Source organism: Pseudomonas sp. PDM31, assembly GCF_019218965.1.
Classification (GTDB): domain Bacteria; phylum Pseudomonadota; class Gammaproteobacteria; order Pseudomonadales; family Pseudomonadaceae; genus Aquipseudomonas.
Map to the genome: position 1 here is coordinate 403,701 of NZ_JAHUWS010000004.1, position 57,671 is coordinate 461,371.

A 57,671-nucleotide genomic window follows, 5' to 3' on the forward strand; every position below is an offset into this window, starting at 1 on the left:
TCGCTGGCAGCTTGCCACTGATGAAAGTCAGCGACTATTTGACCTGGCTTGCCGAAGCAATTCTCGAGCAGGTGCTGGCGCTGGCCTGGCGCCAGACCGTGGCCAAGTACGGTACACCGTTGCGCACCGATGGCACGTTGTGCGATCCCGGCTTCATCATTGTCGGTTATGGGAAAGTCGGCGGCATCGAACTCGGGCATGTTTCGGACCTGGACCTGGTATTCATCCACGATGGCGATCCCCAGGCTGAAACCGACGGACCGAAACCGATCGATGGCGCACAATTTTTCACCCGGCTCGGGCAGCGGATCATTCACCTGCTGACGGCCCAGACCAACTCCGGTCAGTTATATGAAGTGGACATGCGCCTGCGACCTTCCGGTGCGTCGGGTTTGCTGGTGACTTCGCTGGGCGCATTTGCCCGATATCAGCAAGGCGAGGCCTGGACCTGGGAACATCAGGCGTTGGTAAGGGCGCGAGTGCTGGTCGGCAGCGAGGATGTCGGTCGGGCATTCGAGCAGATTCGCGCGCAGATCCTGGGTCAGGTGCGCGACCTGTCGACCTTGCGCAAGGAGGTCAGCGAGATGCGCGCCAAGATGCGCGATAACCTCGGCAGCAAGAGTACGGCGGCCGGCACCGGGGCGAATGCCTTCGAAGCCACGGCGCCGTTCGATCTCAAGCAGGACGCCGGAGGTATCGTCGATATTGAATTTATGGTGCAATACGCGGCCCTGGCGTGGTCGCAAACGTGCCCGCCGTTGCTACGCTGGTCTGACAATATCCGCATTCTGGAAGAGCTGGAGCGCGAAGGGCTGATGCCTGCCGAAGACGCCAGTCTGCTGCGCGAAGCTTATAAGGCCTACCGCTCCGCAGCCCACAAACAGGCCTTGCAGAAGGACGCCGGGGTGATACCGGGCGACCAGTTCGTGGATGAACGGCGGCAGGTGATGCGAATCTGGCGCGAGCTGGGGCTAGGCTGAAACGGAATTTGCAACATCGAATACCCAGTGTGGGAGCGAGCTCGTGTGGAGAGGGGGGCTCAATGTGGCGAGGGGCTTGTGTGGTGGTGGGGCTTGTGTGGCGAGGGGGCTTGCCCCCGTCGGACTACGCAGTAGTCCCCGACCACTGTTATAGGGCCGCTTCGCCGCCCAGCGGGGGCAAGCCCCCTCGCCACATTTGATCTGCAGTGTTTTGTAGAATTTTCGAGGCGGGGAGGCGTAGGCCTCCCCGGTTCGTTTTTGGAAACCACATGAAAATTCTGATTGTAGGGCCCAGTTGGGTCGGTGACATGGTGATGGCGCAGACACTTTTTCAGTGCCTGAAACAGCGTCACCCGCAATGCGAAATCGACGTGCTGGCCCCCGAGTGGAGCCGGCCGATTCTTGAACGCATGCCCGAAGTGCGCCAGGCCTTGAGCTTTCCGCTCGGCCATGGCGCGCTGGAGTTGGCCACGCGCCGGCGCATCGGCAAATCCCTGGCCGGCCAGTACGATCAGGCGATCCTGTTGCCCAACTCCCTGAAATCGGCACTGGTGCCGTTTTTTGCCGGCATCGCGAAACGCACTGGATGGCGCGGCGAATTCCGTTACGGCCTGCTCAATGACGTGCGAACGCTGGATAAAGAGCGTTACCCGCTGATGATCGAGCGCTTCATGGCCCTGGCTTATGAGCCGGGTGCCGAGATGCCCAAGCCCTATCCGCGGCCGAGGCTGAAAATTGACCCGGTGACCCGCGAGGCGGCATTGGCCAGGTTTGGCCTGGCCCTCGATCGCCCGGTGCTGGCGTTGTGTCCTGGTGCCGAGTTCGGCGAGTCCAAACGCTGGCCGTCCGAGCATTACGCCAAGGTCGCCGAAGCTAAGATCCGGGACGGATGGCAAGTCTGGCTATTCGGCTCGAAAAACGATCATGCCGTCGGTGAGGATATCCGCGCGCGGCTGATTCCCGGTTTGCGCGAAGAGTCAGTGAACCTCAGTGGCGATACCTCGCTGGCCGAGGCCATTGATCTGTTGTCCTGCGCCGACGCGGTGGTCTCCAACGACTCCGGCCTGATGCACGTCGCCGCCGCGCTGAATCGCCCGCTGGTGGCGGTCTATGGCTCGACATCGCCAGGCTTCACGCCGCCGCTGGCCGATCAGGTCGAAATCGTGCGCCTGGGCATCGAGTGCAGTCCGTGTTTCGACCGCACCTGCCGCTTTGGTCATTACAACTGCCTGCGCCAGCTCATGCCGCAAGCGGTGAACGAAGCCTTGCAACGGTTGCAGGGCACTGTGGTCGAGGTCAAATAGCTTGCGGGTACTGCTGATCAAGACTTCTTCGCTGGGCGACGTGATTCATGCGTTGCCGGCGTTGACCGACGCGGCGCGGGCGATCCCCGGCATCAAGTTCGACTGGGTGGTGGAAGAGGGTTTCGCCGAAATTCCTACCTGGCACCCGGCAGTGGACAAGGTGATTCCAGTAGCTATCCGCCGCTGGCGCAAAAACCTGTGGCAGACCATCAGGAGTGGCGAGTGGAAGCGCTTCAAGCAAAGCGTTCGCGCCACCCGATACGACCTGGTCATCGACGCCCAGGGCCTGCTGAAAAGTGCCTGGCTCACCCGTTACGTAAAAGCGCCGGTGGCCGGTCTCGATAAAAGTTCGGCGCGCGAGCCCATCGCTGCGCGATTTTATAACCGGCGCCTGGCGGTTGCCCGTGGCCAGCACGCAGTGGAGCGGGTACGCCAGTTGTTCGCCATTGCCCTGGGTTATGACCTGCCCAAGGGGTTGGGCGACTACGGCCTGAACGTCGAGCGCCTGGTGGAATTGCCGCGCAAGAACCCGTACGTGCTGTTTCTGCACGGCACCACCTGGGACACCAAGCACTGGCCCGAAGCCTACTGGCGCGAGCTGGCCGAGCGGGTTGGCTATCTCGGGGTCGGGGTGAAGCTGCCGTGGGGTAATCCGGTCGAGAAAGCTCGTGCCGAGCGGATCGCCCAAGGCATGAAGCACGTCGAAGTGCTGCCGAAGTTGAATCTTGCCGGCGTCGGTAAGGTGCTCGCAGGGGCGCAGGCCTGCGTAGCGGTGGACACCGGCCTGGGGCATCTGGCTGCGGCGCTGGACGTGCCGACGTTGTCTTTGTTCGGTCCGACCAACCCGGGCCTGACCGGTGCCTATGGCAAGTCGCAGATCCACCTGGCCAGCGACTTCCCTTGCGCCCCATGCCTGCAAAAGAAATGCACTTATCAACCGACGGCCGAAGACGCCCGCCGGTTTGACCTTAAACGCGAGTGGCCACTGTGCTTCACGCGTCTGAATCCCGAGCGTGTCGCCAGCCGACTGAGCACGTTGTTACTGGCTGAGGAGCTGCGCTGATGCAATTGGCTTTTGTCTTGTACAAATATTTTCCGTTTGGCGGCTTGCAGCGCGACTTCATGCGCATCGCCCTGGAGTGCCAGCAGCGCGGTCATCAGATCCGTGTTTACACGCTGATCTGGGAAGGTGACATACCGCCTGGCTTCGAAGTGCTGGTGGCGCCGGTCAAGGCGTTCTTCAACCATCGGCGTAACGAGAAACTCAGCGAGTGGATGGAGGCCGACCTGGCCAAACGTCCGGTCGACCGCCTGATCGGCTTCAACAAAATGCCCGGGCTGGACGTCTACTACGCCGCCGACGGCTGCTTCGAAGACAAGGCGCAGAACTTGCGCAACTCGCTGTACCGTCGCTGGGGTCGCTACCGGCATTTCGCCGAGTACGAGCGTGCGGTGTTCGCCAAGGACGCCAAAACCGAAGTGCTGATGATTTCCGAGGTCCAGCAGCCGCTCTTCATCAAGCATTACGGCACGCCGCTTGAGCGCTTTCATTTGTTGCCGCCGGGGATCTCTCAGGATCGTCGCGCGCCGGCCAATGCCGCCGAAATTCGCGACGGATTCCGCCGTGAATTCAGCCTCAAGGACGATGACTTGCTGCTGGTGCAAATCGGCTCCGGGTTCAAGACCAAGGGCGTTGATCGCAGTCTCAAGGCGCTGGCGGCGTTGCCCGCTGATCTGAAGAAGCGCACCCGGCTATTTGTAATTGGCCAGGACGACCCCAAATTATTCCAGATGCAGAGCGCCGCGTTGGGGCTCGGCGACAACGTTACGTTCCTCAAGGGTCGTAGCGATATCCCGCGTTTCCTGCTCGGTGCCGACCTTTTGATCCACCCGGCGTATAACGAAAACACCGGGACCGTATTGCTTGAAGCCTTGGTGGCCGGGCTGCCGGTGTTGGTCAGTGCCGTCTGTGGTTACGCCCATTACATCGCCGAGGCCGACGCCGGTCTGGTGCTGGACGAACCCTTCGAGCAGGCGCAACTGACTCAGTATCTGACCGGCATGTTGAACGACGCGCAAGCAAGGGCGGCCTGGAGTCGCAATGGCCTGGCTTTCGCCGAGACAGCCGACCTCTACAGCATGCCGCAACACGCGGCCGATGTGATTCTGGCGGAGCACGCTTAAATGAAGTTGATGCTGGCTGAACCGTTCAAAAGCCTTTGGGCCGGGCGCGACCCGTTCGCCGAAGTCGAGGGGCTCGAGGGCGAGGTGTACCGCGAGCTTGAGGCACGCCGCACCCTGCGCACCGAAGTGAACGGCAATGGATTTTTCGTCAAGATTCACCGTGGCATCGGCTGGGGTGAGATTTTCAAGAACCTGCTCACCGCCAAGCTGCCGGTACTGGGAGCCGGTCAGGAATGGAAGGCTATCCAGCGCTTGCAGGAAGCCGGCGTACCGACCATGACCGCCGTGGCATATGGCGAGAAGGGTGGCAATCCGGCGGACCAGCACTCCTTCATCGTTACCGAGGAACTGGCTCCAACGGTCAGCCTGGAAGACTTCAGCATCGATTGGGTCAAGCAACCACCCGAGGTAAAACTCAAGCGGGCGCTGATCGCCGAAGTCGCACGGATGACGGGCATGATGCATCGCGCCGGGGTCAACCACCGCGACTGCTATATCTGCCATTTCCTGCTGCACACCGATAAACCGGTGACGGCTGAAGACTTCAAGCTCTCGGTGATCGACCTGCACCGTGCCCAGACCCGCCCGGCCATCACGCAGCGCTGGCGCAACAAGGATCTGGCAGCACTGTACTTCTCGGCCCTGGACATCGGCCTGACCCGCCGCGACAAATTCCGTTTCCTCAAAGTCTATTTCCAGCAACCGCTGCGCCAGATTCTCAGCGAAGAAGCCGGTCTGCTGAGCTGGCTCGACGGCAAGGCCAACAAACTCTACGACCGCAAACAGCGATACGGGGATGCGCTCTGATGGCGGGTTGGAAACTGGAGCCGGCTTATAGCGATCTGGCAGAGGACTTTGGCAGTCTTGAGGCCGTGTTTGCGCTTGAAGGCGAGCAACTGACCCGTGATCTGCTGTCCGAGGTCATCCGCGTGCAGCGCAATGGCGTGAATTATTACGTCAAGCGTTACGTCGGCGCCGGTAAGGGCTTGCGTCGTTACCTGGGTAAACCGCGGGTGAAAATGGAATGGCAGAACCTCAAGCGTTTTGCCAAGTGGGGCATTCCGACCGCCGAAGTGGTGGCATGGGGCCTGGAGCGACGCGGAGCGGCCTATGCCCGGGGGGCGATGATTACCCGTGAGCTGCCGCGCACCGAAGACATGTCTGTGCTGGCCGAACGGCGCGATCCGAAACTCGCGGATCGTGCATGGGTCGACGCCGTGAGTCGCCAGTTGGCCTGCTATACCCGAATCATGCATGACCACCGCTTCACCCATAACGATTTGAAGTGGCGCAATTTGTTGATTGACGACGAGGCCCGGTTGTTTCTGATCGATTGCCCCAACGGTGATTTCTGGCGCGGCTTTTGGCTCAAGTACCGGATCACCAAGGACCTGGCATGCCTGGACAAGGTTGCCAAGTATCAACTGTCGGCGACTCAGCGCCTGCGCTTTTACCTGCAATACCGCGGGCGGACCCGGCTCAATGCCGCCGACAAAAAGCGGATCCGACACGTGGTGAGATTTTTCGAGGGACGCGAATGATTGATTTTCTGGCAGCTGAAGACCGTGCGCTGCTTGAGCGTCACGGTCTGGCCACCTTCGATGCACTCTGGGCCAAGCAGCTCGAGGCGGTGGATGAGCCCAACACCGGTCGTGGTGGCTGGAGCAGTGTGTTTCGCCTGGATCTGGAGGGTCGTGGCTTTTATCTCAAGCGTCAGTGCAATTACATGACCCGCACCTTGCGCGCGCCCTTCGGCGAGCCGAGTTTCGCCCACGAATTTCGCAATATCGTGCGCTATCAGAATTTGCAAATTCCTGCGCTGCATGCGGTGTTCTACGGCGAGCGCAAGGTTGATGGCGAAGTCCGGGCGATTCTGCTGACCCGCGCCCTGGATGGTTGGAATGACCTGGACTCGCTGTTGCAGCACTGGCCGCAATTGAGCGAAGTGCAGCACAGCGAAATTCTCAAGGCTTGCGGCGAGCTGGCCCGGCAACTTCATGGCGCACGTCAGGTGCATGGGTGCTTTTACCCCAAGCACATCTTCTTGCGTGCGTCCGGCAACAGCTATAAGGGCCAACTGATCGATCTGGAAAAGACCCGTCGATTGCTGTACGGGCAGCGTGATCGGGTCAAGGATCTGGAGCCGTTGATCCGTCGTGCGCCACAGTGGGGCGAGGCGCAGTTGCGCCAGTTGCTCGCTTCCTATCTGGATCAGCCGCTGGATAGTTCGCTGATCGACACCTGGCTCCAGCGTCTGACGGCGCGGCGCAGCCACAAGAGGGTGCGTTGATGCGCTTGTCGGAACTCAAAGCCAGCGGTCGCAATCCCTCCCTGCCACTGAGCGTGTCCCTGGCTGATGCTGCCGGTACCGCCGACTTGCAGTTGTTGAGCTTGTTGCGGGTTTTGCCAGGGCAGCGTTATGTCGGTGCCGGCATCTGGCGTGGCCGGCCGGTGTTGGCCAAGTTGCTGGTCGGCAACAAGGCGGCACGGCATTTTCAACGAGAGCTCGATGGCGTGCGCCTGTTGTCCGCCCAAGGGTTGACCACGCCGCAATTGTTGGCTGATGGCCTGAAAGACGGCGAGGGCGGCTGGCTGCTGTTTGATTTTCTGGAAAACGCGCAAAGCCTCGGCGATACCTGGAAACACGTTGAGCATTTGCCGGTACTGGCTGACGAACAAACCGCAGTGCTGGCCGAGGCGTTGGGTGCCATCGGGCAAATGCACCGCAAGGGCCTGTGGCAGGAAGACCTGCACCTGGACAACCTGCTGCGTCAGGGCGGGCGCTTGTATTTGATCGATGGTGCCGGGATCCGCTGCGAAACGCCCGGTCAGGCGCTGTCGCTGCAAAAAGTCCTGGAAAACCTCGGTGTGTTTTTTGCCCAGTTGCCCAAGTCTCTGGAGCCATTTACTGAAGAGTTGCTGGTGTACTACCTGCTGAGCAACGGCGAGCACGCTTTGCCCATGGAGGGGTTGCAGAAGCAGATCGACAAGGTCCGTGCCTGGCGCCTCAGGGATTACCTGATCAAGGTTGGTCGCGAATGTACGCTGTTCAGCGTCCAGCGCGGGGCCTTCGGTTTGCAAGCGGTCCGCCGAGAGGAAGAGTCGGCCATGTTGCCGGTACTGGAACAGGCCGATGCCCTGCTTGATCAGGGGTACCTGTACAAGACGGGCGGTGCGGCGAGTGTCGGCAAAGTCGAGGTGGATGGCCGCACGCTGGTGATCAAACGCTACAACATCAAGGGTTTTGCCCACTGGCTCAAGCGCTTCTGGCGACCGAGCCGGGCCTGGCACTCCTGGTGCGAAGGCAATCGCCTGGCGTTCCTCGGGATTGCCACGCCCAAGCCGCTGGCGTTGCTGGAGAAGCGTTTTCTGTGGCTGCGCAGCCGAGCCTATCTGATCACCGAGCACCTGCCAGGGCCGGATATCATCGAGCGATTTGCGCCGTACGTTGAGAGCGGCGCCGCGCCGGAATCAGAGCTGCTTGCCCTGGATCATCTGTTTGCAGAGCTGATTCGCGAGCGGATCAGCCATGGCGATTTCAAGGGGCATAACCTGTTCTGGCAGGAAGATCGCTGGGCGTTGATCGACCTGGATTCGATGTGTCAGCACGCGTCTGTCAGCAGCTTCGGCCCTGCCTATGCGCGGGATCGGGCGCGCTTCATGCGCAATTGGCCTGAAAGCAGTGCGCTCTATCAGGTTATTGACCGGCGACTGCCCAGGGATATCTCCAGCGCCAGCTGATCGGGCCTGCGGCCCTGTCGCCAGAACGCCTTCCCGAGCAAGCGTACTCCCACAGAGATTGCTGCTGAACTAAAAGCCAGTGAACACCTCTGTCCAAATGTGGGAGCCAGCCTGCTGGCGATGGGGCCGGCGCAGGCAACCCGGAATAGACTGCAAGCCCCTGTGAGCCGTCCTACATGATCTTGGGAAGCCGTGAACTGCCGCCCGGGTAAGTTGGGGTGTTAGGTTGCCTGACGTTCTCGGAGGGCAGCTTTTGACGATAAAAACGATTGTTGTAATCGGTGCTGTTTCACTGATGTTATCCGGCTGCGGGACCGCGCATACGGTGCTGCAGAGTGACGCCGATGCTGCTCGCGGCCTCAGGAAGCAAAAGACTTACTGCCAGTCGACTCCCCGTGTCTATAGCGGTCTGGCCTACGATTTTTGCGTTTTGAACGCACCGCCCGACCCCACAGGTGTCCTGCTGCCATTCGTCTTGCTGGACCTGCCTCTCTCCGGCGTCTTCGATACGGTTTCCCTGCCCTACACGATTTACCGGCAAACCGTAGATGGCAACCTCGGTATTTACTGGAGGCCCGGTGTAAATTGAGATCGGCGGGGCGCCGCAGCGCCGTCCTGCTGCTCGCGGCTAGAGGCTTGTCGCTGCTTTTACGCTATAATCCCGCCCTTTAGCTGTCTCTCGCCCACTTGCGAGGGCACATTAATTTTCGAGGCGCTTGCGCCTGCATGCAGACTAAAGAGGCTAGACCCCTGTGGCATTGACGATTCTTGGCCTGTCCGGCGCCCTTAGCCATGATCCTTCCGCAGCCTTGTACATCGACGGCAAGCTGGTCGCGGCTGCTGAAGAAGAGCGCTTCGTGCGCGATAAACATGCAAAGAACCGCATGCCCTACGAATCGGCGAAGTTCTGCCTGGAACAGGCCGGTATCAAGCCTTCCGACGTTGACGTGGTGGCGATTCCATTCGCTCCGATCAGCCTGTTCGGCAAGGCCCGCTGGCAGTACGCCAAGCGTTACTGGTACGCCCCGGACCGTGCACTCGACGCGATCCTGATGGGCAACCGTCGCTACAAGCGCTATCGCAACAAGATCGTCTGGTGCCTGGAGCAACTGGGCTTCGATCCGAAGAAGATCAAGATCGAGCCGGTCGAACACCACCTGGCCCACGCCTCCAGTGCCTACCACTGCTCCGGCTTCAAGGAGAAAACCGCGATCCTCGGGATCGACGGCAAGGGCGAGTACGCCACGACCTTCTTCGGTTACGGCGAAAACGGCAAGATCCACAAGATCAAGGAATTCTTCGATCCTGACTCCCTCGGCGGCCTGTACGGCGCGATCACCGAGTTCCTCGGTTTCGATATGCTCGACGGTGAGTTCAAGGTCATGGGCATGGCGCCGTACGGCGACGCCAGCAAATACGATTTCTCGCGCCTGGCCTCTTTCGAGAACGGCGAGTTGGTCATCAACACCGACTACGCCAACGTCATCGGCCTGCGTCGCTACAAAGAGAAGGGCAAGGGTTACTACTTCTCGCCGAAGCTGATCGAGTGGCTGGGGCCCAAGCGCGAAGGCGACATCGCCGACGAGCCTTACATCCACTACGCCGCGAGCATCCAGGCGCTGTTCGAAAAAATTGCGCTGCAGATGATCGACCACTACCTGGGCGACGTGCTCAAGGAAACCGGCAAGCTGGCCTACGCCGGTGGCTGTGCGTTGAACGTCAAGCTGAACCAGAAAATCATCGCCCGCGACGACGTCAAGGAGCTGTTCGTTCAGCCTGCCTCTGGCGACGCCGGTACCGCGGTGGGCGCGGCAGCCTATGTGTCCAACGCCCGTGGCGTACCGGTCGAGAAGATGGAACACGTCTACCTCGGCCCGTCGTACAGCAACGAAGACGTGATCGCGGCCTGTGCCCGTCACGAGAACAAGCCAACGTGGCGCAAGCTCGACAACATGCCGGAGCAGATCGCCAGGATCATGGTCGACGGCAACCCGGTGGCCTGGTTCCAGGGCCGCATGGAGTTCGGTCCACGTGCGCTGGGCGGTCGCTCGATCATCGGCTGCCCGAGCGTGGCCGGCGTGGCCGATCGCATCAACCACCAGATCAAGTTCCGCGAGCGCTGGAGGCCTTTCTGCCCTTCGATGCTCGACACCGTGGCGCCGCAGATGATCAAGATCGATCACCCGGCCCCGTTCATGACCTTCACCTTTGAAGTAGCGGAAGAATGGAAGACCCGCGTGCCGGAAGTGGTCCACGAGGACGGGACTTCCCGCGCCCAGGTGCTCAAGCGCGAATACAACCCGCGCTACTACGACATGATGAAAGCGCTGGAAGTGCTGACCGGTAACGGCGTGTCGCTGAACACTTCGCTCAACCGTCGTGGCGAACCGATGATCTGCTCGCCGACGGACGCCCTGAACATGTTCTTCGGTTCCGATCTACAGTATCTGATCATGGAAGACATCCTGGTGGTCAAAGAGGGCGCGAACGCATATGACACGCTCGGCTGAACGCCATGTGCTGCAGTTTTGTCACGGCTATGACGGGCCGTTCCTGGACTGCGCACGGCAGTACGCCAGCCTGTTCGCGGGGACCGGTTATCGAGTGACCACGGTGTTTCTGACCGGGGTTGCCGATGCCGACGTCGCCGCAGGATGCGCCAGTGATGAAGTGCTGTTCATGGAGTACAGCTCCAAGGCCATTCGTGGCCTGAAGCTGGGGGCCATCGGCGATCTGCGCAAGATCGCCGCGTCGCGCAACTTCAGTTTCTGCATCGCCCATCGTTTCAAACCCATCTACATCGCCTTGCTCGGCACGTCGTTGCCGGTGATCGGTGTGCATCACGGGTTTGACGACTACAAGCGCGTCAGCCGCAAGCTGTTTGCGCACATATTCCGCAAGCGCCTGAGTCTGCTTGGTGTGTCCGACGCGGTGCGCGACGACATGCGCAACTGTCTGCCGAAATGGCCGCATTCGCGGATTCGTACGTTGTACAACCGTATTGATGTGGAGGCCTTGCAGGCGACTCAGGTATCGGCCCGCGAAGCTCGGGAAACCTTGGGCCTGTCGGCGGATGCCTGGATTGTCGGCAATGTCGGGCGCCTGCATCCGGACAAGGATCAGGCCACGTTGCTGCAGGGTTTTGCCGAGGCGCTACCGGGACTGCCGGGCAACAGCCAACTGGTGATTCTCGGTTCCGGTCGCCTGGAAGAGGATCTCAAGTCGCTGGCCCGTGAGCTTGGCATTGGTGATCGCGTGCTGTTTCTCGGTCAGGTACCTGATGCCCGCAACTATTTCCGGGCCTTCGATGTATTCGCCCTGAGTTCCGATCACGAACCGTTCGGCATGGTCCTGCTGGAGGCTATGGCCGCTGGGGTGCCATTGCTGGCCACGGCTTGTGGTGGGGCGAGGGAAGTGGTCGAAGGTGTCGGCATCCTGTTCCCGCTCGGTGATGCCGCGCGTCTGGCGCAAGGCCTGCAACATCTGGCCGGCATGGATGAGCAGCAGCGTGTCCAGTGTGCCGGGCTGATGCTCGAACGCTTGCGCGAGCACTTCTCCGATCGCGCGGTACGCGATGCTTTCTGGCATTTGCCACACGTTACCGAACTGGCACAGAGGGGCTGATGCTCAACCGATTTCAAGGCTGGCGCGAGCGTGGCTGGGCGGTAGTCGATGCTTCGACTTACGCCCAAGCCTGGCAACTTCATGGCGGCAGCGTCGCGACCCACCCCATGGTGGTCGAGCGGCTGGCCAATCTGGCCGACATCCCGGTGCGTTACCTGGCCTGGGAACAGAACGGTGAACTCAAGGCGGCGATCCCGACCTGGGGCCGCGACCTCGCCTTATCCAAGGACGTGCTCAAGCGCAGGGGCAAAAAAGGCCTGTTCGACCTGGGCAATGCCGAGATCATTCTGCCAGCTGCTGCCGATGCCCAGGCGCCGCTGCGACATCGCGGTCGCTATTTGTCGGCACTCAACGAAGGCCGCTTCAGCGGCATCAAGTTGCAGGCTGAACAACTGGCCATGGCGCGCACGCCGGAAGAGCTGTCGAAGAAATTTCGTTACAACCAGCGCCGCGAATTGCGCCTGCTGGAGGAGGCGGGCGGCGTTGTGCGTGCTGTCTGCGAGTTTTCCAGTGGCGAGCTGGCAGCGATTTACTGTGATCTTTTCCAGCGTCGCTGGGGCTTCCCGGCGACGGGGGCCGAGCGCATGGCCGAGGTCATCGGGTTGCTGCGTGAATTGCTGATCGGTTCGGTGATTTTCCTCAACGATGCGCCGATCGCCATTCAACTGGTGTATCGGGTCGAGACGCCACAATGGATCAGCGTCGAGTACATCAATGGTGGCGTCGATCCCCAGACCCGCGAGTTCAGCCCCGGCAGCGTGTTGAGCTTCCTCAATACCCAAAGCGCCTGGGAGCATGCCCGGGCACTGGACAAACCGTTGCGCTTTTCCTTCGGTCGCGCCGACCGTGAATACAAGGATCGCTGGTGCAATCCCGTGCCGGTCTTCACCGTATGAGCCAGCCCATGAGCCGCAAACAGCAACTGCTCAAGCGCCACCGGCGCAATAAACGTATCGGTCTGCTGATTGCGCTGGTGTTGCTGGTAGCCATTGGTGTGCTGGTGGTCTGGTGGTTGCCGCTGCTGGTCGCGGTCCTGGGCTGGATAGCCCACGAAGCCTGGTTTGCCGACCACCTGTTCTACTCGCCCAAAGACGACTACCAGTACAGTTTTCCCCCCTACACGCCGCAGCCCAAGGTGCACCTCAATGGTGAGTATTTGCGGCTGGACGAAGGGGTCATGCTGGTCGACGACGCAACACTGATACTGGCCCTGCGGGTAAAAAGCACCTGGCTGGGGCGCTTCATCGATCCTGTGGTCGAGTTGTGTGGCGGCGATAACCCGGACCGGCAAACATTCGAGCGCGGTGTCAACGGCCTGCGTTACCTCAATCTTACAGGCCAGGCGCAGGTACTTTCGCGCGGTGAGCTACGTCTGTGCGGGCGTTTTTGCCGCGTGCTCGGAGAGCCCGTGCTGTGGGCCTTGGAACATCCGGATTACCGACGTCAGCGGGTAATGGTGATCGCCCCGCACGCCGATGACGCCGAATTGGCTGCCTATGGTTTGTACAGCCAGGCGGACGAGGCCTGGATCGTTACGCTGACGGCCGGTGAAATCGAAGCCGGACACTACCGGCAGATGGGTATGGATAAGGTTGAAGCAGCCCGCCTGAAAGGTCGTTTGCGCGCCTGGGACAGTATCGCCGTGCCGCGCTGGGGCGGAGTGCCGCAAGCCCATTGCGTACAACTGGGTTATTTTTGTCTGCAGCTGGCGGCCATGCAGGCCTCGCCAACCTCGCCGGTAGCCTCGCGCGAGGCCGACTTGAGCGACACCCGTCTGTTCCGCCAACTCAATCCCTTTGCTTTGCCGGGCGACGCCGACGGTGCGCCGACCTGGAATAATCTGCTGGCGGACCTGCGTGAGTTGCTGTTGCGCGCGCGGCCCGAAGTCATCGTCCTGCCGCACCCGACCCTCGATCCGCACCCTGACCATATCTGCGCCCAGGCGGCCGTGCTCGAAGCCTTGCAAGGCCTGGACTGGCAGCCAACCACATTGTTGGGCTACGCCAACCACTTGCACGACAACGATCGCTGGCCGATGGGTGATAGCGGTCATGGCATCGCCCTGCCACCCGCCTTTGATCCGGCTGCGCCGATGCAACCCTGCTGCCTGCCGATATCACTGGAGCTCCAGCGTGACAAGGCCATGGCGTTGGGCATGATGCACGACCTGCAACCACCCATGCCGTTCAAGCGGCGTCTACGCCGGTTGATTCAGCGGCTGTTGGCCGCCCGGGTACCGCCAACTTATGGCGAGAACGAATTCTTTCGCAAGGCAGTTCGGCGTCACGAACTTTTGTGGACCATCAAGCACACACCAGGCAATGTTTCTCAGCGGGGAGAGTTATGAGTCAGCGGTCAAAGGTCTTGCAGCTGCAGCCTGACTACAACGTCAAAGCCCATGATTTCGCCGACCTCGCGGAGCAGATCGTCAAGGCCTTGCCGAGCGATCGCTATGAAGTGACCGCAGCCTTTCTGCGTGGCAGGCCTGGCCCCGGCGAGGCAGTGAGCCGGGCCGACCGTTCGGTGTATTTCGAATTTTCCGACAAGTCCCTCAAAGGCATGCGCCTGCGCGCCATGTGGCAGCTGTACAAGTTCTGCCGCAGGGAAAAATTCGACGTGGTGATCTGCAATCGCTTCAAGCCGGTAAACATGATGCTGACGCTCAACCGCTGGTTGAAAGTGCCGCTGTGCATCGGCATTTCCCACGGATTTGGCGAGTACGACCGGTTTTACCGGCGTCGCCAGACCCAGCGTCTGATCGATCGCCACTGGCGCTTCGTCGGGGTATCCCCGGCGGTAAAACAGTATTTGCTCGATTGTGACTGCGGTTTCACCGACAAGAACACCTACGCCATCACCAACGCCATCGACATCGAACAGGCCGAGAGTTTGCAGCACTCTCGGGAAAAGGCCCGTGAAATGTTGGGTATCGATCCGTCGGTGCGATTGATTGGCGCACTGGGTCGCCTGGTTCCGGTCAAGGGCCATATTTATTTGCTGCAGGCTTTTGCCGAACTCAAGGATAAATACCCGAACACGCAATTGGCGATCATCGGCGCCGGTCGTGAAGAGTCGCGCCTGGCAGCGGAAATCGACCGCCTGGGCCTCAGCGGTCGCGCCCATTTGCTGGGGTTCAAGGAAATAGCCCTGCAGTACATTCGGGCATTCGACATCTGGACCATGCCTTCTTTGGCTGAAGGCCTCGGGCTGGCGCTACTCGAAGGCATGAGCGGGCATTTGCCGGTGATCGCCTCGAACGTGCCGGCCATGTTGCCGCTCATCGAGGGGGCTGGTGGCCTGGCGATTACGCCGAAGGATGTGCCAACGTTGCAGGCGGCGCTGGACACTTACCTTGGCCTTCCGGATGACGAACTCAAGGCCAAGGGCGAGCAGGCCTTCCGTTATCTGCAGCAACACCATGACATCGAGGAGTTCCGTCGCGAATACCTCAATCTGATCGACTCCGGCCTGGAACAGGCCAGCAAGGAGCAGCCATGAACGACGCGCAACCCATCGTTACGGTCATCATCGCGTCGTACAACCACGCTCCTTACATCGAACAAAGCATTCTCAGCGTCCTCAACCAGACCTATCCGAACATCGAGTTACTGGTAGTCGACGATGGCTCGAAGGATGACAGCGTCGAGCGGATCAAGGCATTGCAGGCTGCCCATGGTTTCGACTTCCGGGTCCAGGAAAACCAGGGGCTGACCAATACCCTCAACGGTGCAATTGCCCGGTCCAAAGGCAGCCTGATCGTGCCGTTCGGTTCGGATGACATCATGCTGCCGGAGCGAATCGCTATCCAGGTCGCTCATATGGATGGCAAGCCCGAGGTCGGCATTTGCGCCGGCAACATCGAATTGATCGATGCCGAAGGCAATCTCTACCCCGAGAAGCGCCAGCGCCGGGATGTACCGTTCCGTCGTCTGGATTTCGAAGACATGTTCCTCGAGCGCAAGCCCTATCCTCCGGCTCCAACCTTGATGATCCGCCGCGAAGCGCTGGACAAGGTGGGCGGTTTCGACCCGACCATTCGCCTGGAGGATTTGCTGATCGAGCTGAAGGTGACTCACGCCGGTTACTTCATCGATGGGCTGAATGTGCTGATGGCGCGCTATCGCAAGCACGCCACCAATTCCTACAAGAACCACCGTTTCATGATCGACAGCATCCTGCGCACCTATGCGCTGTTCAGCGACCATCCGCTGTATGACGAGGTGCGCTACAAGTTTCTCAACTCGATGTTTCTCAAGACGGCCAACCGCGATCGCAAGCTGGCGCGAGAGCTCTTGGCGCAGATTCCGCTCAAGGCTTGGAACAAGAAGACCTGGCGAGGTCTGGGGCGATTGTTTTTTTCACGTGTGGAAAAAGACTGAGCCCGGGGCGTTGCTCAAGGTTATCAAGCAACTTCGTCCGAGAACTCTTTGCGGGTCTTCCTGTTGTGTCGTATCCACTGCAGGGTTTTCTTGCCTGCCGTGATGCCTGGTTTCTCGATGTAGACGTAGGTCAGGCTGCTGATGACGATCAGCAGGAAGCTGCACAGCGCCATCAAGGGCAGGAAAGTCCAGGTTTCCCGCACATCCAGGTGCAACACTGGCGACAGGCGCTGTACCAGAACCCAGAGCACGAAACCATGCAGCAGGTAGGTGCTGTAACTGATTTCTCCCAACCAGCGGATGCTGCGTGGCTTCAAGACGCCAAACAATAGATTGCCGGATGCCACGATAGAAAAAAATACGGTCAACAGCAGCAGCGGGCCCAAGCGGAAAGCGCGGTTGAATGCCGTAAATGCAATGGCCAGCGCCACCAGGGCGATGATTCCTGCCATTGGCGACTTGCCCCAGGCCAGCAATTGCGGCCGGCGAATCCAGTACGCAGCCGCGATGCCGCCGAGAAAGCCTGTCAGGTAGTGTTTCTTCAGCGAGTGCTCCCAGCCCACCAGCTGATAAAGTGCATAGATACCGATCAGGCAAAGCACCGTCTGCGCCCAGCTACCGCGATAGATGAACACCATGCCCGCCAGCGGCAGTGACAGGTAGAAGAACACCTCGTATCCCAGTGTCCAGGTGACGTTCGAGATCAGCATGCCGGTCTGGGGGTATTGATTGACGTCAGGTCGGTCGAACACCAGCCAAGCCAGAGTCTGGGCAATGATCCGGCCGACAGGTTCCTTCAGCTCCCAGTTCTGCACATAGAACACCGTCACGAACACTACCAGCATCAGCGGCAGGTAGAGCGGATAGAGGCGAAACACCCGCGATACGGCAAAGGCCAGCCAGTCGTGCTGCCGCCCGTGGGTGAGCAGCCGGTCCCAGAACAGGAAGCCGGTAATCATGAAGAACAGTGCGACGCAGCCCTGGCCGAGCTGGGCGTAGAGGTTGTTCGGCGGCAAGTCGAACACACCGGTGCGCAGGAATATCCAGGTGATGATGGAGTGGTGCACAAACACGCCGAATGCCAGATAGCCACGCAGGCCATCAATGCCGGCATAGCGGCTTTCGCCAGAGTGATCCAGCTGTCGGGCGAACGCTGGCACGGTGCGTATCATCAGCGCAGCCGTGGCGATCGCGAGCAGATAGGCCGTCAGGGCAATCAGCGGGTTGGTTTCTGTCATCAGTGAGTCCGGGCCGGGGGAGGGCCGGTCAGCACTTGCCTGTGCAAATTGGCCACGTCGGACTCCGATGCTGTCGCGGCGTACCCCTGGAGCAGCGCGTCGAAATGATCCTCGAACAACCAGCGCCGATCCTCGGCATACCGCTGCATGTGGCGCAGATTGCGGCGACGCAGCGCAGCGCTCAGTGACGAAGGATAAATACGCATGTCGGCTATATCGATCAGGCCGAATTCACCGTCTTCGAGCACCAGTACGTTGCCCAGGTGCAGGGAGCGGAAGTAGACGCCTTGCTGATGCAATTGCGCCATGAACTTGCCGAAACGCTCCACCAGCGCCTGGCGCACTGCCGGGGCTGTGATGCCTTGCAGGACCTGGCGCAGCGTATTGCCAGGAAGCGGCGAGTAGTGCACTGCGGTATGGCCGTCTTCGAGCCGATAGAGGTCAAGGATGTGCGGGGTGGGAATACCCATGCTGCGCAATTGCACACTGTTGACGGCGAACCGTTCAGAGTAAGGGTTAAAACTCCCCGAGGTGTACCAGCGGCGGCGGCGAAACAATTTGAGGAAGCTGCCGTCAGCCAGGCGCAGGACTTTCGGGCCCAAGCCATCCTCTTCAATAACCCGGGCATCGGCAGTCAGTTGCTGCAGGGCGCCCTTTGTCATTGTCTTGACTGGCATGTCCAGGAGGCGTCTGGCCCGCTGATTGATGCTCAATGCGGCGATCAGTGCCAGTGGAATCCACAGCAGGAACCAGTGCTCCTTGGGGCGCGAGATAATGCCGCCGCCCTCAGTCAGGCCGGCGCCGATACCGAAGGCCAGCCAGGTTGAGGCGATGATGAACAGCGGTTGCAGGCGATGGGTCCAGCAGTTGATAAAGCTGCGAAGATGGAAGAACAGCCATGGCAGCAAGCCGATGATACCCACGTAGTAGAGCACTCCGAGGGCAAAGTTGTGGGGTTCTTGCAGGGTATAACCGATACCCGGATCGAGTGACAGTGGGGCGTTATAGCCATACCCGATCCACGGATGGTCGGCAATCTTGTCCAGGGTCAGTTGCCAGAGTTCGAAGCGAAATGAGCTGCCTCTTTCAATGATTTGCTGCGAAAAAAACGTGAAAACGACCGCTCCGGTAGTGAGCACGGACGCCAGCATCACGACGGAGCGCCGATTCCAGCAGACAAAGCACAGCCACAGGGCGGCTATCGACAGCGCTGCCAGAGGAGTTCTGGAGCCGGTTGCAATCACCGCAGCGAGCATGATCGCCGTTGCAGGGAGGCTCAACCAAAGTACCTGAAGGCGCTTGCAAGTCATGCTCAGGCTTAGCCAGTAGGCGCAGAAAAAACCGAAGACATGGGAGCTGAGCAGTGGGTTATCAAAGGCGCCGACGCCGATCAGACGCATCTCCGGTTCGTAGATCTGGCCAAACCTGTAGAGGTTGTAGGCTGAGGCGACCACTGCCACGGTCGCGGCGCAGAACAGCAGGGGGGCAATGATTTCGCTGCGATAGCGCACCATCAGCGCGCAGCCGACGAAAAGCAGAAAGGTATGCAAGGCGGGTTTGAGCTGACTGGCGGGAACGTCATCAACCGGGCTCCAGGACAAGCTGAGCAATGCCCATCCCAAAAACAGCAGTACCGCAATGATGATCGGTTCCTTCAGCAGTTCTTTACAGATGCCCGGGCGCAGGCACAGGGTAACGAATGCCGGAATGCTGAACAGGCCATAGTACAGTTTGTGGTGCACGCTGCGCCCCGGCAGAAAAAACATGGCGCAGAGCAACAGGAAATATCCGAGTGGAAGGATCCACAGGCAAATGAAATCGAAAACTCGATTGGATGTAGTGTTCAATCCGCTTAATTGCATGCTGAGAGACTTATTCCTGAAATTGAGCAGCCCTGCCCGGCCAGGGAGCAATCGATGAATATTTGACGCGCCACAATACACAGTCTTTATGCGATTGCCAGAGACCCGGGGAAGCTGTGCTAAAGTCAGCGTCCTTTTCATCGACAATCGCGTGATATGACCGACTCCAGTCTCTCCGCAAGCCCTTCAAGCTTGAAAATCTACTTCCGTCTGCTTGGCTACGTCCGGCCATATATCAGTCTGTTTCTGATCAGCATCGTCGGTTTTCTGATTTTCGCTTCGACGCAGCCAATGCTGGGCTACATTCTCAAGTACTTCGTAGACGGTCTGTCCAATCCCGAGGCGGTGCTGTTTCCAAGCGTGCCCTACCTGCGTGACCTGCAATTGTTGCAGGCTGTGCCGTTGCTGATCATTCTCATCGCAGCCTGGCAAGGTCTTGGATCCTATCTGGGAAACTATTTTCTGGCCAAGGTTTCCCTTGGGCTAGTCCATGATCTGCGGGTCCAGCTATTCAACAACCTGTTGGTGCTGCCTAACCGGTATTTCGACAAGCATAACTCGGGGCACCTGATTTCACGTATCACCTTCAACGTGACAATGGTCACGGGGGCGGCTACAGATGCGATCAAGGTCGTTATTCGTGAAGGCATGACGGTGGTCTTCCTGTTCGCCTCGCTGCTGTACATGAACTGGCGCCTGACGCTGGTCATGGTCGCCATCCTGCCGCTGATCGCTCTCATGGTGCGTACGGCGAGCAAAAAATTCCGCAAACAGAGCAAGAAAATCCAGCTGGCCATGGGTGACGTAACGCACGTGGCCTCGGAAACCATCCAGGGTTATCGCGTGGTGCGCAGCTTCGGTGGCGAAACCTACGAAGAAAAACGCTTCTTCAACGCCAGCCAGGGAAACACCGACAAACAGCTGCGCATGACCCGTACCGGCGCCATTTACACGCCACTGTTGCAACTGGTGATCTACACCGCCATGGCTGTGCTGATGTTCCTGGTCCTGTTCCTGCGCGGTGACGCTTCTGCCGGTGACATGGTGGCCTACATTACCCTGGCCGGTCTGTTGCCCAAGCCGATCCGTCAATTGTCCGAAGTCAGCTCGACCATCCAGAAAGGCGTGGCCGGTGCCGAAAGCATTTTCGAGCAACTGGACGTCGAGCCTGAGGTCGACACCGGCACAGTCGAGCGCGACGTGGTCAGCGGTCGTCTGGATGTGCGCAATCTCAGCTTCACTTATCCCGAAACCGAGCGCCTGGTGCTCGATGACATCAGTTTCTCGGTCGAGCCTGGGCAGATGGTGGCGCTGGTGGGCCGTTCGGGCAGCGGAAAATCCACCCTGGCCAACCTCATTCCGCGTTTCTATCACCACGATAAAGGCGAAATTCTCATCGATGGTGTTGAAGTCGAGCAGTACAAACTGTTGAACCTGCGCAAGCACATCGCTCAGGTAACCCAGCATGTGACCCTGTTCAGTGACACCGTGGCCAACAACATCGCCTATGGCGATCTGGCCGGCGCACCCCGAGAAGACATCGAGAAAGCCGCCAGGGACGCTTACGCGATGGACTTCATCGCGCAATTGCCCCAAGGCCTGGATACCCAGGTCGGGGAAAATGGTGTGCTGTTGTCCGGTGGCCAGCGCCAGCGTCTGGCGATTGCCCGCGCGCTATTGAAGAACGCCCCGTTGCTGATCCTTGACGAGGCGACGTCGGCGCTCGATACCGAGTCCGAGCGGCATATTCAGGCCGCGCTGGACCAGGTCATGAAAGGTCGTACCACGCTGGTGATCGCTCACCGCTTGTCCACCATCGAGAAGGCCGATCTGATCCTGGTCATGGATCAGGGGAAAATTGTCGAGCGGGGCACCCATGCCCAACTGCTGGCGCAGAACGGCTACTACGCCCGCCTGAATGCGATGGGCCTCGATGCCCCGGCGCAAGACATCGCCTGACCTGCGACAAGAGGGTGGGCCGGGCTCACCCTTTCTGAATCATCAGGTTGCAGCCGTCGCACAAGCCGACGCCAACCCTGTGTTAATATCGCGCCCCTGTTCATTCTGTATGTGGGTTGCTCCATGAAGTTGTCGATGCCGCGATTCGATCAAGCCCCTGTCTTGGTAGTCGGCGATGTCATGCTCGACCGTTACTGGCATGGTGGTACCTCACGGATTTCCCCTGAGGCGCCGGTGCCTGTGGTCAAGGTCGATCACATCGAGGACCGCCCGGGCGGTGCCGCCAACGTAGCCTTGAACATTGCCGCCCTCGGCGCACCGGCCTCGCTGGTCGGCGTGACCGGCGACGATGAAGCCGCCAACAGCCTGGCCAACAGCCTTGAGGGCGCGGGCGTGCGGGCGTTGTTCCAGCGCATTGCGCATCAGCCGACCATCGTCAAGCTGCGGGTCATGAGCCGGCACCAGCAACTGCTGCGTATCGACTTCGAAGAACCCTTCGCCACCGATGCCCTGGCATTGGCAGCGCAGGTCGACGAACTGCTCGAAGGCATCAAGGTGCTGGTGCTGTCCGACTACGGCAAAGGCGCGCTGAGAAACCACCAGGCGCTGATCCAGGCCGCCCGTGCCCGTGGCATTCCGGTGCTGGCCGATCCCAAGGGCAAGGATTTCTCGATTTACCGTGGTGCGAGCCTGATTACGCCTAACCTCAACGAATTCGAAACCATCGTCGGTGGTTGCGCCGATGAGCACGAGTTGGTGAACAAGGGCGCGCAATTGATGCACGACCTGGACCTCGGTGCCTTGCTGGTGACCCGTGGCGAGCATGGCATGACCCTGTTGCGCCCTGATCACCCTGCGTTGCACCTGCCGGCCCGTGCCCGTGAAGTGTTCGACGTGACCGGTGCCGGCGATACGGTTATTTCTACCCTGGCAGCGGCGATTGCCGCCGGAGAGGAACTGCCCCACGCCGTGGCCCTGGCCAATCTTGCAGCGGGTATCGTGGTCGGCAAGCTCGGTACGGCGGCCATCAGCGCGCCGGAACTGCGTCGGGCGATTCAACGTGAAGAAGGGTCCGAGCGCGGGGTGCTGGGCCTGGAACAACTCCTGCTGGCGGTTGCCGATGCCCGGGCGCACAACGAGCGGATCGTCTTCACCAACGGTTGCTTCGACATCCTGCACGCCGGCCATGTGACCTATCTCGAGCAGGCGCGAGCCCAGGGTGATCGCCTGATCGTGGCGATCAACGACGATGCCTCGGTCAGCCGCTTGAAGGGGCCGGGTCGTCCGATCAACAGTGTCGACCGGCGCATGGCGGTACTGGCGGGTCTGGGAGCGGTGGACTGGGTGATCAGCTTCCCTGAGGGCACACCGGAAAACCTGCTGCGCGAGGTCAAGCCTGATGTGCTGGTCAAGGGGGGTGACTATGGCATCGACCAGGTGGTTGGCGCGGATATCGTGACTGCTTACGGTGGCACCGTGAAAGTGTTGGGGCTTGTGGCAAACAGCTCAACCACGGCGATCGTCGAGAAGATCCGCAATAACTGACGGTGATGAGAGCTTGCTGTGGCAAGGGGCCTACTGTGTCTAGGGGGTTTCTGTGGCTATGGGACTTTCTGTGGCGAGGGGGCATGCTGTGGCGAGGGGGCTTGCCCCCGTTGGGCTGCGAAGCAGCCCCCCCAAAATCTCTGACGCCTCAAGATCTTGTGAGCGCTTCGCGCTCAAACGGGGGCAAGCCCCCTCGCCACAGAACCCTGTTTTTCTCTGGGCTCCTGTGGTGCCTGCTCTATCGTGCGGCCTTGCGCGGCACCATTTTCTTCAGCAGCTGTTTGGCTTTTCCGCGCAAGCGCGCCAGGCCAGAGTCCTTCCCAGGCGGCGTCAACCCCTGCTGCCGTACCCAGTCCTTCCAGCGAATCCGCTCATCGCGCACCAGCCAGCCTTCCTGCCGGGCAAAGCTCTCGGCCAGGTACAGCCCGCGAGTGCTCGCCGGGTACAACTGATCCTTTTTCAAGGTATAGAGCTCGGCCATCGGGTGACCGTCCTGCAAAGGCATCAGGTACAGGTCCGGGCGCTTGCGGTCGAGGCGGGCGACGAGTTGATCGCCTTCCAGCCTTTCGTCGACATGGAACAGGCTCAAGGATTTGGCTTCCTTGGGCACTTCCAGGCGCAAGTCGTAGATCAGTTGCAGCGACGCCGTCGGCAAATGAACGTAGGCCCGGGGCCGCTCAATCAGTTGCAGATTCGCGCAACGCACCGGTCGCGCCGAGCCGGACAGTGGCGTCAACCGAAACGGCAGGGCTTCACGGTAATGCAGGGCCGTGGAGTAGGGTGCCGGCAGCCAGGTGTCGTTGAAGCGTCCACCGAGCCAGCCTTCGGGGGTTTCCAGCAGGCACTCTTCGGCAATTTCCTGGATTGCTGTGTGCAACGGCAGGTTCAGCTCGTGGGCCGGTACATAGCCGGAGATCAACTTGAGCACCACGTCGCCGCGGTCCTGCCGACGCTGGCGAACCAGCACCCAGTAATCGCGATTCTGCCAATGCAGCGTCAAGCGCACCGAGACGCCGAGGTTGGCCAGTTCCAGGGCAAAACGCTCGCTGTCACTGACCGTCACCGGGCGACGACGTTGCAGGGTCTGAGTGAAGTTCAGCGGCCTGCCGACGCTTTGGTAAGTCAGGCCTTCGGGGGTCGCTTCGACGAATAACGGCAGGGTCTTGAAGTTGCTCGGGTTCTTTCTTATGAGCGTACGCGGCATGTCGGCTCCTGCTTAAGGCCGCGTGGGCGGCGTCAGTTGCTACGTAGGACCTGGGCAACGGTCGCGACATTGTGGGCGAGGTGCAACGGATTGATGGTGCCGACAATAGCACTGGCAACACCGGGATGTTCAAACAACAACTCGAAACTGGCGCGCACCGGATCAACGCCCGGGCTCAGGCAAACGTGACCGCTGGCTAGGGCTTTTTTCACCAGAATGGCTTTGCCGTGTGCAGCAGCATAGTCAATGACGGCTTTCTCGTTCTGTTCGTTCAGATTGTAGGTGACCATCGCACAGTCACCTTGCTCCAGTGCTTTCAAACCGCCATCGACGGTTTTGCCGGAGAAACCGAAGCCACGGATCTTGCCCTCGGCCTTCAACTCGGCGAGCGTCCCGTAGACCTCGCAGTCATTGAGGATTGCCAGGTCGTCACCGTCGGAGTGCACCAGCACCAGATCGATGAAGTCTGTTTCCAGACGTTGCAGGCTACGTTCTACCGACATGCGCGTATGTGCGGCGCTGAAATCGTGGCGCGACAGACCGTCGGCAAACTCCTCGCCGACCTTGCTGACAATCACCCATTCATGACGCTGGCCGCGCAGCAACGGGCCGAGGCGTTCTTCGCTGCGGCCGTAGGCTGGTGCGGTATCGATCAGGTTGATGCCAAGGTCGCGTGTCAGTTTGAGCAACATGCGCGCTTCGTCGTCGTCAGGGATCTTGAAACCGTTGGGGTACTTCACCCCTTGGTCGCGGCCCAGCTTCACCGTGCCCAGGCCAAGGGGCGATACCAGCAGGCCGGTGCTGCCCAAGGGGCGATGCAAATCGTGCAGGGTCGGCTGGCTCATGGCAACAATTGCTCCCAGGCTGGAACGCCCATCGGCGGTTTCGGCAGTTCCGGCAGTGGCGCCGGATGGCCTGGCTGGATACCGTCGCGGGTCAGGCTGGCGATGACCCGGTCGGCGAAATCAGGTGCCAGCGCCAGTTTGGTCGGCCAGCCGACCAGTAGTCGATCCTGCTCGGCGAGGAATGCGTTGTCCGGGCGGACCAGCCCCGACTGCAGCGGCTCTGCACGGTCGACGCGCAGGGTCGCCCATCGCGCGGTGCTCAGGTCGATCCACGGCAGCAACTGACCGAGCTCTTTCTGCGCCGTGGCAATTTGTGCGGCGGGTTCACGGGCCACACCTTCGGCTTCGGCGATGTCACCGCCCAGGTACCAGACCCACTGGCCATCGGCGGCCGGGTGGGTGGTCACGGTCAGGCGCGGTTTGGTGCCCCCGCCCAGGCAGTGGGCGTACAGCGGCTTCAGGCCCGGGCCCTTGGCGATGATCATATGCAGCGGTCGGCGCTGCATGGCTGGCTGGTCAATGCCCAATGCCGCCAGCAAGTCGGCGGTGCCGGCGCCGGCGCTGAGGACGATGCGTTGGGCACGGATTTCTCGCTCATCAACCTTCAGTCCGACCAGATCGCCGTTTTCCCGAATCGGTTCGATCTTGTGCCCGGCGAGCAAGCCGTCACCCGCCAGGTCGGCAAGGCGCTGGATCAGGCTCGGAACATCGATCACCAGCTCCGCGAGGCGATAGACCTTGCCCTTGAAGCGTTTGTCTTGCAGGGCCGGGGGCAACTGCTCGCCCTTGACCTGATCGACGCGACCGCGCACGGCCTTGCTGGCGAAAAAACTGGTGAGGTTGCCGGCGAGGGTGCCGGGCGACCACAGGTAATGAGCTTCGGACAACAGGCGCACGCCGGACAGGTCCAGCTCGCCGTCGCCGGCCAAGGCTTCACGCCAGCGGCGCGGCATATCGGCGATGGCTTCCGAGGCGCCGGTCAGGGCACCGTGCAGCGCGTACTTGGCACCGCCATGGATAATGCCCTGGGACTTCAGGCTCTGCCCGCCGCCAAGGCTGGCGCTTTCCACCAGTACGGTCGAATAACCCTGGCGGCGCAGGCGCGCATTCAGCCAGAGGCCGGCGACACCAGCGCCGACAATCAGAACGTCGGTGGAAATAACGGATGGCATTCGGCGACCTCAGTGTTCAAGACGAGGACGCAGTATACAGACTCGAAGAAGAGTCGATTTGTTGGTGATCAATAGGGTGGACGCAAATCCTGTGGGAGCGGGCTTGCTCGCGAAGGCGGTGTGTCATTCAGAATGGAAGTTGGCTGGCTTTGCGCCTTCGCGAGCAAGCCCGCTCCCACAATGGAGCTTAATGCGTCTTCAGTGCCCGGCAGTTTTGGAGAAGAGCTGGATGACCACAACGCCCAGCACAATCAACGCCATCCCCAGCATCGCCGGTACGTCCAGCTTCTGCCCGTAGATAAACAGTGCCGCGACGCTGACCATCACGATGCCCATGCCGGCCCACACCGCGTATGCCACGCCTACCGGGACGCTGCGCACCACCAGGGTCAGCATCCAGAAGGCAATGCCGTAGCCGACGATCACCAGCAGCAGCGGCAGCGGAGTGCTGAAGCCTTTGACCGCTTTCATGGAAACAGTGGCAATCACTTCGGCGCAGATGGCAATGGCCAGGTAGTAGTAAGCGGTCATGGGTCAATCCTCGTGTGAAGTGTTGCTCTCTGAGGTCGGCATTCTAGAGTCTGGCCAGATGCGGTAAAGTCATTACCTATCTGTTTTGAAGATGGGTTTAGCATGCAGTGGAATCTGGAACAACTGCGCCTGTTCGTCAGCGTAGCGGAGCAGCGCTCGTTTTCCGCCGTGGCGCGGGATCAGCGCAAGGCGCAATCGGCGGTCAGCAGTTCGATCGCGCTGCTGGAAGAAGACCTGGGTGTGAGTCTGTTCGACCGCAGCAGCGGGCGCCAGCCTAAGCTCACCGAGGCCGGCAACGCGTTGCTGGAAGAGGCACGGGAAGTGCTGCGCCAGTGCGAGCGTCTCAACGGCCGGGCGCTGGCGATGATGCGCGGGCAGGAGGCATTGCTGCGGTTGGCCCAGGACGAGGCGATGCCTTATCAGCCGATCATCGAAAGTTTTGAAGCGCTGGCCGAGCAGTTTCCCAGTCTGGAAGTGCAGTTGACCAGCGCCGCCCAAGGGGAAGTGGCGCGTAAGCTGGTGGAGCGTCGCGCCGATCTGGGTTTGCTGTTTTTTCACGACCAGATTCCTGAAGCGCTGGAGCGGCGGGTGCTCGGTAGTGTGGAAATGGTCACGGTCTGCGGCGTCGATCATCCATTGGCGAAGCAGACCCACGTGAATTGCCAGGCGCTGGCGCAGCATCGTCAGTTGTTGATGTCCACCCAGTCCAGCGTCTATCCCGGCAGTGAGCCGGCCAGTCCGCAGGTCTGGCGTGCCGACAGTTTCTACGTGATGGCCGAATGGCTGGTGCGGGGCCTCGGCTGGGCCTGGTTGCCACGCCATGTGGTGCAGTACCCGACGTACCAGAATCAGATGGTCGAACTGGTCAGCGAATGGACCCCGCCGGCCCTTGTGGTGGAACTGGTCTGGCGTCGCGACGAACCGCTGGGCCCGGCCGCGCGCTGGCTCGCCGAACGTTTTGCCGTGCACTTGCAGGCGATTGGCGTGAAAAGCCGATAAACTCCGCCGCCATGAATAGAACTCTCTACACCGCGCTGTTTTATCTGGGGCTGCCACTGGTAGCGATTCGGCTATGGTTGCGCTCGCGCAAGGCGCCGGCGTACGCCAGGCGCATCGGCGAGCGCTTTTCCTATGGGATGCCGGCGATGCAACCGGGCGGCATCTGGGTGCACGCGGTGTCGGTGGGAGAAAGCATTGCCGCCGCGCCGATGATCCGCGCCTTGCTGCAACGTTATCCAACGTTGCCGATCACCGTGACCTGCATGACTCCGACCGGTTCGGAACGCATTCAGGCGTTGTTCACCAATGAGCCACGCATTCAGCACTGCTATTTGCCATACGACCTGCCGTGCGCGGCCAAACGTTTTCTGGATCGGGTTCAGCCGAAGCTGGCGGTGATCATGGAAACCGAGTTGTGGCCCAACCATATTCATCAATGCGCCAGGCGCGGGATTCCCGTGGCGTTGGCCAATGCGCGCCTGTCCGAGCGATCGGCCAAAGGCTACGGCCGGTTTCGCAAATTGACCCAGCCGATGCTCGCCGAGATGAGCCTGTTCGCGGTACAGACCGAAGCCGAGGCCCAGCGCTTTCTTGAATTGGGTGCGCGCCCGGAGACGGTGCAAGTGACCGGCTCGATCAAATTCGACCTGACCATTGACCCGCAACTGCTGGTGCGCGCCAGCGAGCTGCGCCAGCAATGGCAGGCCCAGGAGCGTCCGGTGTGGATCGCCGCCAGTACCCACGACGGTGAAGATGAAGTGGTGTTGGCGGCCCATCGGCAGTTGCTGGCCAATCATCCCGACGCTCTGCTGATACTGGTGCCGCGTCATCCGGAGCGCTTCAATTCGGTTCACGCCCTGTGCCGGCAGCAAGGCTTTGCCACGGTGCGTCGCTCCAGCGGCGACGCAGTAGAGGCAGGCACTTCGGTGCTGTTGGGCGACACCATGGGCGAGCTGCTGTTTCTCTACGCTTTGGCCGACAGTGCGTTCGTCGGCGGTAGCCTGGTGCCCAACGGCGGGCATAACCTGCTGGAGCCGGCCGCCTTGGCCAAGCCGGTTTTGAGCGGGCCGCACCTGTTCAACTTCCTCGAGATCGCCGCGCAACTGCGCAGTGCCGGGGCATTGCAGGAAGTAGAGGATGCCGAAGGACTGGCGCTGGCGGTGCAGCGGTTGTTCGAGTTGCCGCGGGATGCGCAGCGGATGGCTGAGGCAGGGTTGAATGTAATGCGCAGCAATCAGGGTGCGTTGCAGCGGTTGCTGGATGGGTTGGGGCGGTTGATCGACCGTTAGACCGTGTTGCTTGAATTGAAAAGATCGCAGCCTTGTTTCACTCGACAGCTCCTGCAGGGCGCTGGCGGAGGCTGCGATCTTTTGCTTTTTATTGCTCCGGTCTTGCCTTCAGTTGCTCGGCCGCAGCCTTGGCCAGGTCCGGCGGCAGGAAGTCCTTGTCCGGGTTGTAGTTGGGGTTGAGCCAGCGAGCCAGGTCCTGCAGATCCCCAGGGTTCAACGTGCCTGCCTGCTGCTTCAGGCGCAGGTTGTCGAGGATGTAGTTGTAGCGGGTGTTGTTGTAGTCGCGCACCGAGGTGTAAAGCTGGCGCTGCGCATCCAGGACGTCGACGATGTTGCGCGTACCCACCTGGTAACCGATCTCGGTCGCTTCCACTGCGCTCTGGTTGGAGATGATCGACTGCTTGCGCGCCTGCACTTGCTCGACGTCGGTGTTCACGGCGCGGTGCAGGTCGCGGGTGTTTTCGACGATTTGACGACGCAGGGATTCACGCTGCTGCTCGGTCTGGTTCAGTTGCGCATAGGATTGGCGCACCTGGGAGGTGGTCAGGCCGCCGCTGTAGATCGGGATACTCAGTTGCAGGCCCACGGTCGTTTGCTCGACGTCGCCACTGTAAGCCTGGGGAAGATTATTGGGGTTGCTGAAACCCAGGGCGTCGTTATCACCTTTTTCGTACTTGGCTACTGCGTCCAGGGTTGGCAGGTGCCCGGCCTTGCGCTGCTTGAGCGTTTCCTCGGCGGCGCTGACAGCATAATTGCTGGCCAGCAGATTGAGGTTCTGCCTGGCTGCCGTTTCGACCCAGGCTTTGGCGTCGTTCGGCGCGGGCGGCAGGATCGGCAAGTTATGGCTGATGCCCTGGATCGAGTTGTACCGACGGTTGGTCAGGGTGACCAGGGCTTCGAACGCATCCTCCACCTGACGCTGCGCGACGATGCGGTTGGCGCGCGCAGTGTCGTAGCTGGCCTGGGAATTGAGTACGTCGGTCTTGTCCGAGAGGCCGACATCGAAACGCTCGTTGGACTGATCGAGTTGACGTTTGAACGCGGCTTCTTCGGCCTTGGTCGAGGCCAGGGTGTCCTGGCTACGCAGCACGTTGAAGTAGCTGTCGGCGGTCTGCAGGATCAGGTTTTGCTCAGTTGCCGAGAGCTGCAGAGCGGCCTGTTCGTTCACATCCTTGGCAGCCTGGAACTGGAACCAGCGATCGGCCCGGAACAGCGGCTGCGCTAGGGTCGCCTGATACGAATTGGCATTGCGGTTAGCCGTTGCCGAAGGCTGGTCGATCGAGGTGCGCACGTTGGCCACGTCCGCACCACCGGAAAGATTGGGCAGAAGTCCGGCGCGGGCCTGCGGCACCACTTCTTTCTGCGCGCCGTATTGGGCGACGGCGGCAGCCAGGTCGGAGTTGTTGTTCACGGCCTCCTGGTACACGCTGACCAGGTCTGTCTTGTTCGATAAGGGCGCTTCTGCTGCCCAGGCCATTCCGTTGGACGCACAAGACACGGCAAGGGCCAGTGAGAGTTTGCGCAGCATAGGCGTTCCCTAGATTTGATATTACACAGGTAATTTGAGCGCCAAGGCTAAGGCGCGGCTCGTTCAGCGTCAATGCGCCGTCCGGCGTAGCGAGTGTAGTTGTGCAGCGGGGCGGCAACAATCCTGTCTATGCGTGTTATTGCGCCATTCATCATGGTGGTTACCGCGGAGTTGGCGTTCTTTGCCAGTTGTGTCTAGACTGGCCGGGTTCTTGTCGGGGTGCCTTGCTATGAGGCTGAGATCGAATAATTTCGGATCCCGTTGAACCTGATCAGGTTAGCGCCTGCGTAGGGAACAAGATTTCTCGTCACCCGGCGAGTCCTCTTGTGCTTCGTCCGGGATGTTGTTCGACAATCGAACACCCCTCGAGCACTGAGCACAGCACAGCTGGTTTTCCAGCGCCCGTGCGTCCATTCGTTTACAGGTTCGCTCCGACAAAATTCCACTGCCTGGATGCTGTCTGGAGAGCCCGTGATGACTACAAAAGCAAAAATCGCCACCAACCTGAGTGACTCGGCCAAGGTCGATCAACAATCGGTGCAGCCGTTTACCCGCTCGCAAAAAATCCATGTCCAAGGCACTCGCCCGGACATCCTCGTGCCGATGCGCGAAATCAGCCTCGACGTTACGCCGACCGACTTCGGCGGCGAGGTCAATGCACCGGTCGTGGTCTATGACACCTCCGGCCCTTACACCGACCCCAATGTCATCATCGACGTGCGCAAAGGCCTGGCGGATGTGCGTTCGCCGTGGATCGAATCCCGTGGCGACACCGAACGTTTGAGCGGCCTGAGCTCGAACTTCGGCCAGGAACGCCTTGCCGATCCAGAGCTGACCAAGCTGCGTTTTGCCCACGTCAACAACCCGCGTCGCGCCAAGGCGGGCGCCAACGTCAGCCAGATGCACTACGCGCGCAAAGGCATCATCACCGCCGAGATGGAATACGTCGCCATCCGCGAAAGCATGAAGCTGGAGGTGGCCCGCGCCGCCGGCCTGCTGGACCAGCAACACGCCGGTCACAGCTTCGGCGCCAGCGTGCCGAAGATCATCACCCCCGAATTCGTCCGTGACGAGATCGCCCGCGGCCGCGCGATCATTCCGGCCAACATCAACCACACCGAACTGGAACCGATGATCATCGGCCGCAACTTCCTGGTGAAGATCAACGGCAACATCGGCAACAGCGCCTTGGGTTCGTCCATTGAAGAAGAAGTGGCGAAGCTGACTTGGGGCATTCGCTGGGGTTCGGACACGGTCATGGACTTGTCCACCGGCAAACACATTCACGAAACCCGCGAGTGGATCATCCGTAACTCGCCGGTGCCGATCGGTACCGTACCGATTTATCAGGCCCTGGAAAAAGTCGGCGGCGTGGCCGAAGACCTGACCTGGGAGCTGTTCCGCGACACGCTGATCGAACAGGCCGAGCAGGGCGTCGACTACTTCACCATCCACGCCGGCGTCTTGCTGCGCTACGTGCCGATGACCGCCAAGCGCGTGACCGGCATCGTTTCCCGTGGCGGTTCGATCATGGCCAAGTGGTGCCTGGCGCACCACAAAGAGAACTTCCTCTATACCCATTTCGAAGACATCTGCGAAATCATGAAGGCCTACGACGTCAGCTTCTCGCTGGGTGATGGCCTGCGTCCGGGCTCTATCGCCGACGCCAACGATGAAGCACAGTTCGGCGAACTGGAAACCCTCGGCGAGCTGACCAAGATCGCCTGGAAACACGACGTGCAGTGCATGATCGAAGGTCCTGGCCACGTGCCGATGCAGTTGATCAAAGAGAACATGGACAAGCAGCTCGAGTGCTGCGACGAGGCGCCGTTCTACACCCTCGGCCCGCTGACCACCGACATCGCGCCGGGCTACGACCACATCACCTCCGGTATCGGCGCGGCGATGATCGGCTGGTTCGGTTGCGCCATGCTCTGCTACGTGACGCCGAAGGAACACCTGGGCCTGCCGAACAAGGATGACGTGAAGACCGGGATCATCACCTACAAGATCGCCGCGCACGCAGCCGATCTGGCGAAGGGGCATCCGGGTGCGCAGATCCGCGACAATGCCTTGAGCAAGGCGCGTTTCGAGTTCCGCTGGGAAGACCAGTTCAACCTGGGCCTGGATCCGGACACCGCTCGTTCGTATCACGACGAGACGTTGCCGAAGGATTCGGCCAAGGTCGCGCACTTCTGTTCCATGTGCGGGCCGAAATTCTGCTCGATGAAGATCACCCAGGAAGTCCGCGAGTATGCGGCGAACCAGCGGATCGAAGCGCTGGACGTCGACGTCGCCCAAGGCATGGCCGAACAGGCCGAGCGCTTCAAGCAGGAAGGCAGTCAGCTGTACCAGAAAGTTTGATCTGACCTGTGATTGACGGCGCCTGCGCTGCCGTCTTCGCGAGCAAGCCCGCTCCCACACTGGATCTCCTGTGAACACAAATTTTGTTTACGACCGAGATCAATGTGGGAGCGGGCTTGCTCGCGAAGGCGTTGGAACAGGCACCGAATTACTCAATGACACACTTATCCCTCTGAGATAACACCCTTGAGCATTCAACCCAGCACTTACTCCCCTGACATCGCCGTGCCGACCGACAAACGTGTGTTCGGCGGCCGCGATCTGTTTTCCCTGTGGTTCTCCCTCGGCATCGGCCTGATGGTGTTGCAGACCGGCGCCCTGTTGGCGCCAGGCCTGGGCCTGTCCGGCTCGTTGCTGGCAATCTTCCTTGGCACGCTGGTCGGCGTTCTGCTGCTGGCAGCGGTGGGCGTGATCGGTTCCGACACCGGTCTGTCGTCGATGGCCGCGCTCAAGCTCAGCCTCGGTGCCAAAGGCGCGAGCCTGCCGGCGGTGCTGAATTTGCTGCAACTGATCGGTTGGGGGTCGTTCGAAATCATCGTCATGCGCGACGCCGCCAGTCTGCTCGGTACCCGTGCATTCAGCGAAGGCTCGCTCTGGGCGAGCCCGCTTATGTGGACCCTGTTCTTCGGTGCCCTGGCAACCTTGCTGGCAGTCAGTGGGCCATTGACCTTCGTGCGTAAAGTCCTGCGCAAGTGGGGCATCTGGCTGCTGTTGGCTGCGTGCATCTGGCTGACCTGGAACCTGTTCGCCAAGGCCGATCTGGCAGCATTGTGGGCCCAGGCCGGTGACGGCTCGATGCCATTTGCCGTGGGCTTCGACATCGCCATCGCCATGCCGCTGTCGTGGCTACCGCTGATTGCCGACTACTCGCGCTTCGGCAAGCGGGCGAAAAACGTTTTTGGCGGCACCGCCATCGGCTTCTTTATCGGTAACTTCTGGCTGATGAGCCTGGGCGTGGCCTACACCTTGGCGTTCGCGCCGAGCGGTGAAGTCAATGCACTGCTGTTGGCGCTGGCGGGTGCCGGCCTGGGGATTCCGCTGCTGCTGATTCTGCTGGACGAGTCGGAAAACGCCTTTGCCGACATTCACTCGGCGGCAGTGTCCAGCGGCTTTCTGTTGCGCCTGAAGGTCGAGCATCTGGCCCTGGCCATCGGCGTGATCTGCACCTTGATCGCCTTGCTGGCGCCGTTGGCCCAGTACCAGAACTTCCTGCTGCTGATCGGTTCGGTGTTTGCGCCGCTGTTTGGCGTGGTGCTGGTGGATCACTTCATCCTGCGCAAGCGCAGCGCCCAGGTAGCGTCAGCTGCCTTGCGCTGGCCGGCGCTACTGGCCTGGCTGGGCGGAGTCAGCACCTATCACCTGTTGGCCAATCTCTATCCGGACGTTGGTGCAACCCTGCCGGCGCTGGTCCTGGCAGGGCTGTTGCAGCTGGTGCTGGGCCGGGCTTTCAGTTACGGCCCGGAAACAGCTCGGGTTTGATGATGCCGTTCAGGCGTGGGTAGGGGATCTTCAGTTCGACATGGCCCAGCGCGTAAGGCGCGATGCTGCTGGTTTCGTACTTGAGGATCACCCCGCCATAGGTCAGCGCCACGTTCTGGGTTTTCTGGAACGGCCAGCTCTTCACGAACTCCGGTTCCTGATCAAGCTTGGTGCTGATCAGCCAGCTGTTGTGCGCCACCTGTGCCGCTTTCCAGAATGCCTCTTCCTGCCCCGGCACCAGCATGTCGGACAAGGTCAGCACTTTATGCTGCTGACGCGAATAGTTGATGAAACCGCGACCCGGCGTGCCATGGGCACCGCCAGTGTCCAGGTAACTGGACAATTCGATGATCACCAGGCCGTCATGTTGCTCGCGTACCTTGGCCTGCAAGTAGATGCTGTTGCCCGGGCCGGCATTGCGCAAAAACTGTTCGCGATAGGCCGCCAGGGTCGGTGCCACCGGTGCGTCAGGCGAAGTGCGGGTCATCTGCAGCAGGCGTTTTTCGATGATGCCGTCAAGCTGTGGCTCGTCCGGGAAGTGCAGGGTGTCGATGTTGACCAGTGGGCAATCCTGGTTGGTGCAACCAGTTTTGAGCTGTTCGGAAGCGTCGCGGGTGGTTTCCAGCGGCGCACGGTAATTGGGCTGAAACAGGCTCTGGCAAGCGCCCAGGGTCAGGGCGATGGCGGCCACAGAGACAATTTTGAAAAGTGACATGGGCGTCCTTTCTGAAACAGGGGAAGGCAAAAAGTTATCCGCTTCGACTCTCAACGAAGCAATCAGTTCGCCACTAAGCTAATTAGAGTGGGTTTCGTCTTCACCGTCCATCCCGCTGACGGCAAAGGGGCTGCATCAAACGCCACCGGCGCGTTAGGATGGCGCGAAGTCGAGGCTCCAGGAAAAAAGGAACCTCGTAAAGGATTTGCAGGAACGAGGATTGCCATGACCGATTTCACCACCGCCATTCCGACCGCCGTTGATATCGTACGGCGCGAAAAGTGCTTCGAGGGCTTCTACAAGCTCGACCGCGTGCACTTGCGTCACGAATTGTTCGCAGGGGGCATGAGCCGGGAAATCAGTCGCGAACTGTTCGTGCGCCATGATGCGGTGTGCATGCTGCCTTATGACCCGCAGCGCGACGAAGTGGTGTTGATCGAGCAGTTTCGCGTCGGCGCCCTGGGCAAGACTGACAATCCTTGGCTGGTTGAACTGGTCGCTGGTCTGATCGACAAGGATGAAGTGCCGGAAGCAGTTGCTCACCGCGAAGCGCAGGAGGAAGCTGGGCTGGAAATCAGCGCGCTGTGGCCGATGACCAAATATTTTCCATCGCCCGGCGGCAGCAACGAATTCGTGCATCTGTACCTGGGGCGTTGCGAAACAACCGGGGTTGGCGGCCTGCATGGGCTGGAGGAAGAGGCAGAAGATATCCGCGTCACGGTCTGGGCCTTCGAAGATGCCCTGCAGGCCGTACGCGACGGGCATATTGCCAACGCGGCGAGCATCATTGCCTTGCAATGGCTGGCTTTGAACCGCGCTGAAGTGAGGGGGTTATGGTTGTAAACAAGCTGCGCGATCGCTATCGGGTGGATCTGGTGGGGCTGCAAGCATCCTGCGAAGCGAACTACGCGCGCCTGATGCGACTGTTGCCGGACATGCGCAGCGAGCCCGCCGCGCGGCGCATCGCCGTGACCCATGGCGAGCAGATGCTTGGTGTGCTGGCGCTGGAGGTGCTGCAGGTGTGCCCTTACACCACGACCCTGCAAGTGCGCCAGGAACACAGCCTGCCCTGGCTGCCGGTGCCGCAACTGGAAGTGCAGGTCTATCATGATGCCTGCATGGCTGAAGTGGTCAGCGCCGAACATGCACGGCGCTTTCGTGGCATCTATCCTTACCCGAACGCCTCGATGCACCAGCCGGACGAAAAAGCCCAGTTGAACATGTTCCTGGGCGAGTGGCTGAGTCATTGCCTGGCATTGGGCCATGAGTACGAAGTAGTACGTTAATCGAGCGCTGCAGTTGTGAACTGCGTCAGGTTCACAGGTTTCCCCTTTCGTTCGTCCCCCAGCATAATTGCGCCAACCCTCCATTCCCGTGATCACACCCTGGGAGAACGTCTTGCCGAGCGTATCGACATTGACCACCGCCGATGCGGCGTTGCTGGTGCAACTCTCCGACAGCCATCTGTTTGCCGAGAGGCACGAAACACTGCTGGGCATGAACACCCGTGACAGCCTGCAAAAGGTCATCGAACTGGTGCGCGCGCAGCAGCCGCGAATTGATCTGATCATTGCCAGTGGCGACCTTTCCCAGGATGGCACGCTGGAGTCCTACCAGCAGTTTCGCGACCTGACCCGCCAGCTTGCTGCGCCGGCGCGCTGGATCCCCGGCAATCACGATGAGCCGCAGATCATGGCCCAGGCAGCGGTGCAGAGCGCTTTGCTGGAGCCGGTGGTGGATATCGGCAACTGGCGAGTCACGCTGCTTGATTCGGCTGTGCCGGGTTCGGTGCCCGGATATTTGCAGGACGAGCAATTGCAGTTGCTGGCCAGGTCATTGAGCGAAGCGCCGGAGCGGCATCACTTGGTGTGTTTCCATCATCACCCGGTGTCGATCGGTTGCGCATGGATGGAACCGATCGGTTTGCGCAATCCCGAAGCGCTGTTTGCGGTGCTGGACCGATTTGCGCAGGTACGTGCGGTGTTGTGGGGGCATGTGCATCAGGAGATCGATCAAATGCGCAACGGTGTGCGTTTTCTCGCCTCGCCCTCGACTTGCATCCAGTTCGAGCCGGGTAGCGACGATTTCAAAGTGAGTGATCAGGCGCCGGGGTATCGGTGGTTGCGGTTGTTGCCCGATGGTGGGCTGGAGACCGGTGTGGAGCGCGTCACCGGGTTTGATTTCACCGTGGATTACGGCTCCAACGGCTACTGACTGTTTATTTTCAGGTAAACCGGGGCGTGGCCCCGCTCCCACACTGCACTTGCGTCGGTCACAAATCCCCTGTGGGAGCGGGCTTGCTCGCGAAGGCGTCTACACAGGCGCCATGAACTCTATGGATATCCCCGATTCCCCAGACTCCCTGTAAACTCTGCCTCTTTACCCGACGCACAGTGAGCTCAAATGGCCGGTTCGATCCTATATATCCACGGTTTCAACAGTGCGCCTGCCTCAAAGAAGGCCACCCAGTTGATGGTCGTGATGGAGCGCCTGGGCCTGAGCAATCAACTTCGCGTTCCGGCCTTGCATCACCACCCGCGCGAGGCCATCGGTCAGCTGGAACAGGCGATTGCCGAGCTGGGTCGGCCGCTGCTGGTAGGCAGCTCGCTCGGCGGCTACTATGCCACTCACCTGGCCGAGCGCCATGGCTTGAAAGCCCTGTTGATCAACCCTGCCGTCAGTCCGCACCGGATGTTCGACGGGTTTCTGGGAACGCAGAAAAACCTGTATACCGATGAAGCCTGGGAGCTGACCCACGACCATGTGACCGCCCTGGCCGAACTGGAAGTGCCGGCGCCCCAGGATCCGCAGCGTTTTCAGGTATGGTTGCAGACAGCTGACGAAACGCTGGACTATCGCCTCGCCCAACAGTATTACCGGGCATGCGCCTTGCGTATCCAGGCCGGCGGCGACCACAGTTTCCAGGGTTTTGCCACGCAACTGCCGGCCATGTTGAGTTTTGCCGGCATTGGCACCGATTTGTACCAGGCAATCGATTTCACCGCATTGTGAGCGATAGCCCCATGAATTCTTTTTTCACCGAACACTGACGACGAGACCCCATGGCCACTCCCAGCGCTAGCTCTTATAACGCAGACGCCATCGAAGTCCTCTCGGGCCTCGACCCGGTGCGCAAACGCCCCGGCATGTATACCGACACCAGTCGGCCGAACCACCTTGCCCAGGAAGTCATCGACAACAGTGTCGACGAAGCCCTGGCCGGGCATGCAAGGTCTGTACAGGTCATCCTGCATGCCGACCATTCGCTGGAGGTCAGCGATGACGGCCGTGGCATGCCGGTGGACATTCACCCGGAAGAAGGTGTGTCGGGCGTCGAGCTGATCCTCACCAAGCTTCATGCCGGCGGCAAGTTTTCCAACAAAAACTACCAGTTCTCCGGCGGTTTGCACGGGGTGGGTATTTCCGTGGTCAACGCCTTGTCGACCGAGGTTCGGGTACGCGTAAAGCGTGACGGCAATGAATATCAGATGACCTTCGCCGACGGTTTCAAGAAGACCGAGCTGGAAGTAATCGGCACCGTCGGTAAACGCAATACCGGTACCAGCGTGTTCTTTGCGCCGGACCCGAAATACTTTGACTCACCGAAATTCTCCATCAGCCGCCTCAAGCATGTGCTCAAGGCCAAGGCGGTACTGTGCCCGGGGCTGCTGGTCAGTTTTGAGGACAAGGCCAGCGGCGAGAAAGTCGAGTGGCATTACGAAGACGGACTGCGTTCCTATCTGGTCGACGCGGTCAGCGAGTTCGAACGCCTGCCGGACGAGCCGTTCTGCGGCAGCCTGGCCGGTAATAAAGAAGCCGTTGACTGGGCGCTGCTGTGGCTGCCCGAAGGCGGCGATGCGGTGCAGGAAAGCTACGTCAACCTGATTCCGACCGCTCAGGGCGGTACCCACGTCAATGGTTTGCGCCAGGGCTTGCTCGATGCCATGCGCGAATTCTGCGAATTCCGCAGCCTCCTGCCGCGTGGGGTGAAACTCGCACCGGAAGACGTCTGGGAACGTATTGCGTTCGTGCTGTCGATGAAAATGCAGGAGCCGCAATTTTCCGGTCAGACCAAGGAACGCCTGTCGTCCCGTGAGGCGGCGGCGTTCGTTTCCGGTGTGGTCAAGGATGCCTTCAGCCTGTGGCTCAACGCCCATCCGGAAACCGGCATGCTCCTGGCGGAACTGGCGATCAACAACGCCGGTCGTCGCCTGAAGGCCAGCAAAAAGGTCGAACGCAAGCGCATCACCCAAGGGCCGGCGCTGCCGGGCAAGCTGGCCGACTGTGCGGGACAGGATCCAATGCGTTCGGAGCTGTTCCTGGTCGAAGGTGACTCCGCCGGTGGCTCGGCCAAGCAGGCACGGGACAAAGAGTTTCAGGCGATCCTGCCGTTGCGCGGCAAGATTCTGAACACCTGGGAAGTCGACGGCAGTGAAGTGCTGGCCAGTCAGGAAGTGCACAACATCGCCGTTGCCATCGGCGTTGACCCGGGCGCGGCGGACATGAGCCAGCTGCGTTACGGCAAAATCTGCATCCTCGCCGACGCCGACTCCGACGGCCTGCACATCGCAACCTTGCTGTGCGCCCTGTTCGTCCAGCATTTCCGCCCGTTGGTGGATGCCGGTCACGTCTATGTCGCCATGCCGCCCCTGTACCGCATCGACCTCGGCAAAGAGATTTACTACGCCCTCGACGAGGCCGAGCGCGATGGCATTCTCGATCGCCTGGTGGCCGAGAAGAAACGCGGCAAGCCGCAGGTCACCCGATTCAAAGGCCTGGGTGAGATGAACCCGCCACAGTTGCGTGAAACCACCATGGATCCGAACACCCGGCGCCTGGTGCAGCTGACATTGGATGATTTCGAGGCGACCTCGGAAATCATGGACATGCTGCTGGCGAAGAAGCGCGCCGGCGATCGCAAGAACTGGCTGGAATCGAAGGGCAACCTGGCAGAGGTTCTGGGCTGATGCGTCTGGGCTTTGCCCTGGCTTGCGCACTGCTTCTGACATCGTTCACGGCGTCCGCCGAGCCGGTGCCGCAGTTGCGCCTGTTGTCCGGGCATGCCGTTGACGGCATGCGCGGCGGCAACCTGTCGGGGTTGGCCCAGTGCGGTAATGAGCTGTGGACAGTTTCTGATCGTGATGACAATCAGATCTACCGCCTGGATACCCGCGAGCACGTCTGGCAGGCCGAAACCGTGCACATTGAAGTGCCTGCGGTACCTGACAGCGGCCTGCCGTGGGGGTTGAAGTCCCGTGTTTGGGCGGCTTCGTTCGTGCGTGGCGGCGATCTGGACTACGAGGGAATCACCTGCGACAGCGCCGGCAATCGCTACGTGGTCAGCGAGGGCCACGCGGCTGTGTTGCAAATTCCTCCGAGCGGACCGGCGAGCTGGCTGAAGATTTCACCCACAATGGTTCGTGAAGCGCGGGCCAGGGGCTTGTTGTTGCAATTCAATTCGATTTTCGAGGGCTTGGCGATCAATCCGGCGGGTGACCAGTTGTGGCTCGCCGCCGAGCGCCAGGGCCGTGGGTTGCTGCTGATCAAGCGCAAACAGACCGTGTGGGACTGCGAGGGTGGCTGCGTATTGTTGAGCGAAGCCGGCAGGGAAATGCAGCCACCGCAATTTCCCAAGGCCAAAGCCGTGTCCCGGGACTTTTCCGATGTGTCGCTGTTCAGTGGCAAGTTGTTCACTCTGGAGCGCAATAACTACAAGATTTGCCGGCGTGATCCGCAGACCGCCGAAGTCGAGCGGTGCTGGTCGTACGCTGATGAGCTATTGCACGATAACCTTCGTTATTCTCAGGGCTATGGGCTGGAAGAAGCGTTGGTGGTGGATGCCGATGGCGCCTGGATCGGTGTCGATAACAACAACGGTACTCGCGCCGATGGCGAAAACCGTCCGGTGGTCTGGCGTTTTGCCGCGCCCGACGGTGGCTGGAGCGCCCAGCCTTGAGCCAGCAAACCCCAGGCAAACGTGCCGCTCGGGTGTTGATGGTGCTGGCGTGGTGTGCCGCGTTATTTCTGGCAACGCGATTTTTCGGTCAGTGGGAAGAGCGTCAGCAAAACCCGAATGTGGTGGTCAGCTCGCAGCAGGGCGAAGGATTCATCGAAGTGAAACTGGTCAGCAATGCTCAGGGTCATTTCGTCGCCAGCGGCCAGATCAACGGCCAGCCCGTGAGTTTCCTGCTCGACACCGGGGCGACCGATGTATCGATCCCGGCCGGGCTGGCCGAACGATTGAAGCTGGAGCAAGGCTTCGGCGTGACCCTCAGCACGGCCAACGGCTTGAGCGAGGGCTATCGCACGCGTATTGAACGCCTGCAACTGGGCGACATAGTGCTGCACGATGTGCGCGCTCTGGTGGCTCCAGGGTTGCATGGCGACCAGGTGCTGCTCGGCATGAGCGCACTGAACAAACTTGAATTTACCCAGCGCGGTGGCACCATGCTGCTGCGCCAGACAACGAACCGATGAGGCCCGCATGAGCGACTCCCTTGATCTCAGCCTGGACGGTGTAGAACGCCGGTCACTGGCTGACTTCACCGAAAATGCCTACCTCAACTACTCCATGTACGTGATCATGGACCGTGCCTTGCCGCATATCGGCGACGGCCTGAAACCGGTACAGCGGCGTATCGTCTACGCCATGAGCGAGCTGGGGCTGGACGCCGACTCCAAGCACAAGAAATCGGCGCGTACCGTCGGTGACGTGCTCGGCAAGTTCCACCCCCACGGCGACTCGGCGTGCTACGAAGCCATGGTCCTGATGGCCCAACCGTTCAGCTACCGCTATACGCTGGTCGACGGCCAGGGTAATTGGGGTGCGCCGGATGATCCCAAGTCCTTCGCCGCCATGCGTTACACCGAAGCGCGCCTGTCGCGTTATTCCGAGGTGCTGCTCAGCGAACTGGGGCAGGGCACGGCGGACTGGGGGCCGAACTTCGACGGCACACTGGATGAGCCGCTGGTCTTGCCGGCGCGTTTGCCGAACATTCTGCTCAACGGCACCACGGGTATCGCCGTGGGCATGGCCACCGACGTTCCGCCGCACAACCTGCGCGAAGTCGCCACCGCTTGCGTACGCTTGCTCGACGAGCCAAAAGCCACGGTCGAACAGCTCTGTGAACACATCCAGGGCCCGGATTACCCGACCGAAGCGGAAATCATCACGCCGCGCGCCGACCTGCTGAAAATCTACGAAACCGGTCGTGGTTCGGTGCGCATGCGCGCCGTGTATCACATCGAAGATGGCGACATCATCGTCACCGCGCTGCCACATCAGGTTTCTGGCGCCAAGGTGCTTGAACAGATCGCCGCGATGATGCAGGCCAAGCCGTCCAAGGCGCCGCAGATCGCCGACTTGCGTGACGAGTCCGACCACGAGAACCCGTGCCGGATCGTGATTATCCCGGGCGCGCGGAAAAACTTTGATCACGATGCCCTGATGCAACATCTGTTCGCCAGCACCGAGCTGGAGTCGAGCTACCGGGTCAACATCAACATCATCGGCCTCGATGGCAAACCGCAGCTGAAAAACCTGCGGGCCTTGCTGGTCGAGTGGCTGGAGTTCCGGGTGCAGACCGTGCGTCGGCGCCTGCAATTCCGCCTCGATAAAGTCGAGCGTCGCCTGCACCTGTTGGACGGCTTGTTGATTGCCTACCTCAACCTGGATGAAGTGATACACATCATCCGCACCGAGGAGCATCCAAAAGCCAGTCTGATTGCGCGTTTCGCCCTGAGCGAAATCCAGGCCGACTACATCCTCGACACCCGTTTGCGTCAGCTGGCGCGACTGGAAGAGATGAAGCTGCGTGCCGAACAGGATGAACTGCTCAAGGAGCAAGCCAAGCTGCAAGCCTTGCTGAGCAGCGAAGCCAAGCTGAAGAAGCTGGTGCGCACCGAGCTGATCAAAGACGCCGAGACCTACGGTGATGACCGTCGGTCGCCGATCGTCGAGCGCGCTGAAGCGAAGGCCCTGACTGAGCACGATCTGCTGCCGAACGAGAAAGTCACGGTCGTGCTCTCGGAAAAAGGCTGGGTACGTTCCGCCAAAGGCCACGAAATCGATGCCACCGGGCTTTCCTACAAGGCCGGAGACGGGTTCAAGGCCCTGGCGGCCGGTCGCTCCAACCAGTTTGCGGTATTTATCGACTCCACCGGTCGCAGTTATTCAGTGGCCGCACACACGTTGCCATCGGCCCGTGGCCAGGGCGAGCCGCTGACGGGGCGCCTGACGCCGCCACCCGGGGCGACTTTCGAATGCGTGCTGATGCCCGAAGACGACGCGCTGTATGTCATCGCTTCCGACGCCGGATACGGGTTCGTGGTCAAAGGTGAAGATCTGCAGGCCAAGAACAAGGCGGGCAAGGCGCTGTTGAGCCTGCCGAACAACGCCAAGGTGATTTTGCCGCGGCCGGTGGCTGATCGCGAGCAGAACTGGCTGGCCTCGGTGACTACCGAAGGTCGCTTGCTGATCTTCAAGATCAGCGATCTGCCACAATTGGGTAAGGGCAAAGGCAACAAGATCATCGGCATATCCGGCGACCGTGTCGCCAGTCGCGAAGAGTATGTAACGGACATCGCAGTGATCCCGGACGGTGCAACCCTGGTGTTGCAGGCCGGAAAACGTACCTTGTCCCTGAAAGCGGACGACCTCGAACACTACAAGGGTGAGCGCGGGCGTAGGGGTAACAAATTGCCACGTGGCTTCCAGAGGGTGGATGCGCTGCTCGTCGAAAACCTCAATTAAGCGTCCCAGAGCGGCCGATCTACGATTTAAGCTGTAGATCGACGCTTTCGCGCTGGAGTCGGAACGCATATTCACGGATGATATGGCCTTTCAAGCGCCGGCGTGGCCGAGCGTTCTTCATATTTTTTGAGTATTTTCACTGTGGTCAGCCTTGTGGCGACCACCTGGATGGGATGATGACTGTTCTGCGCCTTCCTTTTTTGCTCATGCTCGCTGGCGTTCTCGGCCTGGCGGGCTGCAGCGTTCACCAGCCGGTGTCGCTGTATCAACTGGACAGCGGAAGTCCGGTTCAGCCTGCGCAAAGCGCGGGCATGGCTGTGTTGTTGGGCCCGGTAATCGTAGCCGACTACCTGCAGCGTGAAACCCTGTTGCAACGTCAGCCGGATGGCAGTCTGCAGGCGTCTACCGACGGTCGTTGGGCGGGCAGCCTGTCTTCGGATATCGATCAACTGCTGTTGCGGCAAGTTGCCGGTCATCTGGACAGTCAGCGTGTAGTGCTGGCCCCGGCGACATTGGGCTTCACTCCGGACGTCCAGGTACTGCTGACCATCACGCGCCTGGACTCGGGTGAAAAGCAGCCGGCCATTCTGGACGCTCAATGGCGTCTGATCGACCGTCGCGGCCAGGTCCGTGACAACCGCATCATCCATTTGCAGGAACAGCATGCCGGCAATACCGCGGCTCAGGTTCAGGCTCAGGGTGTGTTGCTGCAACGCCTGGCCGAGCAATTGTCCGTGGCGCTCAAGCCTCTGGCCAATCAACCGCCGATCGCCGACACCCCGCGTAAATCGGCGGCCAAGCCTGCGGCACCGGCAGTTCAGCAGGAAAAACAGCCGAAGATCCCTATGGCTGCACCGATTCGCACGGACATGGAAGTGTTCCGCTTCTAAGTCTGCAGCGAGTCAAGTCAGAGCCCGCCTTGTGCGGGCTTTGTTGTTTCTGCAGGGTGGGATTTCTATCAGCTGTCCCGGCCTCTTCGCGGGTAAGCCCGCTCCCACAGGTTTCAAGGACGTTCAATTATTGTTGTGCGACACGGACACTGTGGGAGCGGGCTTGCCCGCGAAGAGGCCGGGACAGGCAACAAAAAAGCCCGCAGACGATCACTCATCTGCGGGCTTCGTTGTTGCCGGGGCTAATGGTTACGCCCGGCGCTCATGCATTCGCGCCAATTGCCGTTCCAGCAGCGATGGATAAGGCTCCATCAGCCGCTCTACACAGCACGCACCTTCGGGGCTCGCGATCGGCCGGATACGCGCGCGCTGGCGGATCAGGGCGTCGTCACTGATCTTGCGCTCCACCAGCAGCAGGTTGCGGCTGTGTTGCGACAGGGCCAGGGCATCCTGGGCACTGTCGGTCAGCAGCAGGTCGATCTGGCTCAGTCCGAACAGCTCGTCGCCCAGGGTCAGGCCCAGCTGAAGTTGCAGGGTGATGCCGCTGTCGGCGACCTCAATTTGCAACTGATGACCCAGCGCTCGCAGCAGTTCACCGCAGCAAATGGCGTTGGTCAGGTAATCGTCGCCGCTGTCCTCGGTGTGGAACAGCATCAGCGTGCTGCCATCGTTCAAAGTCTCGACTTCACCCTGATACAGCGAAGCGGCCTGATCGAGGCAATCGCGATAGCGTTCGAGCAATTCCTCAAGGCGTGCTCGCGGCAAGCGCCGCAGTTGTTCCTGGGAGCCCAGTTGCACCGCCAGCACCGCGCTGTGTTGCGGCACACTCGGGGTAGCCTTGCGGATCACCGGCTGAGCGGCACTGCCCAGGGACTCGTCACGCAAGTCGGCGAACGGATCTTCATCATCGTCGTCCTCGACGGTGCTGACGACCTGTCGTGGCGCAGGTTTGAGGGCGGCCATCGGGCGGCTCTCGTCGAAACTCGGGTCGCGCAGGTTGCGCACTTCGAATGCCGGCTCGGCGTCCTCATCGACGTCGTCGAACTCCGGCTCCGGCACCGGCTCTGGCTCGCGGGGTTCCGGGGCGTAGTTGGCGTGCAGCTGACGGGCCAGGTCGCCGATTTCGTCCTGGCGGTCGGTAGCCGGGGTGTACTCGTCGATATTGCGCAGCCACACGCGCAATTGCAGCAGCGGCGTGGACAGATAGCGGCCCATGCGCAGGCTCAAGGCCAGGGACAGCGCCAGCAGGATCGCGCTCAAAATACCCATGCTTTGCAGGCTGATGGTCATCGGCTGCTGGAACTGGTCCATGTCCAGGCTGATACGCAGTTGCCCGGCCGTCACGTCCTGGAAGGTGATCTTGCTCTGGTACATGCCCTCGGCTTCGCCCAGCAGGCCGTGCTTGGGACGCTGACCGGCCTCGGCGAGGATGCGGTTATCCGGGCTGTAGATGGCGGCGTGGGCCACCAGCTTGTTCTTGGTCAGGTTGTTGAGCAGCACGTTGAGGCTGAGGATGTCGTTGGACACCAACAGCTCGGTAGCCGAGGTGGCTGTCTGCGTGGTCAGGCTTTCGCCCAGCGCATCCGCCTGCTCGTGCATGGCCTGCTTGAACTGCAAACCCATCACGCCGGCGTAGATGACCAGGGCCAGGGCGACCAGGATCACGTTATGGCTGGCGATGCGTAATGCAATCGGCACACGGCGGTGGCGCAGTGCCCGGAAGATCAGCAGAAAGAAGTTATCGGTTTTTACTGGCGTGGGCCGGTTCACTTGAGCTCGGCTCTTTTGTCCGTGAAGTTGACGCGCAGTATAGCGACAGGGTCTGGGCCGGCAAAGCGCTCACGGTGCCCGATGGTCACTGAAAGTGGGTAGAATGCGGTTTTTTTCCACCTGCGGGGGTGCGCCTTGCGCGAAATCGTCCTGATAAACATCACGGGAGTCGACCGTCCGGGTCTGACTGCGGCCATTACCGGCGTTCTGGCCCAGGGTGGTGTGAACATTCTCGACATCGGTCAGGCGGTGATCCACGACACCCTGTCGTTCGGCATCCTGGTTGAAATTCCTGACACAGAGCAAGGCAAGTCCGTGCTCAAGGACATCCTGTTCAAGGGATACGAACTCGATCAGCAGGTTCGATTCACGCCGGTCTCCGAAGAGGACTACCAGCAATGGGTCGGCAACCAGGGCAAAAAACGCCACATTGTCACCCTGCTGACCCGCAAAGTGACGGCGGGGCAGTTGCAGGCCGTCAGCTCGATTACCGCCAAATATGGTTTGAACATCGACCACATCGATCGTCTGTCCGGGCGCATGCCTCTGGACACGCCGGCTGACAAGGGCAAGGGTTGCATCGAGTTTTCCGTGCGCGGCGAAGCGGCCGATCCGCAAGCGCTGCGAGCCGAATTCCTCAGCGTCGCCCAGGAATTGAACGTCGATATCGCCTTCCAGGAAGATTCGTTGTTCCGGCGTAATCGTCGCCTGGCGGTTTTCGACATGGATTCGACCCTGATCGAGGCCGAAGTCATCGACGAGCTGGCCAAGGCTGCGGGTGTCGGCGACAAGGTATCGGAAATTACCGAGCGGGCGATGGCCGGTGAGCTGGACTTCCGCGCCAGCTTCAAAGAGCGCCTGGCTTTGCTCAAGGGGCTGGATGTCGGCGTGCTGGATTCGATCGGCGCCTCCCTGCGCCTGACCGAAGGCGCCGAAACCCTGTTCGCCGAGCTCAAGCGCCTGGGCTACAAGACGGCGATTCTGTCCGGTGGCTTCACCTACTTCGCCAAGCAATTGCAGGCCAAACTGGGCATCGACTACGTGTTCGCCAACGAACTGGAAGTGGTGGACGGCAAGGTTACCGGTGTCGCGGTCGAGCCGATCGTCGATGCGCAGCGCAAGGCGGATTTGCTGAAGGAACTGGCACACAAGGAAGGTTTGCGCCTGGAGCAGACCATTGCGGTCGGTGACGGTGCCAATGACTTGCCGATGCTGGCGATTGCCGGGTTAGGCGTGGCGTTCCGTGCCAAGCCGCTGGTCAAGCAGTCGGCCAAGCAGGCGATTTCGACGCTGGGGCTGGATGGCGTGTTGTACCTGCTGGGCTTGCGCGATCGCGACGGACATCTGTAACGCGCAAGCCCACTGTAGGAGCGAGCATGCTCGCGATGGACGTCAACGATGACGCGGGCTTACTGAATGCCTGCGTCGCTCTCAGGTTCATCGCGAGCGTGCTCGCTCCTACAGTGATTGTGTCTGTCAGGCCTTCGGTGAGCCCATGCCTTGGCCCATCTGCACGGCAACGCCGGCAGTCATTTCTTCAGCCCACTTGACCTGATCCGGCCCGAACAGCACGACTGCGGTCGAACCCAGTTTGAAACGACCCAGCTCTGCACCTTTTTCCAGGTGGATCGGCGCGCGCGCGGCTTCGTCGTAGCGGAAGGTTTTCAGCTCGCGCTTCGGCGGCGTGACCAGGCCGGCCCAGACGGTTTCAATCGAGGCCACGATCATTGCGCCCACCAGCACCACGGCCATCGGCCCACGCTCGGTGTCGAAAATGCAGGCTACGCGCTCGTTACGGGCGAACAGTTCCGGGACGTTTTCCGCCGTGGTCTGGTTGACCGAGAACAGGCGGCCCGGGATGTAGACCATCTCGCGCAAGGTGCCGGCCAGCGGCATGTGCACGCGGTGGTAGTCTTTGGGCGACAGGTAAATGGTCGCAAAGTCACCACCCATGAACGGCGCAGCGTTTGCCGCATCGCCACCCAACAGTTCCAGCACGCTGAAGCTGTGGCCCTTGGCCTGGAACACGCGACCGTGCTCGATCGGACCCAATTGGCTGATTGCGCCGTCGGCGGGGCTGAGAATCGCGCCAGGGGTCTGGTCCAGTGGACGGGCACCGTCTTTCAGTGCGCGGGTGAAGAACGCATTGAAGTGCTCGTAGGCGGTCAGGTCTTCGACCAGCGCCTGGGACATGTCCACCTGATAGCGCTTGGCGAACCAGGCGGTGAAGGCGTTCTTGAACCAGCGCACGCGGCATTCGGCGATGCAGCCGGCCAGTCGCGAGAGCAAGTTGTGGGGCAGCAGGTACTGACTGAGGATAAACAGACGCTTGTTCATTAACTGTCCTTAAAAACCTTAAATCTCTACAGGCGTATCGGGATGGTTGCCCCATTCGCCCCAGGAGCCGGCGTAGCCTTTGACCCGCGGATAACCGAGAGCCTTGGCCACCAGATAGGTGAAGCCAGAACGATGATGGGTCTGGCAGTGGGTAATCACTTCTTTGTCTTTGCTGATCCCGAGCTGTTCGAGGATCTGCGGCATATCGGTGCGGATGCGCAACTGGCGTGCCTGATCCATGCCCGCGGTCCATTCGAAATTGACCGCGCCGGGAATGTGCCCGCCCTTGGCTGCCAGCACTTTCTCGCCGGAGTACTCCAGCGGTCCGCGCGCGTCCCATATCGCCAGGTCGGCGGCGCCGAGGCGACTTTGCAGGTACTCACGGGTGGCAGTGGGTTCGTCGTGCAGGGTCAGTGAAACCGGGCCACCCACCGATGGCGGAATCTGGATCGACATGGGCAAGCCTTCCGCCAGCCAGGCCGGCAGGCCGCCATCTATATAGTGGTACTTGCTGTGGCCGATGACATCCAGCAGCCAGATGAAGCGGCCGGCCCAACCGCCGCCTTCGTCGTCATACACCACGTAGACCGCATCGGGGTTGTGCCCCAGCTCGCCAAACAATGTTTCCAGCGCTGCCCGCGCAGGCATCAGCCCCGGGGCAGGCGCCTGGCCGAGTTGCGTGCGTTTCGGATCGACAAAACGCGCGCCGGGAATGTGCCCTTCGGCGTAACGGGTGGCACTGGTCAAGTCCACCAGAATCAGTTCGCGGGCGTCGAGGCGAGGGAGCAAGTCGCTCGGCTCGATCACCAGCGGCAAGCCAGAGAAGTCAGACATTTGAGGTCTCCAGAGCACAAAAGGGACGATTGTAACGCAGCTTATCGGCCACGGTGACTAAAGCTGTGCAGGGCTTTCTCGATGCACTGGGCAGTTTTGCCGAAGGCTTGCACGCAAAGTTCCGAGAATGGCCCGCCCGCCTGATCGGCCACGACAATCATGATCACCCGGCCATTGTTGACCAGCGAACGCAACAGCAGGTGTTCACCACTGAATTGCGAACGCAGGCTGTTGGGCAGCAAGGCTGAAAATTGCCCGTTGTTGGCCGGCGTCAGGCGCACTTGCGCCTGTTGCGCGAGCAGTCGTTGCAACACGCTGCTCTGACTGACCGCAAAATTCAGCCCGGCGGCTTCCTGCGGCAAACCGGCCGTCTGGTGCACCCGCAGGTTGGTCTGGGTGCGATCGGCCATCAGGATCATCACTCGGCGCATGCCGCAGGCCACCAATGCGTCACGTGCCGCGATGGTCAGGTGCATGGCGTTGGTGAAACGGCTCGGCTCGTGCAGCAATTCGGCACATTGCCTGCGCCACTTCGCCAGGTCTTCGGCGGTCGGTGCCGCAGCCGGCAACAACCCGGTATGGATGCGCTTCGTGCCACATGGCCAGATCAACGACTCGGCGGGGTGCCAGAGATCGGGCATGGCGTGATGGCGGGCGCTGTTGGCCGCCTGCTGGTGCAGCTGTTGTTGCACTTCGTGCATCGGTATTTGCAGGTAGAGGCTGGTCAAATACTGCCAACGCTCACTGTGCGGGCTGTCCCAGGCCTGTTGCGCCGACAGCGCCAGACCATTGGCCAGCAACACGGTGTTGGCCGGTTGATTGAGCCACCGGCGCAAGGTTGGATCGTCATCGAGGCGGTTTTGCTGGCGCAATGGATGCTCGCTGTCACGCGCGATGCGCAAGACTTTCACCAGTTCGCGCTGCTCGCAGAGCAACAGTCGATAGCCCTGCTGCACCCAGATCGGCAGGTGCCAGATCACCACCAGGGCCTGGCATATTTCCAGCAGGCGCACGCCAAACAACTGCTTTTCGACTTTGCGCGCCGACTCGCCCTTATGAATGACCCGCAGCTCCCAGTCTTCCAGTAATTGCGGGTGCGTCAGCGCCAGCGGCCACAAGGGTGACAGAAACAACAAGCTGCCCCAGTGGATGTCCTGCCAAAGCCGCGCCAGGCGACTGGCAAAAAAACCGTTGGCTTGTTGCGTGGCGTGCTGACTGATCATCTGCATCTGGCGCAAGGCCTTGGGAATCCCGGCCTGAGGTTCGACAGGCAGGCGCGCGAGCAGCTCTTGGGTGCGCTTGAGGCCAAGGCGATTGATTGCGACCTCAAGGTTTTCGGCGGGCGTGGTCATGCTGCCATGGGTGTGGCGGTTGGCTTCGCGAATCACACTCAGGGCAAGGGCCGGGCTGTCCTGCATCAGGTCGGCAATGTCGCGCAACGAGCGGCGATTATCGCCGATTGCGTTACACACCAGGTCATGGCTGGCTTGTGGAACCGGCAGGCGTACGCCATCGAGAAGCTTGACCCAGCCTTCGACAGTGGTCGGTTTTGCAGTGGGGACGTTCGTTTCGTTAGCCATGGCTGGAGGCGATCATTGTCAACGTTACCTATGCCCTGAGTGGGTCAAATTATCTTTTCGCCTGAACTGGCTACAGTCTGGCGCAGTTTTGCCGATAAATAGAAGAAGAGATTTTTTAACTTCCGAATATGACCTTGAACCCGACTCAGTAAGTGCTCTCCTAACCTATGGCTAAATTAATCGGCATCATTGTCGTATTCGCGAGCGTACTCGGCGGATACGTGCTTTCCCACGGCAAGATTGCCGCCCTGATCCAGCCTTTCGAGGTGATGATTATCGGCGGCGCAGCCCTTGGCGCCTTCGTGCAGGCCAACCCCGGCTACATGACGATGCACGTGCTCAAGAAGTCCTTGAGCCTGTTCAGCTCGCGTTTCAATCATTCCTTCTATCTTGAAGTGCTGGGCCTGATCTACGAGATCCTCAACAAGAGCCGCCGCGAAGGCATGATGGCCATCGAAGGTGACATCGAAGATGCCGCCGCGAGCCCGATCTTTGCCAAGTACCCGACTGTCCTCAAGGACGAGCGCATGACCGCGTTCGTGTGCGATTACCTGCGCATCATGTCCTCCGGCAACATGGCGCCCCACGAACTTGAAAACCTGTTCGACATGGAACTGGCCAGCCTCAAGGAAGACCTGGACCATCCGTCCCACGCGGTGAACGGCATTGCCGACGCCATGCCGGGCTTCGGTATTGTCGCCGCGGTACTGGGCATCGTGGTGACCATGGCTTCGCTGGGTGAAAGTGACCAGAAAATGATTGGTGTCCACGTAGGTGCGGCGCTGGTCGGTACCTTCTTCGGTATTCTCGCTGCTTATGGTTTCTTCGGCCCCCTGGCGCATGCGCTGCGTCACGATGCCAAGGAAGAGTTGAACATCTACGAAGCCATCAAGGCTTCGCTGGTCGCTTCGGCTTCCGGCATGCCACCGTCGCTGGCCGTGGAATTCGGACGCAAGGTTCTGTATCCGGCGCACCGTCCAAGCTTTGCCGAGCTGGAACAAGCGGTTCGCGGTCGTTAAGCCATGGAAAACAATCAGCCGATAATCATCAAGCGCGTCAAGCGCTACGCCAGCGGGCATCACGGTGGCTCGTGGAAAATCGCCTTCGCCGACTTTGCCACGGCGATGATGGCGTTTTTCCTGGTGTTGTGGCTGCTGTCCACCGCCACGCCAGAACAGAAGTTAGCCATCTCCGGTTACTTCAAAGACCCGGTCGGCTTTACCGAAAGCGGTACGCCCTACATCATTGATTTGGGCGGAACGCCGACCCTGGCACCGGAAAACACCCTCAACCCCGAGGATAAGTCGCAGCCGCAACCGGACCGGGTGACAGTCGACACCGATCAGGTCGAAGGTATGGCCGAAATGGTTGAGAGGGAACGCCTCGAACTGTTGCTGCAGGAATTGCAGAACAAGGTCGACGAGAACCCGCAACTGCAAAAGTTCAAGGACCAGATCCTGTTCGAGATCACGCCGAACGGCTTGCGCATCCAGATCATGGACGCCGAGAACCGGCCGATGTTCGACTCAGGCTCAGCACGCCTGAAGCCGTATTTCGAAGACATCCTGCTGGCCATGGCCGACACCATCAAGGCGGTGCCAAACAAGATCAGCATCAGTGGCCACACCGACGCCAAGCCGTACACCGGCACCGGCGATTTCGGCAACTGGGAGCTCTCGGCCAACCGGGCCAACGCGGCGCGGCGTGCGCTGGTGGCGGGCAGTTACCCGGAATCGCAGGTGGCCCGAGTGGTCGGTTATGCCTCCTCGGCCTTGTTCGATCGCGAGCATCCGCTCAACCCGGTCAACCGTCGCATCGACATCGTCGTGCTGACCAAAAAAGCCCAGCGGACCATCGAGGGTGCACAAGGCGCGGACCCTGCCCCCGCTGCCCCGCAAAGCTCGGCTACTCCGGACGCGGCACCGGCCACGCCAACCGCACCAGCCAAGCCGGCTGATCCGAACGCGTTGCCGGCGGACAAGGAACCGCTGCCGGCCCACGAACTGCGTGAGCGCCTGAACCTGTTCGATGACCCGCCGCCAAAGCCGGGCGAGCCGGCCAAACCGGCTGCAACGCCAAAGCAGTGATGTCTAGCCCTGAAACAGGTTTACCCCTGCTTCAGGGTTCGCCCGCTGTCCCCACGTATCTTCAGTCGTCCAAAATAAAAAAACCTACAGGGTGACTAGGTCGATCGCGATTGCGCAGAAAAATCCGAATCCAAATAAGGACGCGTCCTACATACAAGCTATTTCATAAGCGACTTAATTCCCGGCATTGAGTTCCGCCAGGAGCATGGACGTGCAGGTCCTGGGGCGAACACGGTTTGCTTATGCCGCAGGAAGCTTGTTAATGGAACTAACAAATAGATTCTCGCCACAGAACCGGCGTCTTTTCAGGTTCACCTCCCCGATTGACCACCCACAAGAACTGCTGCTTGAACGCTTTAGCGGCACCGAGGGTTTGTCGACACTTTTCAGTTTCGAGTTATCACTGATCAGTCAGGATGCCCGCCTGGAACTCAAGTCACTGATGGGGCAGCCCGCGCTGCTCGAGATTGAGCTGGCGAGCGGTGAGGCGCGCTATGTTCACGGCTACATCAGTCGATTCAGTCTGCAGAAAAGTGACGGTGGCCTGGCTTACTACTCAGCCACCCTGAGCCCCTGGCTATGGATGTTGTCGCGTCGTTTCGACTCGCGGATCTTCCAGGAGCAAACCGTCGAAGACATTCTGCGCACGGTGTTTGCGCACTACGGTGTGCTGCCAAGGTTCGAGTTCCATCTGGAGTTTGGGCGGCCGCTCAAGTCCCACAGCTACATCACGCAATACCGCGAGCACGATCTGGATTTCGTCTTGCGCCTGCTGGAGCGTGAAGGGTTGTTTTTCTACTTCGATCATACGAAGGAGGAACACCGCCTGATCATTACCGACCACTCCCGCAACCTGGAACCCTTGGCCGGACAACCGCAGATCCGCTACCACAGCGCCTCGGTCACCGAGACCGACGACTCGATCACCCAATGGAGCAGTCATCGGGTTTTGCAGTCCGGCAAGATGGCCATTCAGACGTTCGACTACCGGCAACCCCGCAACCCGCTGCCGGTCAGCATGCCCAGCCTCAACGCTCAAGGAGCGGTACCAGCCTACGAAATCTACGATTTTCCCGGACATTACAGCCACCCTGATTACGACGTTGGCGAGACACTGGTGCAACATCGACTCGAAGCCCTGGAGGTACAGGCCAAGACGTTTGAGGGCACCAGTCATTGTCGCGCCATGTTGCCCGGTTACACCTTTGAACTGAGCGAGCACTTCGATCACGATGCTGATCCCAGGGAAGATCGCCATTTCCTCTTGCTCAAGGTGGAGCACCGAGGCTGCAACAACTACCTGACGGATCAGCCGGCAAGTTACGACAATAACTTCGCCTGCATTCGCAGCAAGATACCGTATCGCCCTGCGGTCATTACGCCGCGACCGACGATTACCGGGCCGCTCACCGCCATCGTGGTGGGCCCTGCCGGGGAGGAGGTGTTTACCGACGAGATGGCGCGCGTGCAGGTTCGCTTTCATTGGCAGCGAGAGCAGGGGCCTGCGCAAAGTACGACCTGGCTCAGGGTCGCCATGCCCAGTGGCGGCGACGGCTTCGGTCATCAGTTTCTGCCGCGCATCGGTCAGGAAGTGCTGGTCACGTTCCTCGGCGGCGACATCGACCGCCCCCTGGTGACGTCGGTGCTTTACAACGCTGACCATGTTCCTCCGTATTTCAGCAACGCCACCGGGCTGCCGGGCAATCGCGCCTTATCGGGGATCATGTCCCGGGAACATCGTGGCAGGGGCTTCAACGAATTGCTCTTCGACGATACACCCGGCGCGTTGCGCGCCCGGCTTGGCACGACCCAGCACGCCACCGCGCTGAACCTGGGCAAGCTCGCCACACCGCGAACCGATGGGCGGGCCGAGCCACGCGGCCATGGCGCCGAATTGCGCAGCGATGCCGCTATTGCCCTGCGGGCGGCTCAAGGGATGCTGTTGACCACCTACGCTCGCCGCGATGCGCAGGGTTCACAGCTGGACCGCGAAGAACTGCTCAAGCTGCTGACCGAGTGTGGCGAACTGTTCCAGTCCCTCGGCCAGACCGCCGCTGCCCGGGGCAGCCAGCAGGTCGACCTTGATGGCATCGAGGCGCTGCGCCAGTCGTTGCAACAATGGCCTGCGCCCGCTGACGACAGGAGTGGTGATCCGGTTGTCGCGGTGGCGGCCGAGGCGGGTATTGCCAGCGCCACGCCTCGCTCGCAGGTTCATTACGCCGGTGAAAACCACGACACCATCGCCCAGGATCATGTGCAGATGACCAGCGGCGGCGCCATGCGCCTGCAAGCCGGTAAAGGTATCAGCGCCTTCGCCCAGGACGATGGCATCAGCGCCATTGCCAATCGGGGCAAGGTGCTAATGCAAGCCCAGGAAGATGACATGGTGCTCAATGCTCAACAGAACCTGCACCTGTCTGCGGTCGAAGGCGAGGTGGTCATCACAGCCCCCACCATCCGCCTGGTGGCCGATGACGGCAGCTACATCAGGATCGGTGGCGGGGTCGAGATTGGCACGCAGGGCAAGGCCATTGTGCATGCCAGCGAGCATGACTGGGTGGGGCCGAAAACCGACAGTGCCTCGGTGCCTGCGTTCGGTCGAGACCCCGCCGCGCAACGCCTGGTCATTCATTACCCCGGCCACGGCGACGACAGCGCCCGACTGGCGGCCGGGCATGCTTACCAAATCAAACTGGAGGACGGCAGCACGGTGCAAGGATTGACGGACTCAAGCGGACTGACGGAGCGGGTAGAGCGCGAGCTGATGCATCAGGCGCAAGCATCGGCGTTGCGTGGCAAAGACCAGAACGGTGGCGACCAATGAGCAGCGAAGATATGTACTGCGTGGCGCAACTCACCACCCGCCTGATGCCCAACTGCAACACCGAGCGCAAAATGGAAGTACCCGCGGACCTGCCGGGCGTGGTGATCTTCCTGCACGGCGTGAATGACCCGGGGGCGTCGTATGAATCGGTGGAAACCGGGTTGTGTCAGGGGGTGAATGAGCGGCTGGATCGGCCGGATCTGAAGGCGGGGCGGTATGGCACCAAATACAACGAGGCTAACAGCACGCCCAGACAGGCGTGGAAGGATAACGAGGAGCAAATACTCGACGATCCGGACACTTACCTCTACCAGCGTGATACCGAAGACTCCAAGACCCGCAGTCTGTTTATTCCGTTCTATTGGGGCTATCGGGCCGCCCCCGGCGAAATCAAACGCGATAAGAAGGGCGATCCGGCCAGGCTACGAAATCAATTCCTGGACAGATTCGACAACCGCCTGGACCGTCACTTCGCCAAGGGCGGCGGATTTTTCGCTAACGCCACCAACAATCTGTTGGAGATGTACGAAGAAGGTTTCGCCAAGTGGCTGCGCCATTGGGTACAACCCACGATGCCCAACTCCCTGTACATGGGCAAGGCGCCGCATCGACGGTATTTCGTGCTGGCCGCGACCCGGCTGGCCATGTTGGTCAGCGAGATTCGCCGCGTTTCCCCCGATGAAACCATCACCATCATGGGGCACAGCCAGGGCACGCTGATCACCTTGCTCGCCCAGGCCATGCTGGTGGATCGCGGTGAACGCTGCGCCGACTGCGCCATCATGGTGGCCTCGCCTTACTCGGTACTGCCGAGTGCGACGCCGAAAAATTTGCAGACCCTGCAAACCCTGATCGACATCGTGCAACACACCACCCAGGCACCCCATGCGCAACCACCCCTCAGTGCCATGGGCTGTGGCGTGCCGGGTTATGGCGGTCGCACGGGGCCGCGCTGGTCACCCGAGGAGTGCCAGCGCGTGGGTGCCGACGGGAAAATCGTGGTGTTTCCCGAACGCGACAATCGCGGCAAGGTGTACCTTTATTTCTGCCCGAACGACACCACCGTAGCGCTGGACGATGTGCAAGGCATCGGCACTTACGGCGTGCCGGACGAGTTGCCCGATGGCCAGCCGGCCATGAACGCGCTGCAATCCATGCGCTTCTACCAGCGTCTCTGGACCAGGCGCTTGCGTGACGGCGAACCGGTGCTGGTTGGCAAGGCTCCGCAACCAGACTTCACCCGCGCCGAGGGAGAACCGCGCTATCCCGGTGGCGGCTCGGTCGCAGCGATAGCCTCGCAGGCGGGGATCCGTGAAGGCCAGACGCGCAACATCAATGCCGAACAACTTTACCCGCCCCATGCACCGCAGATGTTCGGCGGCGAAGCCGTGACCGGGTCTAGCCATGAGGCAGGAAAGGACCGCCCGGATGCGGTCTCGCAAAACGCTGCATTGGGTAATCCCAGTGCCTCTTTCAAATGGATTTATGTGACCCAAACTGCGAAACGCCTCGACCTGGATGCCGGGCTTATTTGCTGGAATCACGGCAAAGAGCCAGACGATCAGACCCGGGCCCTTCGACAGACCCCGGTGTCCGGCAACCCGATGCTCAATAGTGAGGACCACTACCGTATCTACCGCGAGGAAACCCCCAAC

The 57,671-nt window shown here is 60.6% G+C and carries 47 protein-coding genes and 1 riboswitch (2 of these 48 cut by a window edge); of the genes, 35 read left to right on the top strand and 12 right to left on the bottom strand.

The genetic code is table 11. The features are described from left to right. The 15 genes from glnE to KW839_RS10660 form a co-directional block, all read left to right on the top strand. Nucleotides 1-980: the final stretch of a bifunctional [glutamate--ammonia ligase]-adenylyl-L-tyrosine phosphorylase/[glutamate--ammonia-ligase] adenylyltransferase gene (glnE, locus tag KW839_RS10590; RefSeq protein ID WP_218424277.1), read on the top strand. The gene continues 1,960 nt to the left of window position 1, outside the view; the window shows 980 of its 2,940 coding nt (coding positions 1,961-2,940); its start codon lies beyond the left edge, outside the window; the stop codon is at nucleotides 978-980. Nucleotides 981-1,249: 269 nt separating this feature from the next. Beyond that, on the top strand, nucleotides 1,250-2,284 hold the full coding sequence (gene waaF, locus KW839_RS10595) for a lipopolysaccharide heptosyltransferase II (RefSeq protein ID WP_060542690.1): 1,035 nt from the start codon (nucleotides 1,250-1,252) through the stop codon (nucleotides 2,282-2,284). 1 nt (nucleotide 2,285) lies between these two features. Beyond that, on the top strand, nucleotides 2,286-3,347 hold the full coding sequence (gene waaC, locus KW839_RS10600; RefSeq protein ID WP_218424278.1) for a lipopolysaccharide heptosyltransferase I: 1,062 nt from the start codon (nucleotides 2,286-2,288) through the stop codon (nucleotides 3,345-3,347). Next, a complete protein-coding gene (locus KW839_RS10605) occupies nucleotides 3,347-4,468 on the top strand; it encodes a glycosyltransferase family 4 protein (protein WP_218424279.1) in 1,122 nt (373 codons plus the stop codon). The genes waaC and KW839_RS10605 overlap by 1 nt, the downstream gene beginning before the upstream one ends. Continuing rightward, on the top strand, nucleotides 4,469-5,275 hold the full coding sequence (rfaP, locus tag KW839_RS10610; RefSeq protein ID WP_218424280.1) for a lipopolysaccharide core heptose(I) kinase RfaP: 807 nt from the start codon (nucleotides 4,469-4,471) through the stop codon (nucleotides 5,273-5,275). Continuing rightward, entirely contained in the window at nucleotides 5,275-6,009 is a 735-nt protein-coding gene (locus KW839_RS10615) for a lipopolysaccharide kinase InaA family protein (RefSeq protein ID WP_060542694.1), read from the top strand. Before rfaP ends, KW839_RS10615 begins: the two co-directional genes overlap by 1 nt. Then, the gene (locus tag KW839_RS10620) at nucleotides 6,006-6,758 is read left to right on the top strand and encodes a lipopolysaccharide kinase InaA family protein (RefSeq protein ID WP_218424281.1); all 753 of its coding nucleotides are present in this window, start codon (nucleotides 6,006-6,008) and stop codon (nucleotides 6,756-6,758) included. The genes KW839_RS10615 and KW839_RS10620 overlap by 4 nt, the downstream gene beginning before the upstream one ends. Continuing rightward, nucleotides 6,758-8,209, top strand: a complete 1,452-nt coding sequence (locus KW839_RS10625) for a lipopolysaccharide kinase InaA family protein (protein ID WP_218424282.1) — start codon at nucleotides 6,758-6,760, stop codon at nucleotides 8,207-8,209. The genes KW839_RS10620 and KW839_RS10625 overlap by 1 nt, the downstream gene beginning before the upstream one ends. A gap of 253 nt (nucleotides 8,210-8,462) precedes the next feature. Beyond that, a complete protein-coding gene (locus tag KW839_RS10630; RefSeq protein WP_218424283.1) occupies nucleotides 8,463-8,798 on the top strand; it encodes a YceK/YidQ family lipoprotein in 336 nt (111 codons plus the stop codon). Nucleotides 8,799-8,961: 163 nt separating this feature from the next. Further along, nucleotides 8,962-10,719, top strand: a complete 1,758-nt coding sequence (locus tag KW839_RS10635) for a carbamoyltransferase (RefSeq protein ID WP_060542698.1) — start codon at nucleotides 8,962-8,964, stop codon at nucleotides 10,717-10,719. Beyond that, nucleotides 10,703-11,833 carry a glycosyltransferase gene (locus KW839_RS10640; protein ID WP_218424284.1) on the top strand — a complete coding sequence of 377 codons (1,131 nt, stop codon included), beginning with the start codon at nucleotides 10,703-10,705 and terminating at the stop codon, nucleotides 11,831-11,833. Before KW839_RS10635 ends, KW839_RS10640 begins: the two co-directional genes overlap by 17 nt. Further along, nucleotides 11,833-12,729 (top strand): antimicrobial resistance protein Mig-14, encoded by an 897-nt coding sequence (locus KW839_RS10645; protein ID WP_060542700.1) that lies wholly within the window; start codon nucleotides 11,833-11,835, stop codon nucleotides 12,727-12,729. The genes KW839_RS10640 and KW839_RS10645 overlap by 1 nt, the downstream gene beginning before the upstream one ends. A gap of 8 nt (nucleotides 12,730-12,737) precedes the next feature. Beyond that, a complete protein-coding gene (locus KW839_RS10650; RefSeq protein WP_218424285.1) occupies nucleotides 12,738-14,180 on the top strand; it encodes a PIG-L deacetylase family protein in 1,443 nt (480 codons plus the stop codon). Beyond that, nucleotides 14,177-15,331: a glycosyltransferase family 4 protein gene (locus KW839_RS10655; RefSeq protein ID WP_218424286.1), complete on the top strand. Its 1,155-nt coding sequence runs from the start codon at nucleotides 14,177-14,179 to the stop codon at nucleotides 15,329-15,331. Before KW839_RS10650 ends, KW839_RS10655 begins: the two co-directional genes overlap by 4 nt. Then, nucleotides 15,328-16,212, top strand: a complete 885-nt coding sequence (locus tag KW839_RS10660; protein WP_218424287.1) for a glycosyltransferase — start codon at nucleotides 15,328-15,330, stop codon at nucleotides 16,210-16,212. Before KW839_RS10655 ends, KW839_RS10660 begins: the two co-directional genes overlap by 4 nt. Before the next feature lie 23 nt (nucleotides 16,213-16,235). Here the strand turns inward: KW839_RS10660 and KW839_RS10665 are convergent, their stop codons facing one another. Together KW839_RS10665 and KW839_RS10670 are read right to left on the bottom strand one after the other, a co-directional pair. Then, nucleotides 16,236-17,450, bottom strand: a complete 1,215-nt coding sequence (locus tag KW839_RS10665) for an acyltransferase (protein WP_218424288.1) — start codon at nucleotides 17,448-17,450, stop codon at nucleotides 16,236-16,238. Then, nucleotides 17,450-19,312 (bottom strand): O-antigen ligase family protein, encoded by a 1,863-nt coding sequence (locus tag KW839_RS10670; protein ID WP_218424289.1) that lies wholly within the window; start codon nucleotides 19,310-19,312, stop codon nucleotides 17,450-17,452. The genes KW839_RS10665 and KW839_RS10670 overlap by 1 nt, the downstream gene beginning before the upstream one ends. Before the next feature lie 156 nt (nucleotides 19,313-19,468). Between KW839_RS10670 and msbA the strand changes: the two genes are divergently transcribed. Together msbA and hldE are read left to right on the top strand one after the other, a co-directional pair. Beyond that, on the top strand, nucleotides 19,469-21,271 hold the full coding sequence (gene msbA, locus KW839_RS10675; RefSeq protein ID WP_218424290.1) for a lipid A export permease/ATP-binding protein MsbA: 1,803 nt from the start codon (nucleotides 19,469-19,471) through the stop codon (nucleotides 21,269-21,271). Nucleotides 21,272-21,394: 123 nt separating this feature from the next. Then, nucleotides 21,395-22,816, top strand: a complete 1,422-nt coding sequence (gene hldE / locus KW839_RS10680; protein WP_060542707.1) for a bifunctional D-glycero-beta-D-manno-heptose-7-phosphate kinase/D-glycero-beta-D-manno-heptose 1-phosphate adenylyltransferase HldE — start codon at nucleotides 21,395-21,397, stop codon at nucleotides 22,814-22,816. A 238-nt stretch (nucleotides 22,817-23,054) separates the two neighbouring features. Here the strand turns inward: hldE and KW839_RS10685 are convergent, their stop codons facing one another. The 4 genes from KW839_RS10685 to KW839_RS10700 all read right to left on the bottom strand — a co-directional run bounded on the left by KW839_RS10685 (nucleotide 23,055) and on the right by KW839_RS10700 (nucleotide 26,568). Then, nucleotides 23,055-24,020 carry a metal ABC transporter ATPase gene (locus KW839_RS10685; RefSeq protein ID WP_218424291.1) on the bottom strand — a complete coding sequence of 322 codons (966 nt, stop codon included), beginning with the start codon at nucleotides 24,018-24,020 and terminating at the stop codon, nucleotides 23,055-23,057. A gap of 32 nt (nucleotides 24,021-24,052) precedes the next feature. Beyond that, nucleotides 24,053-24,865, bottom strand: coding sequence for an aldo/keto reductase (locus KW839_RS10690; protein ID WP_060542709.1), 813 nt, complete (start codon nucleotides 24,863-24,865; stop codon nucleotides 24,053-24,055). Beyond that, the gene (locus KW839_RS10695; RefSeq protein WP_218424292.1) at nucleotides 24,862-26,037 is read right to left on the bottom strand and encodes an FAD-binding oxidoreductase; all 1,176 of its coding nucleotides are present in this window, start codon (nucleotides 26,035-26,037) and stop codon (nucleotides 24,862-24,864) included. Before KW839_RS10695 ends, KW839_RS10690 begins: the two co-directional genes overlap by 4 nt. A 198-nt stretch (nucleotides 26,038-26,235) precedes the next feature. Continuing rightward, complete coding sequence (locus KW839_RS10700; RefSeq protein ID WP_008004867.1) at nucleotides 26,236-26,568, bottom strand: multidrug efflux SMR transporter; 333 nt, start codon at nucleotides 26,566-26,568, stop codon at nucleotides 26,236-26,238. 102 nt (nucleotides 26,569-26,670) lie between these two features. Here KW839_RS10700 and KW839_RS10705 point away from each other — a divergent pair, with 102 nt between their 5' ends. Next, entirely contained in the window at nucleotides 26,671-27,567 is an 897-nt protein-coding gene (locus tag KW839_RS10705; protein ID WP_060542711.1) for a LysR family transcriptional regulator, read from the top strand. Nucleotides 27,568-27,578: 11 nt separating this feature from the next. After that, a complete protein-coding gene (waaA, locus tag KW839_RS10710; protein ID WP_218424293.1) occupies nucleotides 27,579-28,856 on the top strand; it encodes a lipid IV(A) 3-deoxy-D-manno-octulosonic acid transferase in 1,278 nt (425 codons plus the stop codon). Nucleotides 28,857-28,944: 88 nt separating this feature from the next. Here waaA and KW839_RS10715 read toward each other — a convergent pair whose 3' ends face one another. Further along, nucleotides 28,945-30,384, bottom strand: a complete 1,440-nt coding sequence (locus tag KW839_RS10715) for a TolC family outer membrane protein (protein WP_218424294.1) — start codon at nucleotides 30,382-30,384, stop codon at nucleotides 28,945-28,947. A 205-nt stretch (nucleotides 30,385-30,589) separates the two neighbouring features. After that, a riboswitch (TPP riboswitch) is annotated at nucleotides 30,590-30,695 on the top strand. 163 nt (nucleotides 30,696-30,858) lie between these two features. Between KW839_RS10715 and thiC the strand changes: the two genes are divergently transcribed. Together thiC and cytX are read left to right on the top strand one after the other, a co-directional pair. Beyond that, nucleotides 30,859-32,748: a phosphomethylpyrimidine synthase ThiC gene (gene thiC, locus KW839_RS10720; RefSeq protein WP_218424295.1), complete on the top strand. Its 1,890-nt coding sequence runs from the start codon at nucleotides 30,859-30,861 to the stop codon at nucleotides 32,746-32,748. A gap of 186 nt (nucleotides 32,749-32,934) precedes the next feature. Then, nucleotides 32,935-34,227, top strand: a complete 1,293-nt coding sequence (cytX, locus tag KW839_RS10725) for a putative hydroxymethylpyrimidine transporter CytX (RefSeq protein WP_218424296.1) — start codon at nucleotides 32,935-32,937, stop codon at nucleotides 34,225-34,227. Here cytX and KW839_RS10730 read toward each other — a convergent pair. Continuing rightward, nucleotides 34,196-34,942: an RsiV family protein gene (locus KW839_RS10730; RefSeq protein ID WP_218424297.1), complete on the bottom strand. Its 747-nt coding sequence runs from the start codon at nucleotides 34,940-34,942 to the stop codon at nucleotides 34,196-34,198. The two genes, cytX and KW839_RS10730, sit on opposite strands and share 32 nt — an antisense overlap. Nucleotides 34,943-35,167: 225 nt before the next feature. Between KW839_RS10730 and KW839_RS10735 the strand changes: the two genes are divergently transcribed. The 9 genes from KW839_RS10735 to KW839_RS10775 all read left to right on the top strand — a co-directional run bounded on the left by KW839_RS10735 (nucleotide 35,168) and on the right by KW839_RS10775 (nucleotide 44,584). Then, complete coding sequence (locus tag KW839_RS10735) at nucleotides 35,168-35,785, top strand: NUDIX domain-containing protein (protein ID WP_060542717.1); 618 nt, start codon at nucleotides 35,168-35,170, stop codon at nucleotides 35,783-35,785. Further along, entirely contained in the window at nucleotides 35,776-36,228 is a 453-nt protein-coding gene (locus KW839_RS10740) for a DUF1249 domain-containing protein (RefSeq protein ID WP_034148716.1), read from the top strand. The genes KW839_RS10735 and KW839_RS10740 overlap by 10 nt, the downstream gene beginning before the upstream one ends. A gap of 112 nt (nucleotides 36,229-36,340) precedes the next feature. After that, nucleotides 36,341-37,156: a 3',5'-cyclic-AMP phosphodiesterase gene (gene cpdA / locus KW839_RS10745; protein ID WP_218424298.1), complete on the top strand. Its 816-nt coding sequence runs from the start codon at nucleotides 36,341-36,343 to the stop codon at nucleotides 37,154-37,156. A gap of 189 nt (nucleotides 37,157-37,345) precedes the next feature. Next, the gene (locus KW839_RS10750; RefSeq protein WP_218424299.1) at nucleotides 37,346-37,954 is read left to right on the top strand and encodes a YqiA/YcfP family alpha/beta fold hydrolase; all 609 of its coding nucleotides are present in this window, start codon (nucleotides 37,346-37,348) and stop codon (nucleotides 37,952-37,954) included. 50 nt (nucleotides 37,955-38,004) lie between these two features. Then, on the top strand, nucleotides 38,005-39,909 hold the full coding sequence (gene parE / locus KW839_RS10755; protein WP_060542720.1) for a DNA topoisomerase IV subunit B: 1,905 nt from the start codon (nucleotides 38,005-38,007) through the stop codon (nucleotides 39,907-39,909). Next, a complete protein-coding gene (locus KW839_RS10760) occupies nucleotides 39,909-40,898 on the top strand; it encodes an esterase-like activity of phytase family protein (RefSeq protein ID WP_218424300.1) in 990 nt (329 codons plus the stop codon). The genes parE and KW839_RS10760 overlap by 1 nt, the downstream gene beginning before the upstream one ends. Then, nucleotides 40,895-41,419, top strand: a complete 525-nt coding sequence (locus tag KW839_RS10765) for a TIGR02281 family clan AA aspartic protease (protein WP_218424301.1) — start codon at nucleotides 40,895-40,897, stop codon at nucleotides 41,417-41,419. The genes KW839_RS10760 and KW839_RS10765 overlap by 4 nt, the downstream gene beginning before the upstream one ends. 7 nt (nucleotides 41,420-41,426) lie before the next feature. Next, entirely contained in the window at nucleotides 41,427-43,694 is a 2,268-nt protein-coding gene (gene parC, locus KW839_RS10770; RefSeq protein ID WP_060542723.1) for a DNA topoisomerase IV subunit A, read from the top strand. 176 nt (nucleotides 43,695-43,870) lie between these two features. Further along, nucleotides 43,871-44,584 carry a membrane integrity-associated transporter subunit PqiC gene (locus KW839_RS10775; RefSeq protein ID WP_060542724.1) on the top strand — a complete coding sequence of 238 codons (714 nt, stop codon included), beginning with the start codon at nucleotides 43,871-43,873 and terminating at the stop codon, nucleotides 44,582-44,584. A gap of 249 nt (nucleotides 44,585-44,833) precedes the next feature. Here the strand turns inward: KW839_RS10775 and KW839_RS10780 are convergent, their stop codons facing one another. Beyond that, on the bottom strand, nucleotides 44,834-46,354 hold the full coding sequence (locus tag KW839_RS10780; RefSeq protein ID WP_060542725.1) for an AhpA/YtjB family protein: 1,521 nt from the start codon (nucleotides 46,352-46,354) through the stop codon (nucleotides 44,834-44,836). A gap of 135 nt (nucleotides 46,355-46,489) precedes the next feature. Here KW839_RS10780 and serB point away from each other — a divergent pair, with 135 nt between their 5' ends. After that, on the top strand, nucleotides 46,490-47,704 hold the full coding sequence (gene serB / locus KW839_RS10785) for a phosphoserine phosphatase SerB (RefSeq protein ID WP_060542726.1): 1,215 nt from the start codon (nucleotides 46,490-46,492) through the stop codon (nucleotides 47,702-47,704). A 126-nt stretch (nucleotides 47,705-47,830) separates the two neighbouring features. On the opposite strand, the gene asd is transcribed toward serB, so the two are convergent. Genes asd through KW839_RS10800 form a run of 3 tightly spaced genes read right to left on the bottom strand, consistent with a single transcriptional unit; the run spans nucleotide 47,831 to nucleotide 51,105 of the window. Next, nucleotides 47,831-48,691 (bottom strand): archaetidylserine decarboxylase, encoded by an 861-nt coding sequence (gene asd / locus KW839_RS10790; RefSeq protein ID WP_060542727.1) that lies wholly within the window; start codon nucleotides 48,689-48,691, stop codon nucleotides 47,831-47,833. Nucleotides 48,692-48,709: 18 nt separating this feature from the next. Further along, on the bottom strand, nucleotides 48,710-49,525 hold the full coding sequence (gene rhdA, locus KW839_RS10795) for a thiosulfate sulfurtransferase (RefSeq protein ID WP_060542728.1): 816 nt from the start codon (nucleotides 49,523-49,525) through the stop codon (nucleotides 48,710-48,712). A gap of 41 nt (nucleotides 49,526-49,566) precedes the next feature. Next, on the bottom strand, nucleotides 49,567-51,105 hold the full coding sequence (locus KW839_RS10800; protein ID WP_218424302.1) for an HDOD domain-containing protein: 1,539 nt from the start codon (nucleotides 51,103-51,105) through the stop codon (nucleotides 49,567-49,569). A 167-nt stretch (nucleotides 51,106-51,272) separates the two neighbouring features. Between KW839_RS10800 and motA the strand changes: the two genes are divergently transcribed. The 4 genes from motA to KW839_RS10820 form a co-directional block, all read left to right on the top strand. Next, on the top strand, nucleotides 51,273-52,124 hold the full coding sequence (gene motA, locus KW839_RS10805; protein ID WP_060542730.1) for a flagellar motor stator protein MotA: 852 nt from the start codon (nucleotides 51,273-51,275) through the stop codon (nucleotides 52,122-52,124). Between the two features lie 3 nt (nucleotides 52,125-52,127). Beyond that, on the top strand, nucleotides 52,128-53,192 hold the full coding sequence (gene motB, locus KW839_RS10810) for a flagellar motor protein MotB (protein WP_218424303.1): 1,065 nt from the start codon (nucleotides 52,128-52,130) through the stop codon (nucleotides 53,190-53,192). A 262-nt stretch (nucleotides 53,193-53,454) separates the two neighbouring features. After that, a complete protein-coding gene (locus KW839_RS10815) occupies nucleotides 53,455-56,016 on the top strand; it encodes a type VI secretion system Vgr family protein (RefSeq protein WP_371318062.1) in 2,562 nt (853 codons plus the stop codon). After that, nucleotides 56,013-57,671, top strand: the 5' portion of a protein-coding gene (locus KW839_RS10820; RefSeq protein ID WP_218424304.1) for a DUF3274 domain-containing protein. 372 nt of this gene lie beyond the right edge of the window; only the first 1,659 of its 2,031 coding nucleotides appear in the window; the start codon lies at nucleotides 56,013-56,015; its stop codon lies off the right edge, out of view. Before KW839_RS10815 ends, KW839_RS10820 begins: the two co-directional genes overlap by 4 nt.

What these genes read in the sequence shown, in the direction of transcription:
- waaF (WP_060542690.1), top strand. Translation starts at nt 1,250, where the DNA reads ATGAAAATTCTGATTGTAGGGCCCAGTTGGGTCGGTGACATGGTGATG.
- KW839_RS10605 (WP_218424279.1), top strand. Translation starts at nt 3,347, where the DNA reads ATGCAATTGGCTTTTGTCTTGTACAAATATTTTCCGTTTGGCGGCTTG.
- rfaP (WP_218424280.1), top strand. Translation starts at nt 4,469, where the DNA reads ATGAAGTTGATGCTGGCTGAACCGTTCAAAAGCCTTTGGGCCGGGCGC.
- KW839_RS10615 (WP_060542694.1), top strand. Translation starts at nt 5,275, where the DNA reads ATGGCGGGTTGGAAACTGGAGCCGGCTTATAGCGATCTGGCAGAGGAC.
- KW839_RS10620 (WP_218424281.1), top strand. Translation starts at nt 6,006, where the DNA reads ATGATTGATTTTCTGGCAGCTGAAGACCGTGCGCTGCTTGAGCGTCAC.
- KW839_RS10625 (WP_218424282.1), top strand. Translation starts at nt 6,758, where the DNA reads ATGCGCTTGTCGGAACTCAAAGCCAGCGGTCGCAATCCCTCCCTGCCA.
- KW839_RS10640 (WP_218424284.1), top strand. Translation starts at nt 10,703, where the DNA reads ATGACACGCTCGGCTGAACGCCATGTGCTGCAGTTTTGTCACGGCTAT.
- KW839_RS10645 (WP_060542700.1), top strand. Translation starts at nt 11,833, where the DNA reads ATGCTCAACCGATTTCAAGGCTGGCGCGAGCGTGGCTGGGCGGTAGTC.
- KW839_RS10650 (WP_218424285.1), top strand. Translation starts at nt 12,738, where the DNA reads ATGAGCCGCAAACAGCAACTGCTCAAGCGCCACCGGCGCAATAAACGT.
- KW839_RS10655 (WP_218424286.1), top strand. Translation starts at nt 14,177, where the DNA reads ATGAGTCAGCGGTCAAAGGTCTTGCAGCTGCAGCCTGACTACAACGTC.
- KW839_RS10660 (WP_218424287.1), top strand. Translation starts at nt 15,328, where the DNA reads ATGAACGACGCGCAACCCATCGTTACGGTCATCATCGCGTCGTACAAC.
- KW839_RS10665 (WP_218424288.1), bottom strand. Translation starts at nt 17,450, where the DNA reads ATGACAGAAACCAACCCGCTGATTGCCCTGACGGCCTATCTGCTCGCG.
- KW839_RS10670 (WP_218424289.1), bottom strand. Translation starts at nt 19,312, where the DNA reads ATGCAATTAAGCGGATTGAACACTACATCCAATCGAGTTTTCGATTTC.
- msbA (WP_218424290.1), top strand. Translation starts at nt 19,469, where the DNA reads ATGACCGACTCCAGTCTCTCCGCAAGCCCTTCAAGCTTGAAAATCTAC.
- hldE (WP_060542707.1), top strand. Translation starts at nt 21,395, where the DNA reads ATGAAGTTGTCGATGCCGCGATTCGATCAAGCCCCTGTCTTGGTAGTC.
- KW839_RS10685 (WP_218424291.1), bottom strand. Translation starts at nt 24,020, where the DNA reads ATGCCGCGTACGCTCATAAGAAAGAACCCGAGCAACTTCAAGACCCTG.
- KW839_RS10690 (WP_060542709.1), bottom strand. Translation starts at nt 24,865, where the DNA reads ATGAGCCAGCCGACCCTGCACGATTTGCATCGCCCCTTGGGCAGCACC.
- KW839_RS10695 (WP_218424292.1), bottom strand. Translation starts at nt 26,037, where the DNA reads ATGCCATCCGTTATTTCCACCGACGTTCTGATTGTCGGCGCTGGTGTC.
- KW839_RS10700 (WP_008004867.1), bottom strand. Translation starts at nt 26,568, where the DNA reads ATGACCGCTTACTACTACCTGGCCATTGCCATCTGCGCCGAAGTGATT.
- KW839_RS10705 (WP_060542711.1), top strand. Translation starts at nt 26,671, where the DNA reads ATGCAGTGGAATCTGGAACAACTGCGCCTGTTCGTCAGCGTAGCGGAG.
- waaA (WP_218424293.1), top strand. Translation starts at nt 27,579, where the DNA reads ATGAATAGAACTCTCTACACCGCGCTGTTTTATCTGGGGCTGCCACTG.
- KW839_RS10715 (WP_218424294.1), bottom strand. Translation starts at nt 30,384, where the DNA reads ATGCTGCGCAAACTCTCACTGGCCCTTGCCGTGTCTTGTGCGTCCAAC.
- thiC (WP_218424295.1), top strand. Translation starts at nt 30,859, where the DNA reads ATGACTACAAAAGCAAAAATCGCCACCAACCTGAGTGACTCGGCCAAG.
- KW839_RS10730 (WP_218424297.1), bottom strand. Translation starts at nt 34,942, where the DNA reads ATGTCACTTTTCAAAATTGTCTCTGTGGCCGCCATCGCCCTGACCCTG.
- KW839_RS10735 (WP_060542717.1), top strand. Translation starts at nt 35,168, where the DNA reads ATGACCGATTTCACCACCGCCATTCCGACCGCCGTTGATATCGTACGG.
- KW839_RS10740 (WP_034148716.1), top strand. Translation starts at nt 35,776, where the DNA reads ATGGTTGTAAACAAGCTGCGCGATCGCTATCGGGTGGATCTGGTGGGG.
- KW839_RS10750 (WP_218424299.1), top strand. Translation starts at nt 37,346, where the DNA reads ATGGCCGGTTCGATCCTATATATCCACGGTTTCAACAGTGCGCCTGCC.
- parE (WP_060542720.1), top strand. Translation starts at nt 38,005, where the DNA reads ATGGCCACTCCCAGCGCTAGCTCTTATAACGCAGACGCCATCGAAGTC.
- KW839_RS10760 (WP_218424300.1), top strand. Translation starts at nt 39,909, where the DNA reads ATGCGTCTGGGCTTTGCCCTGGCTTGCGCACTGCTTCTGACATCGTTC.
- parC (WP_060542723.1), top strand. Translation starts at nt 41,427, where the DNA reads ATGAGCGACTCCCTTGATCTCAGCCTGGACGGTGTAGAACGCCGGTCA.
- KW839_RS10775 (WP_060542724.1), top strand. Translation starts at nt 43,871, where the DNA reads ATGACTGTTCTGCGCCTTCCTTTTTTGCTCATGCTCGCTGGCGTTCTC.
- asd (WP_060542727.1), bottom strand. Translation starts at nt 48,691, where the DNA reads ATGAACAAGCGTCTGTTTATCCTCAGTCAGTACCTGCTGCCCCACAAC.
- rhdA (WP_060542728.1), bottom strand. Translation starts at nt 49,525, where the DNA reads ATGTCTGACTTCTCTGGCTTGCCGCTGGTGATCGAGCCGAGCGACTTG.
- KW839_RS10800 (WP_218424302.1), bottom strand. Translation starts at nt 51,105, where the DNA reads ATGGCTAACGAAACGAACGTCCCCACTGCAAAACCGACCACTGTCGAA.
- motA (WP_060542730.1), top strand. Translation starts at nt 51,273, where the DNA reads ATGGCTAAATTAATCGGCATCATTGTCGTATTCGCGAGCGTACTCGGC.
- motB (WP_218424303.1), top strand. Translation starts at nt 52,128, where the DNA reads ATGGAAAACAATCAGCCGATAATCATCAAGCGCGTCAAGCGCTACGCC.
- KW839_RS10815 (WP_371318062.1), top strand. Translation starts at nt 53,455, where the DNA reads ATGGAACTAACAAATAGATTCTCGCCACAGAACCGGCGTCTTTTCAGG.